General features: G+C 43.1%; 56 protein-coding genes and 1 tRNA gene (1 of these 57 only partly in view). 21 read left to right on the top strand and 36 right to left on the bottom strand.

The window, feature by feature from the left end; all coding sequences use genetic code 11:
* Positions 1 to 192 precede the first annotated feature (192 nt).
* A complete protein-coding gene (locus B3O12_RS06330; RefSeq protein ID WP_286748289.1) occupies positions 193 to 804 on the top strand; it encodes a hypothetical protein in 612 nt (203 codons plus the stop codon).
* 224 nt (positions 805 to 1028) lie between these two features.
* On the opposite strand, the gene B3O12_RS06335 is transcribed toward B3O12_RS06330, so the two are convergent.
* From B3O12_RS06335 to ubiE, 5 genes are all read right to left on the bottom strand, one after another.
* Positions 1029 to 3632: a M1 family metallopeptidase gene (locus B3O12_RS06335; RefSeq protein ID WP_286748288.1), complete on the bottom strand. Its 2604-nt coding sequence runs from the start codon at positions 3630 to 3632 to the stop codon at positions 1029 to 1031.
* A complete protein-coding gene (locus B3O12_RS06340) occupies positions 3632 to 4213 on the bottom strand; it encodes a hypothetical protein (protein WP_189630423.1) in 582 nt (193 codons plus the stop codon). The genes B3O12_RS06335 and B3O12_RS06340 overlap by 1 nt, the downstream gene beginning before the upstream one ends.
* A gap of 1 nt (position 4214) precedes the next feature.
* On the bottom strand, positions 4215 to 4964 hold the full coding sequence (locus B3O12_RS06345) for an SDR family NAD(P)-dependent oxidoreductase (protein ID WP_286748287.1): 750 nt from the start codon (positions 4962 to 4964) through the stop codon (positions 4215 to 4217).
* Between the two features lie 106 nt (positions 4965 to 5070).
* Positions 5071 to 5811 carry an outer membrane beta-barrel protein gene (locus B3O12_RS06350; RefSeq protein WP_286748286.1) on the bottom strand — a complete coding sequence of 247 codons (741 nt, stop codon included), beginning with the start codon at positions 5809 to 5811 and terminating at the stop codon, positions 5071 to 5073.
* On the bottom strand, positions 5760 to 6482 hold the full coding sequence (ubiE, locus tag B3O12_RS06355; RefSeq protein WP_189630420.1) for a bifunctional demethylmenaquinone methyltransferase/2-methoxy-6-polyprenyl-1,4-benzoquinol methylase UbiE: 723 nt from the start codon (positions 6480 to 6482) through the stop codon (positions 5760 to 5762). Before ubiE ends, B3O12_RS06350 begins: the two co-directional genes overlap by 52 nt.
* A 210-nt stretch (positions 6483 to 6692) precedes the next feature.
* On the opposite strand from ubiE, the gene B3O12_RS06360 reads away from it, so the two are divergent.
* On the top strand, positions 6693 to 7307 hold the full coding sequence (locus tag B3O12_RS06360) for a hypothetical protein (RefSeq protein ID WP_286755702.1): 615 nt from the start codon (positions 6693 to 6695) through the stop codon (positions 7305 to 7307).
* 98 nt (positions 7308 to 7405) lie between these two features.
* On the opposite strand, the gene B3O12_RS06365 is transcribed toward B3O12_RS06360, so the two are convergent.
* The gene (locus B3O12_RS06365; RefSeq protein WP_189630418.1) at positions 7406 to 7834 is read right to left on the bottom strand and encodes an FKBP-type peptidyl-prolyl cis-trans isomerase; all 429 of its coding nucleotides are present in this window, start codon (positions 7832 to 7834) and stop codon (positions 7406 to 7408) included.
* 274 nt (positions 7835 to 8108) lie between these two features.
* Here B3O12_RS06365 and yihA point away from each other — a divergent pair, with 274 nt between their 5' ends.
* The 3 genes from yihA (at position 8109) to B3O12_RS06380 (ending at position 9715) form a co-directional block, all read left to right on the top strand.
* Positions 8109 to 8699, top strand: a complete 591-nt coding sequence (yihA, locus tag B3O12_RS06370) for a ribosome biogenesis GTP-binding protein YihA/YsxC (RefSeq protein WP_286755703.1) — start codon at positions 8109 to 8111, stop codon at positions 8697 to 8699.
* A 59-nt stretch (positions 8700 to 8758) separates the two neighbouring features.
* A complete protein-coding gene (locus B3O12_RS06375) occupies positions 8759 to 9196 on the top strand; it encodes a DUF5606 domain-containing protein (RefSeq protein WP_189630416.1) in 438 nt (145 codons plus the stop codon).
* 198 nt (positions 9197 to 9394) lie between these two features.
* A complete protein-coding gene (locus tag B3O12_RS06380) occupies positions 9395 to 9715 on the top strand; it encodes a hypothetical protein (protein ID WP_189630415.1) in 321 nt (106 codons plus the stop codon).
* A gap of 215 nt (positions 9716 to 9930) precedes the next feature.
* On the opposite strand, the gene fbp is transcribed toward B3O12_RS06380, so the two are convergent.
* Positions 9931 to 10923 carry a class 1 fructose-bisphosphatase gene (gene fbp / locus B3O12_RS06385; protein WP_189630414.1) on the bottom strand — a complete coding sequence of 331 codons (993 nt, stop codon included), beginning with the start codon at positions 10921 to 10923 and terminating at the stop codon, positions 9931 to 9933.
* Positions 10924 to 10995: 72 nt separating this feature from the next.
* Between fbp and B3O12_RS06390 the strand changes: the two genes are divergently transcribed.
* Entirely contained in the window at positions 10996 to 12258 is a 1263-nt protein-coding gene (locus B3O12_RS06390; protein ID WP_286748282.1) for an aspartate kinase, read from the top strand.
* A 48-nt stretch (positions 12259 to 12306) separates the two neighbouring features.
* Here the strand turns inward: B3O12_RS06390 and B3O12_RS06395 are convergent, their stop codons facing one another.
* Complete coding sequence (locus tag B3O12_RS06395; protein ID WP_286748281.1) at positions 12307 to 13185, bottom strand: fructosamine kinase family protein; 879 nt, start codon at positions 13183 to 13185, stop codon at positions 12307 to 12309.
* Positions 13185 to 13667: a low molecular weight protein-tyrosine-phosphatase gene (locus B3O12_RS06400; RefSeq protein ID WP_286748280.1), complete on the bottom strand. Its 483-nt coding sequence runs from the start codon at positions 13665 to 13667 to the stop codon at positions 13185 to 13187. Before B3O12_RS06400 ends, B3O12_RS06395 begins: the two co-directional genes overlap by 1 nt.
* 43 nt (positions 13668 to 13710) lie before the next feature.
* Here B3O12_RS06400 and B3O12_RS06405 point away from each other — a divergent pair, with 43 nt between their 5' ends.
* A complete protein-coding gene (locus B3O12_RS06405; protein ID WP_286748278.1) occupies positions 13711 to 14484 on the top strand; it encodes an enoyl-CoA hydratase-related protein in 774 nt (257 codons plus the stop codon).
* A gap of 109 nt (positions 14485 to 14593) precedes the next feature.
* Here B3O12_RS06405 and B3O12_RS06410 read toward each other — a convergent pair whose 3' ends face one another.
* From B3O12_RS06410 to B3O12_RS06420, 3 genes are all read right to left on the bottom strand, one after another.
* Positions 14594 to 15607 carry a DUF6588 family protein gene (locus B3O12_RS06410; protein WP_189630409.1) on the bottom strand — a complete coding sequence of 338 codons (1014 nt, stop codon included), beginning with the start codon at positions 15605 to 15607 and terminating at the stop codon, positions 14594 to 14596.
* Positions 15608 to 15627: 20 nt separating this feature from the next.
* On the bottom strand, positions 15628 to 16215 hold the full coding sequence (locus tag B3O12_RS06415) for a hypothetical protein (RefSeq protein WP_189630408.1): 588 nt from the start codon (positions 16213 to 16215) through the stop codon (positions 15628 to 15630).
* A gap of 81 nt (positions 16216 to 16296) precedes the next feature.
* Positions 16297 to 16845, bottom strand: a complete 549-nt coding sequence (locus B3O12_RS06420) for a hypothetical protein (protein ID WP_286748277.1) — start codon at positions 16843 to 16845, stop codon at positions 16297 to 16299.
* Between the two features lie 143 nt (positions 16846 to 16988).
* On the opposite strand from B3O12_RS06420, the gene B3O12_RS06425 reads away from it, so the two are divergent.
* Together B3O12_RS06425 and rsgA are read left to right on the top strand one after the other, a co-directional pair.
* Positions 16989 to 18224: a 3-deoxy-D-manno-octulosonic acid transferase gene (locus B3O12_RS06425; protein ID WP_286755704.1), complete on the top strand. Its 1236-nt coding sequence runs from the start codon at positions 16989 to 16991 to the stop codon at positions 18222 to 18224.
* The gene (gene rsgA, locus B3O12_RS06430) at positions 18221 to 19144 is read left to right on the top strand and encodes a ribosome small subunit-dependent GTPase A (RefSeq protein WP_189630405.1); all 924 of its coding nucleotides are present in this window, start codon (positions 18221 to 18223) and stop codon (positions 19142 to 19144) included. Before B3O12_RS06425 ends, rsgA begins: the two co-directional genes overlap by 4 nt.
* Positions 19145 to 19230: 86 nt before the next feature.
* Here the strand turns inward: rsgA and B3O12_RS06435 are convergent, their stop codons facing one another.
* Both B3O12_RS06435 and B3O12_RS06440 read right to left on the bottom strand, forming a co-directional pair.
* Positions 19231 to 19620: an acyl-CoA thioesterase gene (locus B3O12_RS06435; RefSeq protein WP_189630404.1), complete on the bottom strand. Its 390-nt coding sequence runs from the start codon at positions 19618 to 19620 to the stop codon at positions 19231 to 19233.
* 3 nt (positions 19621 to 19623) lie between these two features.
* On the bottom strand, positions 19624 to 20073 hold the full coding sequence (locus B3O12_RS06440) for a Dps family protein (RefSeq protein ID WP_286748275.1): 450 nt from the start codon (positions 20071 to 20073) through the stop codon (positions 19624 to 19626).
* A gap of 100 nt (positions 20074 to 20173) precedes the next feature.
* Between B3O12_RS06440 and B3O12_RS06445 the strand changes: the two genes are divergently transcribed.
* Positions 20174 to 21103, top strand: a complete 930-nt coding sequence (locus tag B3O12_RS06445) for a LysR substrate-binding domain-containing protein (protein WP_189630402.1) — start codon at positions 20174 to 20176, stop codon at positions 21101 to 21103.
* Between the two features lie 245 nt (positions 21104 to 21348).
* Here the strand turns inward: B3O12_RS06445 and B3O12_RS06450 are convergent, their stop codons facing one another.
* From B3O12_RS06450 to B3O12_RS06475, 6 genes are all read right to left on the bottom strand, one after another.
* Complete coding sequence (locus tag B3O12_RS06450) at positions 21349 to 23763, bottom strand: ABC transporter permease (protein ID WP_286755705.1); 2415 nt, start codon at positions 23761 to 23763, stop codon at positions 21349 to 21351.
* Between the two features lie 72 nt (positions 23764 to 23835).
* Positions 23836 to 25278 (bottom strand): hypothetical protein, encoded by a 1443-nt coding sequence (locus B3O12_RS06455; RefSeq protein WP_286755706.1) that lies wholly within the window; start codon positions 25276 to 25278, stop codon positions 23836 to 23838.
* Positions 25279 to 25459: 181 nt separating this feature from the next.
* A complete protein-coding gene (arsS, locus tag B3O12_RS06460; RefSeq protein ID WP_286755707.1) occupies positions 25460 to 26512 on the bottom strand; it encodes an arsenosugar biosynthesis radical SAM (seleno)protein ArsS in 1053 nt (350 codons plus the stop codon).
* Between the two features lie 3 nt (positions 26513 to 26515).
* Positions 26516 to 26851, bottom strand: coding sequence for an arsenosugar biosynthesis-associated peroxidase-like protein (locus tag B3O12_RS06465; protein WP_189630398.1), 336 nt, complete (start codon positions 26849 to 26851; stop codon positions 26516 to 26518).
* Between the two features lie 223 nt (positions 26852 to 27074).
* On the bottom strand, positions 27075 to 28028 hold the full coding sequence (locus B3O12_RS06470; RefSeq protein ID WP_286747733.1) for an AraC family transcriptional regulator: 954 nt from the start codon (positions 28026 to 28028) through the stop codon (positions 27075 to 27077).
* 242 nt (positions 28029 to 28270) lie between these two features.
* Positions 28271 to 28347: transfer RNA gene (locus B3O12_RS06475), tRNA-Arg, on the bottom strand.
* Positions 28348 to 28476: 129 nt separating this feature from the next.
* Between B3O12_RS06475 and B3O12_RS06480 the strand changes: the two genes are divergently transcribed.
* Positions 28477 to 29184 (top strand): outer membrane beta-barrel protein, encoded by a 708-nt coding sequence (locus B3O12_RS06480; protein ID WP_286755708.1) that lies wholly within the window; start codon positions 28477 to 28479, stop codon positions 29182 to 29184.
* A gap of 56 nt (positions 29185 to 29240) precedes the next feature.
* Here B3O12_RS06480 and B3O12_RS06485 read toward each other — a convergent pair whose 3' ends face one another.
* Genes B3O12_RS06485 through rpoN form a run of 3 tightly spaced genes read right to left on the bottom strand, consistent with a single transcriptional unit; the run spans position 29241 to position 32112 of the window.
* A complete protein-coding gene (locus tag B3O12_RS06485) occupies positions 29241 to 30020 on the bottom strand; it encodes an enoyl-CoA hydratase-related protein (protein WP_286755709.1) in 780 nt (259 codons plus the stop codon).
* 3 nt (positions 30021 to 30023) lie between these two features.
* Positions 30024 to 30593: a phosphatase PAP2 family protein gene (locus tag B3O12_RS06490; protein WP_189630394.1), complete on the bottom strand. Its 570-nt coding sequence runs from the start codon at positions 30591 to 30593 to the stop codon at positions 30024 to 30026.
* A 49-nt stretch (positions 30594 to 30642) separates the two neighbouring features.
* On the bottom strand, positions 30643 to 32112 hold the full coding sequence (gene rpoN, locus B3O12_RS06495; protein ID WP_189630393.1) for an RNA polymerase factor sigma-54: 1470 nt from the start codon (positions 32110 to 32112) through the stop codon (positions 30643 to 30645).
* 254 nt (positions 32113 to 32366) lie between these two features.
* Between rpoN and asnS the strand changes: the two genes are divergently transcribed.
* Positions 32367 to 33815, top strand: coding sequence for an asparagine--tRNA ligase (gene asnS, locus B3O12_RS06500; protein WP_286755710.1), 1449 nt, complete (start codon positions 32367 to 32369; stop codon positions 33813 to 33815).
* A 73-nt stretch (positions 33816 to 33888) separates the two neighbouring features.
* Here asnS and B3O12_RS06505 read toward each other — a convergent pair whose 3' ends face one another.
* The 3 genes from B3O12_RS06505 to B3O12_RS06515 all read right to left on the bottom strand — a co-directional run bounded on the left by B3O12_RS06505 (position 33889) and on the right by B3O12_RS06515 (position 36755).
* Positions 33889 to 34269, bottom strand: coding sequence for a T9SS type A sorting domain-containing protein (locus tag B3O12_RS06505; protein WP_189630391.1), 381 nt, complete (start codon positions 34267 to 34269; stop codon positions 33889 to 33891).
* 72 nt (positions 34270 to 34341) lie between these two features.
* Positions 34342 to 35823 (bottom strand): NAD(P)H-hydrate dehydratase, encoded by a 1482-nt coding sequence (locus B3O12_RS06510; RefSeq protein ID WP_286755711.1) that lies wholly within the window; start codon positions 35821 to 35823, stop codon positions 34342 to 34344.
* Positions 35823 to 36755: a helix-hairpin-helix domain-containing protein gene (locus B3O12_RS06515; protein ID WP_286755713.1), complete on the bottom strand. Its 933-nt coding sequence runs from the start codon at positions 36753 to 36755 to the stop codon at positions 35823 to 35825. The genes B3O12_RS06510 and B3O12_RS06515 overlap by 1 nt, the downstream gene beginning before the upstream one ends.
* Positions 36756 to 36937: 182 nt before the next feature.
* Here B3O12_RS06515 and hemA point away from each other — a divergent pair, with 182 nt between their 5' ends.
* The gene (gene hemA / locus B3O12_RS06520) at positions 36938 to 38200 is read left to right on the top strand and encodes a glutamyl-tRNA reductase (RefSeq protein ID WP_189630388.1); all 1263 of its coding nucleotides are present in this window, start codon (positions 36938 to 36940) and stop codon (positions 38198 to 38200) included.
* Between the two features lie 70 nt (positions 38201 to 38270).
* Positions 38271 to 40481, top strand: a complete 2211-nt coding sequence (locus B3O12_RS06525; RefSeq protein ID WP_286755714.1) for a WG repeat-containing protein — start codon at positions 38271 to 38273, stop codon at positions 40479 to 40481.
* A gap of 366 nt (positions 40482 to 40847) precedes the next feature.
* Here the strand turns inward: B3O12_RS06525 and floA are convergent, their stop codons facing one another.
* From floA to proS, 3 genes are read right to left on the bottom strand one after another with little or no spacing between them, the layout of a single operon-like run.
* Entirely contained in the window at positions 40848 to 41861 is a 1014-nt protein-coding gene (floA, locus tag B3O12_RS06530) for a flotillin-like protein FloA (protein ID WP_189630386.1), read from the bottom strand.
* Positions 41861 to 42337: an NfeD family protein gene (locus tag B3O12_RS06535; protein WP_286755715.1), complete on the bottom strand. Its 477-nt coding sequence runs from the start codon at positions 42335 to 42337 to the stop codon at positions 41861 to 41863. Before B3O12_RS06535 ends, floA begins: the two co-directional genes overlap by 1 nt.
* Before the next feature lie 48 nt (positions 42338 to 42385).
* Positions 42386 to 43864, bottom strand: a complete 1479-nt coding sequence (proS, locus tag B3O12_RS06540) for a proline--tRNA ligase (RefSeq protein ID WP_286747751.1) — start codon at positions 43862 to 43864, stop codon at positions 42386 to 42388.
* 128 nt (positions 43865 to 43992) lie between these two features.
* On the opposite strand from proS, the gene B3O12_RS06545 reads away from it, so the two are divergent.
* Positions 43993 to 45516 (top strand): hypothetical protein, encoded by a 1524-nt coding sequence (locus B3O12_RS06545; protein ID WP_286755716.1) that lies wholly within the window; start codon positions 43993 to 43995, stop codon positions 45514 to 45516.
* Between the two features lie 22 nt (positions 45517 to 45538).
* Positions 45539 to 47068, top strand: coding sequence for an OmpP1/FadL family transporter (locus tag B3O12_RS06550; RefSeq protein WP_286755717.1), 1530 nt, complete (start codon positions 45539 to 45541; stop codon positions 47066 to 47068).
* Between the two features lie 13 nt (positions 47069 to 47081).
* Here the strand turns inward: B3O12_RS06550 and B3O12_RS06555 are convergent, their stop codons facing one another.
* From B3O12_RS06555 to B3O12_RS06565, 3 genes are read right to left on the bottom strand one after another with little or no spacing between them, the layout of a single operon-like run.
* On the bottom strand, positions 47082 to 47600 hold the full coding sequence (locus B3O12_RS06555) for a shikimate kinase (RefSeq protein ID WP_286755718.1): 519 nt from the start codon (positions 47598 to 47600) through the stop codon (positions 47082 to 47084).
* Complete coding sequence (locus B3O12_RS06560; RefSeq protein ID WP_286755720.1) at positions 47600 to 48595, bottom strand: DoxX family protein; 996 nt, start codon at positions 48593 to 48595, stop codon at positions 47600 to 47602. Before B3O12_RS06560 ends, B3O12_RS06555 begins: the two co-directional genes overlap by 1 nt.
* Complete coding sequence (locus tag B3O12_RS06565; RefSeq protein ID WP_286755721.1) at positions 48592 to 49140, bottom strand: DUF1599 domain-containing protein; 549 nt, start codon at positions 49138 to 49140, stop codon at positions 48592 to 48594. The genes B3O12_RS06560 and B3O12_RS06565 overlap by 4 nt, the downstream gene beginning before the upstream one ends.
* Positions 49141 to 49170: 30 nt before the next feature.
* Here B3O12_RS06565 and folP point away from each other — a divergent pair, with 30 nt between their 5' ends.
* Complete coding sequence (gene folP / locus B3O12_RS06570) at positions 49171 to 50028, top strand: dihydropteroate synthase (RefSeq protein ID WP_286755722.1); 858 nt, start codon at positions 49171 to 49173, stop codon at positions 50026 to 50028.
* On the top strand, positions 50025 to 50876 hold the full coding sequence (cdaA, locus tag B3O12_RS06575) for a diadenylate cyclase CdaA (RefSeq protein WP_286747763.1): 852 nt from the start codon (positions 50025 to 50027) through the stop codon (positions 50874 to 50876). Before folP ends, cdaA begins: the two co-directional genes overlap by 4 nt.
* A gap of 26 nt (positions 50877 to 50902) precedes the next feature.
* Here cdaA and B3O12_RS06580 read toward each other — a convergent pair whose 3' ends face one another.
* Together B3O12_RS06580 and B3O12_RS06585 are read right to left on the bottom strand one after the other, a co-directional pair.
* Positions 50903 to 53275, bottom strand: coding sequence for an endonuclease MutS2 (locus B3O12_RS06580; protein WP_286755723.1), 2373 nt, complete (start codon positions 53273 to 53275; stop codon positions 50903 to 50905).
* Positions 53276 to 53626: a DUF4296 domain-containing protein gene (locus tag B3O12_RS06585; protein WP_189630376.1), complete on the bottom strand. Its 351-nt coding sequence runs from the start codon at positions 53624 to 53626 to the stop codon at positions 53276 to 53278. It abuts the gene before it with no gap.
* 143 nt (positions 53627 to 53769) lie between these two features.
* Between B3O12_RS06585 and B3O12_RS06590 the strand changes: the two genes are divergently transcribed.
* Genes B3O12_RS06590 through B3O12_RS06600 form a run of 3 tightly spaced genes read left to right on the top strand, consistent with a single transcriptional unit; the run spans position 53770 to position 56576 of the window.
* Positions 53770 to 54648 carry a DUF58 domain-containing protein gene (locus B3O12_RS06590; protein ID WP_189630375.1) on the top strand — a complete coding sequence of 293 codons (879 nt, stop codon included), beginning with the start codon at positions 53770 to 53772 and terminating at the stop codon, positions 54646 to 54648.
* A complete protein-coding gene (locus tag B3O12_RS06595; protein ID WP_286755724.1) occupies positions 54641 to 55534 on the top strand; it encodes a LapA family protein in 894 nt (297 codons plus the stop codon). Before B3O12_RS06590 ends, B3O12_RS06595 begins: the two co-directional genes overlap by 8 nt.
* Positions 55527 to 56576, top strand: a complete 1050-nt coding sequence (locus B3O12_RS06600) for a vWA domain-containing protein (protein WP_189630373.1) — start codon at positions 55527 to 55529, stop codon at positions 56574 to 56576. Before B3O12_RS06595 ends, B3O12_RS06600 begins: the two co-directional genes overlap by 8 nt.
* A gap of 29 nt (positions 56577 to 56605) precedes the next feature.
* Here the strand turns inward: B3O12_RS06600 and B3O12_RS06605 are convergent, their stop codons facing one another.
* Both B3O12_RS06605 and B3O12_RS06610 read right to left on the bottom strand, forming a co-directional pair.
* The gene (locus tag B3O12_RS06605; RefSeq protein ID WP_286755725.1) at positions 56606 to 57241 is read right to left on the bottom strand and encodes a LysE family translocator; all 636 of its coding nucleotides are present in this window, start codon (positions 57239 to 57241) and stop codon (positions 56606 to 56608) included.
* Positions 57242 to 57251: 10 nt separating this feature from the next.
* Positions 57252 to 57671, bottom strand: the end of a protein-coding gene (locus tag B3O12_RS06610; RefSeq protein ID WP_189630371.1) for a GH3 family domain-containing protein. The gene runs 1122 nt beyond the window's last position; only the last 420 of its 1542 coding nucleotides appear in the window; the start codon falls outside the window, past its right edge; the stop codon is at positions 57252 to 57254.

Below are 57671 nucleotides of genomic sequence, written 5' to 3' on the forward strand. Positions count from 1 at the left end.
GTGTCCTCACAGCGTCTTTTAACAACCACTTGTGAAGACACAAATGGAGGCAAGGTTCAGAAATGCGCTTCTTGCAACATAAGTAAGTAACCCTATAAAATAGTTTAATTTCTCCTCTCCGGAGAGCTATGCGATGTACCAAACAATGGTTCCAGGAGGAAAAAGATACTTCAAAAATAGTCAACTCAGGCCATGGTTAACCGAATACTAATAGCCACATTCTTAATCGTTACTTCATCTCAAGCTTCAGCACAGCTATTCAAAGACGAACTCAAAAGGAGTCTTTTAAAAGAGTTTGATGAAGATAAAACGGAAAGCATATTACTCTGCATGGAGTTCTTCGAACACGAGCTCAGCACCTTCTTTAACTTAAGTGAGAACTCAGGGCAAGATCCTATAGCCATGTATATAGAATACACTGAAGAGAATTACCCCGAATTTGAAATACCATTAGACTTTTCGGCCCAACAGGAACTATATCAAAAGTTAGAAACTCACTTTTTCATTCAAACCTGGGACTACGGACTTGCATCATACGGCCCGGACGGAACCACATATATCTTACTAAACCTGAAGTCAGGGAGCCCCTTACTTCACTATTTGAAGAAGAAGTCTAAAAAAGTTAAAATAGTTACTAACTACCTGAATCGTCTCAATATCGTAGGAGACATTAGCCCCGCTAGTATTAGCCAATTGGCTTCACTCATTCCTCTTGAACACCAGCAAAATCTTGAACTTAGAATTTTGCTAACTTTCCATTACCTGACCTTAAATGATCGTATCAAACGAAGGGATAAAATGTAGAAACAAGTTTTATTTGAAGCTCTTCACAAATCCCATCATCTATTCAGAACTCATAATAACTTCACAAAAAATTCATGCAATGCATTATGAACTAATCTAAACTCAGCTTAGTTTTACTCTTGAAATGACAAACCCGAGTCGCTATAAAATGGGGCAATAGATTAAATAAGTGACATCATCTAGTCAGAAAAATGAGATGAATAAAAAGCCGCTCGAAAGAGGGGTTATTTTTTTGCCGTTTTGTCAAGTATTTGGCTAGCCCTTCTAGCCATATCTACCGACTGCAAGATTTTCATTTTTAGCTGTTCATTGTATCGCGGCCTTTTTGCAAGGAAGGCATCTACCACTTTCACAACCTCATGTGAATTATGACTACCCAATGTCTGATCTAACCAACGAGTAGGGAAGAATATGTCACCCGTTTGTTGAATCTCCTGCAATAATTCCAGACTTGGCAATACATAGCTTCTGGCCTGATCTCTGCGCAGCGGATGATGAAGATTACCCAAAGCTGCTAGAACCCACGATTCTGTTTCGCGCATTTTCTCCTCTTTCAGAGTCTCAAAAAATGCATCGCGCACTGTGGCACTGGCCGAGAGTGTTGGAGCAATAAACTCAAATCTTTTTCTTGAATCAGGGTTTTTTATACGTTCCAACTGCTGAACCACAATGGTTTCGGCTCTTTCAGGTATTTTAATGGCCAGATCTTCGGCAAGGCCTATATAATCATTCTCCGATAAGTTGAGCCCCGAAATCTGAACCGTACCATCTTTGGCCCAAATACTGTACAATCGTTGCAAGTTCACTGTTGTGGTAACCAACTGGCTGTAGGTGTTAAAGAATATTTTCTTGATTGACGGATCTTCGTGAATATCATTAAGGCAATGCAGCAAGGTTCTCTCTAAATCGGGAGCCAGATTGGCCCTTTGATCTTCCGAAATCAAATTCCAGTAAACTGACCGCAACTGCCCCAATGCCAGGTTGATGAGCAATTGATTTTTCTCTTTCATCAAAAACCACTTGAGCAACTCTATGTATTCGGTGGGTTTGTATTGACCTTCTCTCCCTATAAAGCCCGGTTCGAGCAAGTTCTCATACATGTTGATGAGAAGGCTACCCTTCTCTACTTCGTTAAGTCGTTCCCACTGACTCACAAGTAGGCTGTACGATGAGGAAAAAAGGCCATAACCCATGCCATTGGAGTTGGCCAAAGCCTCAAAATTCGCCCATTCGGCTCCCAATTTCACTTTATAGGGCTGGTCGGCACTTACCACTAACAGCTCTTTTCTATCCTTTTTATCGGCATTGAAGAGCTTCATTCTAAAACTCTGTGGCCAGGCCCTGTTTTTACCGGAAACATCTTTTTGGCTAAGTTGCAATTCGACTTGCCCTTCGTTGTTAATTGTTTCCAATTCAAATACCGGTCTGCCTGAGGTATTTACCCACACCTCGCTCCAACGCTTCAGGTCGACCTGTGTTCTTTTATCCAGAATTTCGATCAGATTGGGCCAGGTGGCATTCTTCATGCCGTAGGTTCTCAGATACTCTTGCATGCCCGACTGAAAGGCCTGTTCTCCCAGTAAGGACTCTAATTGACGCATCATAATTGGCGCCTTATTGTATATAATCGCTCCATACATTTGCCCCGCTTCATTGAGGTTAGGCAAATTCTGACGAATAGGGTTGGCTCCCCGAGTACGATCTACACCATAGGCCGATGGGTAATGTCTCACCAGAAAACTCAAATCGTGATTGATGTTGGGAAAACTTGGGTTGACCATTTTAGAGGCCATAAAATTGGCAAAGACCTCTTTGGTCCAAACATCGTTGAACCAGTCCATAGTCACCAAATTGCCAAACCACATGTGGGCTACCTCATGAGCAATGAGGCTTGCTCTGCCCAATAACTGATTTTGAGAAGGGTCTTTTTCCAAAAACAAACTATTGGCTCGGTATTGTATGGCTCCCACATGCTCCATTCCTCCATACTGAAAGCTGGGAATTAGAGCAAAATCGAGCTTTTTGAAAGGGTATTCTATACCTGTATATAACTCCAACCATTTGAGAGAGGCTGCGTGAAGAGAGAAGATGAGGTCTTTATTACGCTCTACCTTTTCTTCGTCCGTTTCTCTATGAAGCATGGTAAAAGTTCTACCATTAACCGTTTGTGATACTCGCTTAAACTCTCCGGCTACAAAAGAGAAAAGGTAGGTGCTTATCAAATCAGACTCTTCGTAGATTATGTTCTTTCGGTTATTCGCTATACGAGCCAGCGAAACAGGTGCATTGGCTATAGCACTCCAATTAGTCGGCAGGTCCAGGGTAAGATTAAAACGGGCTTTCAGGTTGGGTTGGTCGAAGCAAGGAAAGGCAGTTCTTGCCCTATCGGGTACAAAGAGGGTATAAAGAAAGTCTTCCTTGCGGTTGAGAGAAGTTTCTCCAGCCCAAAAATTCACTTCTACTTTGTTGTATCCTTTCTGTAAGTTTTGGGCCTTTAAAACAATGTGTTCGTTGACTATCTCCAGCGGCTGGCTCTTGCCATTCACCACAAGACCTTTCAGGTGGCTTTGGGGCACTTTAAAATCGAGAGGCAGATCTCTGGAATTGTCCTCTAAATTGAAGGTAAGCTCTTCTAAAGCCTGTATTTGCCTACCAAATTCTTCGGGCACTCTAAACTCCAGTTTGTAATTGATGCCTGAAAGAACAGACTTTCTGTATTCCGCCAGCTCGAGTGAAACACCAATTTCAGGCGCTTCCAATTCTTTGGTATCGGAAGAACAGCCCAAAAGGCATGCGCCCAGCCAAACCACCAACAATAGTCTCTTCATTAGATAAGTATTAAGTCTTTTCTTAGTTCGGGAGGAATACCAAAGTGATCTCCCATAAAACCATCCATTTCATCTTTGGTCTCTTTAGACAGTAGCGCATTGAGTTCTTCAAGTGCCATTTCTCCAATTAAAAAGGGAGGCATCATGTCCATAACTAACCGATCGCCTTTGAAGCACGCCCCCATCTGATACTCCCTGAGTTCTTCCTTAGGGGTGCCTTTTATGAGGCAAGACGACAGCCAATGGTCCGGATTATCAGGTTCTTCTTCCATACGTTGTTGCAACTGGCTGAAGTTCATATTGCCCATCATGTAAGCCGACAGATTCTGCATGCTCTCGGCCGACATGGCTTCTTTCATTTCTTCATAACACTTGCTGCATATAGCATACTCAAACAAAACCTCTGTCTTTTTAAACTCCGGATAGCGCTTAAACACTTTTTCGATCATGTAGTGGCGCCCGCCATCCAAAACCTGATAGTCGCACTGAATGCAGCGTTCTATTGGGCCTCCTGTATCGGTATTGAGAAAAACCTGTGGTATAGGTATTCCGCTTTTTTCTTCGTTTTTATTTTCCTCCATTCTAAAGCGTTTTATGCACCATGGTAGAGGCCACCTGGGCGGTTGGCAGAATTAGTGTATCGGCAATGTTGACGTGTGCCGGACGTGTAACAATAAAGCGAATAAGGTCTGCAATATCATGAGCTGTGAGGGGCTCATATCCCTGATAAACCGATTCAGCTCTGGAACTGTCTCCTTTAAAACGTACCAAAGAGAACTCCGTTTCCACCAGGCCCGGACAAACCTGCGATACCTTAACTCCTGTACCCATCAGATCCATACGCATGCCATGATTGATGGCATCTACGGCATGTTTTGATGCACAATACACATTGCCATTGGGGTACACCTCTTTACCGGCAATGGAGCCTACATTGACTACATGCCCGGTTTGCCGCTCTACCATACCCGGCACTATGGCCCGGGTCATGTACAACAAGCCCTTAACATTAATATCTATCATGGCGTCCCAGTCTTCCACATTGCCTTCGTGCAACTTAGACAACCCGTGGGCATTGCCTGCATTGTTCACCAAAACATCTACCGTTTGCCAACCATCAGGCAGGGCTACCAGAGCCTCATCCACTTCTTTTTTATAGCGAACATCAAACACCAGTAAGTGAGTGTCTACAGACACCAAACCGGCCAGTTCTTCTAGTTTCTCTTTCCTTCTTCCACACAAAATCAGTCGGAAACCCTCCTCGGCCAGCGCCAGGGCTGTGGCCCAACCTATTCCGGAACTTGCCCCGGTTATCAAAGCTGTTTTTTGCATCGTTTCTGTAGCTAGTAAAGCTCCAAGTTAATAGAAAATAGATGAAGCGCTATGTGGAAATTACATGAAACACTTGCCGGTAAAAACTCTTAGAAGCAAAGGCGCATTAATCGGAGAAATGGAGATACAGTGAAAAATTATGGGTGGTAATACGCGAAATACCGTCATGGTAAAAGTTGCTGGAGTTGTTCATTACATTCATAAACCCTCTGGCATACCTGATTTCCGGAGAGAACTTAAAAAATTCGAAGTAGCGCTCTAGCCCAAAGCCTATCTCTGCTTTGGCATCCATTCTTCTTATCTCTAACCTGTCGGTGTTGGTCACAAGGTCTTCTTTGCCTGCTCTAAGCGAACCACTCACTCCGGCAATGATATACATACGCGAGTTTTCTCTCCGAATGGAGCGGTATTTCAAGAAAATTCCGGGTTCTACCCGGGTAGATTCTATGAGCTGTCTATCTACGCTACCATCCACATTATGATAGGCTACGGTATTCTGATAAAGACCAATTTTAACCGGCACAAGCCTTAGGGTAAACTGATCGGCCAGGCGAAAGTTGACCATAAACCCAAGGTTGAACCCGGCACTTTTTTCGGAGACTACGGAGTGAATCTGGTCGTACTGAGTGCTCTCAAAGGCCTCAGAATATCGAATACCGTAATAATTTTGATGTGCGCCCAGAAAAAAACCATACTGGGTTTTCTTCTTATCGCTATCTATGCGGTGCAAGGTAACCCCTTGCTTTCTGGACTGGGCTCCCAGTGCCGCACACACACAAAGTAAAAAGAGGGTAATTATTTTTGCCCTATGTAAATAGAACTGATTCCAAAAGTGAGTGGCCTGCATTCTACGTTCTTAAATCCAACTTCCGTAAGGATATTGAGAAAATCCTGTCCATCAGGAAAAGCCTCGACTGACTCCGGCAAATAGGTATAAGCCGATTGATCCTTGGAAATTATCTTGCCAATAATCGGCAGAATCGACTTAAAATAAAAATTGTAGAGCTGCTTCATGGGGAAGCGTTTTGGTCGTGAAAATTCAATAACCACAATCTTTCCTCCCGACTTCAACACTCTGCACATATCGCTGAGTCCCTGCTTTAGGTTTTCAAAATTCCTAACACCAAAAGCAACGATAGCCGCATCGAAGGTATTGTCATCAAAGAGCAGCTTTTCGCTGTCTCCCATCTGCATATCAATAATATGGTCAACACCTTTGCGCTCCATTTTCTTACGGCCCATTTCCAGCATGCCCTCAGAAATATCCACTCCCACTATCCGATCCGGGTTTAGGGCCAAAGCCTCTAAAGCAAAGTCTCCCGTTCCTGTGGCCACATCTAAAATTTGTTTGGGCTGGTCCTTTTTGAGCAATCGGATGGCCTTCTTTCGCCATAGAATATCTATTCCAAGGCTTAGAAAATGATTGAGGAAGTCATAGCGCCTGCTAATGTTGTTGAACATTTCGGCCACCTGCTCTTTCTTCCCCGACTGCTTTTCTTTATAAGGCACTACTGTCATCTGCTCAAATTTGGGTGCAATAATACGAAGGAAACAGGGGGATTGGGCAATTTGTTAGAAAAAGCTTGGAATCAGCAGCATTATCCTATTCCGTTGTAATGCTTATTTTAGTGTGTGAGTCACTTTCTGTTTTCATGCACTGCCTCCAAGTTGGGATTTTTTTCAACAGACTCTTTGGTCTTTTTTTAACCAGAACCTGAAAAACCTTTTATGAAACCTAAAACCAATCGCATCAAGCAACTCTTCACCGAAGGGTTCTTAATTGTATTCAGTGTGCTCTTCGCTCTTTTTATTGGCCAATTGGTAGAAAAAAGCAAGGCCGAAAAGGCGAAGGAAAAGGCTCTTGATTACATCTATCAGGAGTTGGGAGAAAATTTCGTTACACTAAAACGATGGACTGTAACCCATGGAAAAATTAGAGATAGAATAAGAAATATGGTGGCCAATGAGCAAGACAGTGTGAGACAGCTTTTGGTGAAAGGCCCACGAATGGATTTTGAAGTGATAACCGATGGCCAGGTTTTAATTGATGCACTTTTGACCGAAACAGCCTGGGAAGCGGCCAAATCTACAAAAGCGGCTTCCGATTTTGATTTTGAAGAAGTTCAGGCTTTTACCCGAATTTATGGGCTACAAAAAATCTTGATGGAAAACACCACTGCCAAGTTTCTGGAGGTGTACATGGATCGGCAAACGCACGAGAAAGAACATTTGGAAACTACGCTCATTCAGCTAAATCTGGTTATGGACGAAATGGTAGGACAAGAACAAATGCTCTATTACATGATAAATGAATTGCTCAAAAAGCGATCGCTCACAAACTAAAAAGAGAGGCATTTCAGCGCGCCTGAGTTAACTTTCTTTACTGCGAAAGCCAATAGCGAACACTGCCACACCTCCCTTCGGATGAACTCTTAGAATAGCTAGGCTATTTCAACCAACTCAATTTCAAACACCAGGTCTTTACCTGCCAATTGATGGTTGGCATCTATTACTACTTTGTCTTCTTCAACTTTAGCTACGGTTACGGGTACTTGTTGACCGTTGGGCTGAGTCATGGCCAATTGCTGACCTACCTCTGGCTTTAAATCGGGCGGCAAATTTGTCTTAGGCACATCAAAAATCAGGTCTTGTCTTGCTTCTCCGTAAGCCTCAGCAGCCGGAATTTCAGCCACTTTAGTATCTCCCATTTCCATACCGTCAACAGCCGCATCAAAACCCTTAATCATTTGTCCGGCACCAACCTGAAAAGCCAATGGTTCACGACCTTTAGAAGAGTCGAAAATGGTTCCATCTTTAAGCTTACCGGTATAGTGCACTTTTACGTTATCGCCTTTTTTTGCTTTTGGCATAATTTGTTGTTTTTGATTAATCCTCAATATCAAGGATTTGCAAAGGTACAGGTTTAGTATGGAAAGCAAAACCTCAGTCTAATTAGCATTAACACCCCCGAGCCAACACTTCTCCCATTCAGTGTTTATTTGGATGTAGCTCTAATGCCGTATTTTCCGGCATGGCATCAGGCCAATTGTTCACAGCGTTCTCTGCGAGGGAAACGAATAGCAAGATAGAGCTGAAAGGTTTTTACCCTGATGGCAAACAAAGAATAAGCCCTAACTTTGCGAAATGTTCGAACAAGCCACATACCTGATAAGCAGCCCCAGCTACGACCAATGCCCAAAACCGAATAAGTTTGAGATTGCTTTTATTGGTCGATCTAACGTGGGGAAATCTTCGCTCATTAATATGCTCACTGGGCGAAAGAACCTGGCCAAAACCTCAGGAAAACCCGGCAAAACACAGCTCATCAATCATTTCTTGATCGATGACTCTTGGTATCTGGTCGATTTGCCCGGCTATGGCTATGCCAAAATCAGCAAAAAAAATAGAGATGCCTGGGCATTGATGATCGAAGACTATTTGGTTCACAGAGAGAGCTTGCAGATTGTTTTTGTGTTGATTGACTCACGGCTGGACCCTCAAAAAATCGATTTGGAATTTATTACCTGGCTGGGAGAAAATGGAGTGCCTTTCGCTTTGGTGTTTACTAAGGCCGATAAACAATCCGTAAACAAGGGGCAACAAAACATGGCCAAGTTTAAGAGGGTGATGAAAAAAGACTGGGCCGAACTGCCTCCATTTTTTCTGACCTCTTCTGAGACAGGCCTGGGTAAAGAACAACTCACAAGCTATATACAATCACTTCTTGAAAATTGATTTTTTGTTTGTCTTTCGATTGTACTAAAACTTACTTTGCCGCATAAATTGAGAACAATATGAATTTTGGTGAGATAGCAGCAGTAGCCGGAAAAGGCGGATTATTTAAGGTACTGAAACCCTCTAAAGCAGGTGTAATTTTAGAATCGCTCGATGATAAGAAAACCAAGCTGGTAGTAGGGGCCGATGCCAGAGTTTCAATTTTATCTGAAATCTCTATCTACACCCATACCCAGGAAGGCTCAACTCCTCTTATTGAAGTAATGCGAAAAATTCATGAAGAGTTTGAAGGAGATACGGGGCTGGATAAAAACTCAGACGGAGAAGAGCTGAAGTCTTTTTTAAAACACATATTGCCCGACTATGATGAGGACCGCGTATATGTGTCTGACATCAAAAAACTGGTTACCTGGTACAACCTGTTGGCCAAAATAGCTCCTGAATCTTTTATGGAGCAGCCGGCAGATGAAGCACCAGAAGAAAAAGAGGCCGAGTAGTCGTCATTCTGAATTTATTCCAGAATCTAGCTTTCAGCATGCAAAGACCATAAAACAAGCCTGCCTTTCGGTAGACAGGTTCAGGGTGACGATGAAATAACCAAAAACATACTAAGTGCCACCCGAAAGCGGTGGCATTTTTCGTTTTCTTAATACACCCATTAACAATTAGAAAAACTCTTTTACCTAAATTTGATCATGTCTGATTCTAAAGATATCAAGCAGAGTTTAAAGCTTTTCGAGAAGGATTTTCAGCTCGACAAGGATTACCTGCAACTGGCCAAAAAAAAGGAGTACACCTACGAAGAGGCGTTTTTAAAAATCATGCGAGTGGTAGAAGACCTCTTAGCCAAAGACTTTCAGCAACTGGTTAATGTGCTCTATAGAATCGATGTTTCCGAAGAAAAGCTCAAAGAAGCTCTGGCCACCTCTACAGACAACCCCGCCTCCGTTATTACCAAGATGATTATTGAACGCGAACTGCTAAAAGTGGAGTTCAGAAAGAAATACAGCAAGTAGCCAACCAATAAGCGCTTGCCTCTGGCTTAGGCAAAAGCAAGCTCCCCCATTGTCCACTATTCTCCCCCCCTGTTTCTTCCGTGAACTGACGCTACTTCTCTACCTACCGCAAGGCGCCACCTTTGTGATCAGCTCATTACTGACACGGAAAACCATGATCCAAGAACTATAATCCGTGAACCATGAACTATAAACCATGAATCGTGAACCACAAACTACCTCGAAGCCTCTTCTACCATATGCTTGCTACCCACATAGAAGGGAACACGCTGGTGCAGACTTTCCGGTTCGATATCGAGAATTCGGTTCTTTCCGTCAGTAGCTTTTCCTCCGGCCTGCTCTGCAATAAATGCCAAGGCATTGCACTCATACATAAGCCTTAACTTACCGTTAGGTGCTTTGCTTGTAGATGGGTAAAAGTAAATACCTCCTTTGAGCAAGTTTCTATGAAAATCGGCTACCAATGAGCCAATGTAACGGGCAGAGTATCCGCGCTCCTTACATTTCTCTATATACTTCTTTACCTCGGGACCAAAGGAATTATACGAGCCCTCATTTACCGAATAAATGGTTCCGTCCTTAGGCATTTTCATGTTCTGGTGCGAAAGTATGTATTCGCCAAGGCTTGGCTCATAGGTAAACCCATTGACCCCCTTGCCGGTGGTGTATACAAACATTGTAGACGAGCCATATAAAATATAGCCTGCCGCCACCTGATGTTTACCCGCCTGGAGCACATCTTCCATCTGCACAGGACTACCGAGGGGCGAAATACGCCTATATATACTAAAGATAGTACCGATAGAAACGTTCACATCAATATTAGACGATCCATCGAGAGGATCTATGGCGATAATGTATTTAGACCTGGGGTTGTTGAGATCAATAATGTCCTCATCCTCCTCAGAAATAATAGCGGCTACTTCTCCTCCTTTTTGGAGAGCTCTGGTAAACCGAATATTAGCAGCTACATCGAGGTTTTGTTGCTCCTCCCCTTGCACATTTTCCGAACCGTAGGCACCGGTAATGCCCGCTAAGCCGGCCCGGTTGATTTCCCGGTTCACTACCTTGCCTGCATAGGCCAAATCGCGAATCAGTTGTGACAATTCTCCGGTGGCATATTTAAATGCCTCTTGGTTCTTGTTTATGAACCTGTCGAGATTAGAGCCTACCGGAAGGGCAATTCTCGAATTTTCAGCTTTTCCCATGGGTGAGTTATAATTTGATTCTAATCAAACGTTAATAACTTGCGCGAAAATAGTAAAATTTAAAAAGGTCACTTGAAAGTATTTAAGTTTGGTGGAGCTTCTGTAAAAGATGCCCAGTCGGTACAGAACATGGCTCGCATAATTGCGGCACACCAGAATGAGCAGTTGGTAGTTGTGGTTTCTGCTATGGGTAAAATGACCAATGCCTTCGAAGCCATTTTAGCAAAAACCATTGATCAGGAACCTTTTGAAGAGGCCATTGAAGACGTAAAGAACTTCCACTTATCTATTGTAAAAGGGCTGGAAATTGCTACTCAAAAGCAGCTTCAGGAAGACTTGGAAGAGATTTACGAGCAATTGGTGATGCGGCTAAACAGCTACAGTTCGGCCACCGGCTATGATTTTATCTATGATCAAACCGTATCGCTTGCCGAGGTTATATCCACCAAAATTATTTCGGCTTACCTAACCCATCAAGGCATTGCCAATGAATGGGTAGATGCTCGCAAAGTGGTAAAAACCAACAACACACACCGGCAGGCCATGGTAGATTGGGGTGCCAGCCAGGCCATGATTAAATCGCAAGTAGTTCCGCTACTCAAAGACAAGATTGTGCTCACGCAAGGGTTTATAGGGAGTAATGCCAAGTATAATACCACTACACTTGGTCGGGAAGGCAGCGATTTTAGCGCAGCTATATTTGCCACTTGCATGAACGCAGAGTCGGTAACCATCTGGAAGGATGTTCCCGGAGTGCTCAATGCCGATCCTAAAAAATTTGAAAACACCAAACTCTATGAGCGACTGCCTTATAAAGAGGCAGCCGAAATGACTTACTATGGTGCTACGGTTATTCATCCCAAAACCATCAAACCACTTGCACAAAAGAAAATTCCACTGTTTGTTCGCTCTTTTCAACAGGTGGAAGCCAGTGGCACGGTAATCGAAGAATGCCAGGTGCCCAACTTAAACCCGGCCATCATTCATAAAGACAAGCAAACGGTTATTTCCTTTAAAATCAGCGACTTTTCATTCATTAATGAACACCACATCTATACCATATTTGAGCACATCAAACGACTGAACCTATCCATTAATCTCATGCAAAATTCAGCCATTACTTTTACCGTTTGCATGGATGACAACCCCAAAAAGCGCGAGCAGTTGCGCACGGCTCTTATGGAAGAATTCAACATATACTACAACGAGGGCTTGGAAATGATTACCGTAAAGAACTACAATCAAGAAACAATTAACGAGTTGATGCAGGGCAAGCAGGTGATTATTGAACAGCGTTCCAGAAATAACTTCCAGATGGTTTATAAAGTTAATTAGATATTGTTGATGCCATTTAGGGAATGATCTGTAACTATTGACCAGCGACTATATATACCTCTTAATGGTTCTCCAGACAGAGCCCAGATAACCCGAGTTGGCTCCAAAGAGATTTACATGCACCATCAGTGGGTATAGATTATATATTTCCACCAGAGCATCGAAATCATCGGGCAAGGGGTAGATTGCATCATATGCTTCATAAAATCGCTGATTGAACCCTCCAAACAGACGGGTCATGGCCAAATCCATTTCGCGGGCACCATAGTACACAGCCGGATCGAACAACGCGGGGCCCTTGGTAGAACCAAAAGCATTGCCGCTCCAAAGATCGCCATGCAGCAACGAAGGCTCCGATTCGGGCATTAATCCGGGCAGTTTATGCAGAAACTGCTTAAAATCTCTAACAAACTCCTGATTGACCTGCTGATTATAAATAGCCAGACCCAGCTGCGCGTTCAAACGAAATTCTGCAAAAAACGATACCCAATCTTGAGTTGGTTTATTGCATTGCTGCAACCTACCAATGTAATTGTCATGGTCTAAACCAAAGCAATCTCCCTTTACGCGGTGTAGTTCGGCCAGGGCCTCACCAAGGCGGGTCCAATAGACTTCATCTTCTCTGCCTCTTTCCAAAAACTCCAATACCAAAAACGAGATATCATTCAAGCGGCCATGGCCGAACACTTCAGGTACTTTAAGACCGGGAACTTTCTTGAGTAGCTTAAGGCCAAGTGCCTCTTTTTCCATCATGTCTTCGTACCCTCCCTCGTGCCATTTCACAAAAAAATCACCGTGCGCAGTTTGCACACAAACGGCCATATTAATATCGCCACCACTTTGCATAAGTATACCTTCAATGGTCAGGTCATCGCCCAGCACCTGAAACAACATACTTCCAAGCAATTCGGTATAATAATCGTGCATTAGCTAAGGGAATGATCTTTCATAAGCCGGGCCAGAAGATGTTCGGTAGACCTTTCCAGTATTTCAAACACTAGCTGAAACCCATCTTCTCCGCCATAGTATGGGTCGGGAACATTGGCGTTCTCATCCATTGGGTCGAAGGCCCTCATCATCATTACCTGTGCTTTAGCATCGGCAGGCTGTAGTCGGTGAATATCGGCCAGGTTATATTCATCCATAGCCAGTATATAGTCAAAGCGATAGAAGTCCTGTTCTTTCAGTTGCCTTCCCAAATGGTCGTACTCCACACCATTTTTTCTGGCATTAGCCACAGACCTGTCATCAGGATGCTCCCCAACATGATAAGCCGCAGTACCACACGAGTCTACTACAAACCGACTGGCCATTCCTTTTTGCTCAATTTTGTGCCGAAAAATACCTTCGGCCAACGGAGAGCGACATATATTTCCCAAACACACAAATAACACTTTCACTTGAGCCATTTTACCATACTGTTTTAACTTAGCATTCTGAACGATCAAACCTATGGAATTTATAAAAGTAACCAAAGATCACGCCCCATACATTGCTTTAATTGAGCTTAACCGACCCAAAGAATTAAACGCTCTGAATTTGCAGCTCATGGGCGAACTGCGCGATGCCCTGAAAGAACTAGATAATGACGACAGTGTTCGGGTAATTATTCTTACCGGAAACGAACGAGCATTTGCTGCCGGTGCCGATATTAAGCAAATGGCGGGCAAAGGAACCATAGACATGTGGAAGGTCGATCAGTTCAGCACCTGGGATCAGATAAATAAAACCCGCAAGCCAATTATAGCTGCTGTCTCTGGCTTTGCCCTGGGAGGCGGTTGCGAGTTGGCCATGACCTGCGACATGATTGTGGCTTCAGAAACAGCTCAGTTCGGGCAACCTGAAATTAAAATTGGTGTGATGCCCGGAGCCGGAGGAACGCAGCGCCTTACCAAAGCTTTAGGTAAAGCTAAGGCTATGGAACTGGTACTTACAGGAAAGTTTATCGATGCTGAAGAAGCTCTCAGGTATAAACTAGTGAACAAAATAGTGCCGGTTGAACTATATCTGGAAGAAGCCACAAAACTAGCCTCTGAAATTGCCGCAATGTCGCCCATTGCTGTGCAAATGGCCAAAGAGTCTGTTAAACGATCGTTTGAAGTTCATTTGGAAGAAGGCCTCCATTTTGAGCGAAAAAACTTCTACATGTTATTTGCTTCTGAAGACCAGAAAGAAGGCATGAATGCCTTTGTAGAAAAAAGAAAGCCTGACTTTAAAGGCAGGTGAAAAAATATACTCCGCTTCTTTAAGAAGCCTATTACCTTTCTTACCACACAAGAAAAAGGCTGCCTTAGTAAAACCAAAGCAGCCTTTTTTAACTTTTCTCTTGCTTATCTTATCTGAAAGAAAAGCCCACACCCAAAGACATGGTGTTGTACTCCTGGAAGGCGTATTCACCGGTGAGGGTAAGGAAAAGAAGTTTCATTCGAACTCCAACATTGGTTCTTATTCCATTGTTCTTGTAGCTCAGGCTTATAGGATCAGTAAACGATGAAGTTTCGGTAGTATATGTACCGAGTAGATTAAGTCCGATATCGTAGTTTGAGTATCCAAGACCGGCAAAAGCCGTCATGAAGAGTATTTTCTTAGAAATTACCGCTTGTACCACCAGGGAGCTGGCATCGAACTCGGCTACCTGATCCTGATCTACATCTATGAAAGCTTGAGCCGTCATGCTGGTGTAACCTACAAAGGCCGAAAGATCAAAAGGAAGAATTTTCTCACCCGGCAACCACTGCTTAATATCGTGCATTAGGCCAATACCAAAAAGCTTCACACTACCGTCTTCTTCAATAGTTTGCTCAGGAACATACCGTAGCTTAAGCTCAAAGCCCTTAGGTAAACCAATACCTATTTGTGCCATTGGCACCGGCACAGCATTGAAGGGCATAAAGCCTTCTTCAACCCCTAAACCGGTAGGCGCAGAAATTCTCACAATCTCATCGCCAGTATCGGGGTCAAGAAAAGTTAGCTGTGGCAGATCGTCTGCGCCAAGGTTGGGACCAAACATGGTTGGAATATCCACAGAAGCACCACCATCGTATCGCACATTGCTATAGTCTGAATTTCTGAAGGTGAAAAACTCGGCCGAAGAAGGTACACGAGCCGCAGAAATAGTCAGAGACAAATCGAAACCGAGAGTTTTGTGAGTTTTAGCCGTGTTGTACCATCCGCTGGCCAGGCCATAGCCAAAACCTTCGAAGGCAGGCTGCATGTAGTTTTGAAGAAGTTTATTGGCATCTACAATACCAGCCTCCAAAAACGAATCGAAATCCAATTGTGCCTTTAGGCCAAAGGTTGTACTAAACAACATAAGGCCGGCTATTAAAAGTCTGTTAATTCTTTTCATGATCATCTTTTGGTTGAAGATTAGTCAAGTTTAATTCTTGTAGTTACATCAAATTTGAACACCAACTGGAAATTTACTTCCTCCTCTCTCAAGAGCACATCTCTGCCTATAATTTCAATATCCATGGCAAAAGTTTGGCCATTAAGCAATGCGTTCTCCAGGTCTGCAATTGCGTTGAGGTTTACGTTTCCGGGAGTTCCCGCTTCAAACAATACTACATCGGTTACATTAGACTGTGCATCGGCCACCAAAATAGAAAGTAACTCTTGGGTGTTCTGACCAATCTCAATGTCTATACTCAAATCCAAATCGGCTTCGCTGTTTTGCGGAAATCCTACAATACTGTAAGTAATTTTGTTAATGGTAAAGCGCTCCGCATCGTCCAGATATTCACTGAATTCGTTGTCAGATATATCAATGGCTCCGGTGTTTGTGTTGATTGGTGGAGTTTCATCAACTCTTTGTCCAACAAAAATGGGAGGTACAGATAGCTGAACTTCAATCGGGTCGATAGCCACATTTTTAGAAATGTCTGACTCAATGCCAGCATCTCCACATCCCCAAATCACCAGTAACAGTGATAAAAATGGTAAAAGACGTTTTTGCATGATTAAATAGTTAATGTTAATAATTTAGTTAGTTAGTTAGTTAGTGCAGCAAAGGAAAGTAACGCCTGGGGCTCAACAAAATCAATCATCGGCCACCATTAGGTTTACATTCAGTGATAATACGACAGAGAAGTCACTGTCTACAGTCTTGTTCAATTGAGTGGTCAGCACAAAGCTGAATGGTTCGTAATTATCGAGAATTGCTTCCAAACTTCCTACTTGGGCAGAAGATAAAACCGACTTACTGTTTCCTTCTTCAAATAAAACAATACCCGACTTATTTTCAAGAACCAGTTCTTCCAACCTGCCTATTTCCGTGAGCTGATCATCTATTCTTGTCTGCAAAATAAGCGTCATACGCTCTTCGGCCGACCCGCTATTGTTGTAATTCTGTATGGTCGCTTTTAGATCAACCAGTTCTATCGATCGTATTTGTGAACCATTTCTATTAAACACCTGAGCCGGCACAACATTCTTCTCCACCGTTGCTTCTAAAGTGGCCGAATTATTAATGGTATGGCGCGAAATATTGAATTGAAAAGAACCGGACGCAGGTTCGGTAATGGTAGGACCTTCTTCTGTACAAGCCGCTAAAAAAAGTATAAGGGAAGCAAAAAATAGCTTTTTCATTGAGTTTGAATTGCCTCAACAAGTTACGAATTTTTCAATCGAATTTAATTGAGCAATACATGCGCGGTATAAGAGCGCAAAGAATTAGCCCAAGGATCGGACAAAGCCTCTATCTTTGGGGCTTATTATCCTGAAGAAACAGAATGTCTGCCCTTTATACCATTGCCATATACTGTTATGGAGCCATTATTAGAATGGCGGGCATGTTCAATACTAAAGCAAAAGAGTTTGTGAGAGGCCGCCAGAAGATATGGTCTCAGCTAGAACATTTCAAAGCGGAACACCAGGAGCCCGTGATTTGGTTTCATGCGGCTTCGTTGGGAGAGTTCGAGCAGGGGCTGCCGGTGATGCAGTCTGTGCGCCAACAATTCCCTAACCACCAACTGGTAGTCAGTTTCTTTTCACCCTCCGGCTTTTTGCATCGAAAAAACCATCCCGTAGCCAGTTGGGTATGTTATCTTCCATTAGATACACCCAAAAATGCCAGGCGATTTGTAGAGACTCTTAAACCCGAAATGGCGGTGTTCATAAAATACGAATTCTGGCATTTCTACCTTAAGGCCTGCAGCGAGCAGCGAGTCCCACTTGTTTCTATCTCTGCACTTTTTACTCCAAAACACATCTTCTTTAAAAAGTATGGGGCCTTCTACCGCAAAATGCTGCATAGGTTCGACCACCTCTTTGTACAAAATCAGTCTTCGCTGCAAATGCTTAAGTCCATAGGAATAGATCGAGCCTCTGTTTCTGGAGACACCCGATTCGACAGGGTGATTCAAACCATATCTAAGCCTCAGCACTACCCGGAAATTGCACGCTGGACGAAAGATTACACTACCCTGATTGTGGGTAGCGCATGGCCAGAAGATATGCTGGTAATTGAACGGTTCATCCATGACTTTTCCGGAAAGATCAAAGTGATTATTGCTCCTCACCTTGTAGAGCCGGAAGCTCTCAATAAAATCACCAAGCACCTATCGGTAGATTATAACCTATACACCGACAGTAAAAACTTAGAAAACACTGCTGTGCTCATATTAGATACCATTGGAATGCTCTCTTCCGTTTACCAATATGGCCACTTTGCCTACATTGGCGGAGCATTTGGAGATGGGCTACACAACATACTCGAAGCCGTTGCCTTTGGGTTGCCGGTTACATTTGGTAATAAGGGTTTGGAAAAGTTTCCTGAGTCTACCGAACTTATTGAACTTGGAGGAGCTATTGCCATTGCCAATGAGCAGGAGGCCTATGAGGCTCTAAAAAAACTAATGAATAAAGAAGAACGTGAAGTTGCCTCGACCATTTGCCAAAACTATGTGCTTGAAAATGCCGGAGCCACGGAAAAAATAATGCGTCATTTAAAAGGGATTTTACAATGAAGGGGCAGGTATACAAATCGACCGGCAGTTGGTATGATGTAAAAGCCGAAGATGGAAAAGTTTACCAAAGCAGGCTAAGGGGTAAATTCAAGCAAAAAGGGTTAAAAGTAAACAACCCCATTGCCGTGGGCGATTTTGTTGAACTTGAGCCTGATGAACAGCATGAAAATACGGGGCTTATAACGGGCATTTTAAACAGAGAAAACTATCTGATCAGGAAATCTACACGTAAGAGTGGGTTTTCGCATATACTGGCCTCTAATCTAGACCAAACACTTTTATTGGCTACGGTGTCATTTCCGAGAACCTCCCAGGGGTTCATCGATCGGTTTCTGGTAAGTGCCGAATCGTTTCGAATTCCAAGCCTGGTTATCTTTAACAAGAAAGACCTGCTAAACGAAAAAGAGCTTGAGAAGGTAAATGAATGGCAAGAAATGTATGAGCATATTGGCTATACTACTGACCTTATTTCGCTCGAAACCCAAGAAGGAATTGACACGGTTCTATCATATCTCAAAAATAAAACAACACTCATTGCAGGGCACTCAGGAGTAGGCAAATCCACTTTGCTCAACGCCCTGATACCCGGGTTAAAACAGAAAACCGGAGAGGTATCGGCCTTTGCAAACAAAGGCACACACACCACTACATTTGCCGAAATGTTCGATATAGATGGCGTTTCCAAAGTCATTGATACTCCCGGTATCAAAGAGCTTGGTCTGGTAGATATGGAACCTGAAGAAATTAGTCATTACTTTCCTGAAATGAGGGAGCATTTGGGTGAATGTCGTTTCAACAACTGTCTGCATGTAAACGAACCCGGATGCCGGATAGTAGAAGCTCTGGAAGACGGAGAAATTTTTCCTGAACGCTACATGAGCTACCTAAGCATGCTGGAAGATTATGACAGCCACAGGTAATAACGGAAACTTAAGATACCACAAGAACCTGCTTACGAGTAAACAGGTTCTTGAATCTTTTTAAACACGAGGACTTCATTCGTATACTACGAAGAGAGTCTATCTTTCACATATTCTATTTTGGTTTTACCATGCGGCTTAGGTTTACCATCTTCTCCTAGGTTAACCATTATTATTTTATCAATAGAGAGAATATCTTCTCTGGTGATTTTATTTCTCACCTCACACCTCATGGTAATGGAGGTGGTTCCAAAAGCCACTGCCTCTATTCCTATTTCAATAATATCGCCCTGCCGAGGAGCTGAGATAAAGTTGATCTCCGAAATAAACTTGGTTACCACATGTTTATTCTCCAATTGAACCACCGCATAAAGCGCTGCCTCCTCATCGATCCAAGCCAGAAGACTCCCCCCAAATAGTGTTCCGTTGGGGTTAAGGTCTTCCGGTTTCACCCATTTTCTGGTATGGAAATTCATAGGCTATTGTAAATAAGATTTGAACATCCAGTTTTGTTTTTCGAGCTCCTGAATATAGGAGGTAAAGATATCCGTAGTTCCCTCATCGTTGGTCTTACCGGCCGCATCGAGCAACTCATTGAGGTTGCCAATTAGAATTTTGTTGGCCGTTACAACAGCTTCTACCATTTTATTGGCCTCCATTATCTCCTCATGAGATTCTACATGTGCGTTGGATACAATGTTTTTTAACGAACCTTTGGGAGTGCCCCCAAGAGCCAGCACCCTTTCGGCAATCTCATCTATCTTTTCGGCAGCTTCTCTGTAGAGTTCTTCAAATTTATCGTGCAACACAAAGAAGAAAGGCCCCTTCACGTTCCAGTGAAAAAGTCTGAGGTTTTGGTAGTGCACCTGATAATTAATTAAAAGTTGATTGAGTTTTTCAACCACCGGTGAATCTGCTTGTTTTCCCATTTGCATTTCTGTTTTAAGTTCTGTTTTTACTGTACTCATACAATAATCCAACTATATTTAGAATTCATATGTTCCTTTACTCTCTATTGATTTCATAAATATGACATTACAACAATTAGAGTACATCGTTGCCTTAGACACTCACCGCCATTTTGTTACGGCAGCCGACAGTTGCTTTGTTACGCAGCCCACGCTAACGCTGCAAATAAAAAAGCTGGAAAACGAAATGGGGACATTGATTTTCGACCGGTCCAAGCACCCCATAGAACCGACAAAAACCGGGCGACAGATCATAGATAGGGCTCGCCAAATTCTGAGAGAGGTAAATGGTTTGAAAGACTATGTAAATACGGAGAAAGATGCCATGAGTGGGGTATTCCGCATTGGCGTAATTCCTACCGTTGCGCCCTATCTTATGCCTCGTTTTTTAAAACACTTCACTGATAACAATCCAAAAATTTCGCTGAAGGTAAGGGAAATTGAATCGGAACAAATTATCCATGACATCAAACACGATCTGCTGGACATTGGTATTTTGGCCACCCCTCTCGATGAATCCAACATCCGTGAAATCCCGCTGTACAACGAGCCTTTTTTACTCTACGTTGCCGAACAGCACCCACTTTTTGCCCGCAGATCTGTTACTCCCGAGCAATTGCCCGAAAAAGGCTTATGGCTGCTCAATCAGGGGCATTGCCTGCGCGATCAGGTACTTTCTCTTTGTAACCAAAGGCGCTCGTCCAAAATGGAAAACATTAGTTATGAAAGTGGCTCCATTGAAACATTGCGCAACCTGGTAAAAAACCACATGGGCTACACCCTTGTACCTGAACTTTCAGTAATAGATCAAATGGATGATTTGCGCATAAAACGCTTCGAAAAGCCAGAGCCTACCCGAGAGATAAGCCTGGCTGTACATAAGGGATTCAATAAAGAAGCGGTACTGGAAAGCCTCAGAGAAAGTATTGTAAAGAATATCCCCGATAGCTTTGTGAAGGCCAAAAAGTTTAATCGTATACGGTGGAGATAGCCCTAGACCATAGGGTAAACCATAGGCCGTCTACGTAAAATACGTAGAAAACAATTTGAGCAAATCGCTCAGTCATACCCTGCCCAAATGTCTCAATTTTGAATAAACATTAAGAAAGAGATATGGCAATTGAAACAACACTTACCCTAATGGCAACTGGTTATTTGATGATCTTCGGTTTTGTATTTCTTAAGATTCGTCAAATCGTAAAAGGACAATAAGGACTCCCTTCTTCACCAAATAGATTATTCCGTATGCAATGTATGAGAGGGGTTCATAAGAGCCGCTCTTATGCTATGGAATGATATAGTCAATAGAGCTATCAGAATAGAGACAATTGTGGCTATCCCAAAATACCACAGATTAACCCCCACCGCATAGGCAAAGCTGCTTAGCCATTGCTGCATTAAATAGTAAGCTAAAGGCCAGGCCAAGAGATTGGCCAACAATATGAGTTTTACAAACTCCATACTCAGCAGACGAACAATGCTACTCACCGAAGCCCCAAGTACTTTTCTAATACCAATTTCCTTTCTGCGTTGAGTAGCCAAAAATGCCGCCAGTCCGAAGGCTCCCAAACAGGCTATAACTATGGCTAGCACCGCAAAGGAAGAAAACAACCGTCCACTCCTTCTTTCTGCCTCGTACAGTGCCCCAAACTCCTGATCTACAAAGGTGAGTTGTAGAGGGCGCTGAGGCACAAAATTACTCCAGGCTTGTTCTATAGTAGCCATGGTTGAAGCCACATTTTCGTTGGCCATTTTTAATACCATAAGTCCGGCTCCGTTTCGCAAGTCGGAGGCCATCAAGGCCAAAGGCCCAATGTTTTGATGCAACGATTCAAAGTGGAAGTCTTTTACCACCCCAATCACGTTATAGATTGGCCCATTAATAGGCTGCAATTGTTTGCCAATTGGATCACTCCATCCAAAAGTACGCACGGCTGCTTCGTTGACTATAATGGCAGTGGTATCTGTTATTATGTTGCGGTCAAAAGCTCGCCCATCAATCACTTCAAGCCCCATGGTTTCAATCAAATCATAATCTCCTCTTAAGTTCGGAATTAAATACCGGTCGCTGGCGCTTCCCTGCACGTCCATAAAAGTTCCGCCATTTACCTGTCGGCCGGGAAAGGTGTTTACTCCGGCTGCCGAACTAATATTCGGGTTGTCCAATAGTATGTTTTTAAACGTCTCAATCTCCTGCCCCATCATGCCTGCTCTTTCTACTATAACCAGCTGATCTCTATCAAAGCCAAGAGGCTTGTTGACCATGTAATTGATTTGCTGATAGATAATGAGTGTACCAATCACAAGAATAATGGAGATACCAAACTGAAGAATTACCAGAGTATTGCGCAACCAGGAATTTCTGGCTCCCATACTGGCCTTGCCCTTAAGCACAACTACCGGCTTGAATGCCGAAAGCACAAAGGCCGGGTATAAACCAGCCAATATGCCTAAAGCCATGGAAAAGGCCGCCAGTCCCAGGCATACCTCTGTGCTAAGCAAACCTTCAATGCTGAATGATTTTCCGGCCAATTGATTGAAAAAAGGTAAGAGTAGTGAGGCCATTCCGGTGGCCAACACAGTGGCTAGCAGACACATAATAATTGACTCTACCAAAAATTGACCTATGAGCTGGTTTTTGAGTGCACCGAGCACCTTGCGCATGCCCACCTCGCGCGCTCTATTGGCCGCCCGTGCCGTTGTAAGATTAATAAAGTTGATGCAGGCAATGAGAAGAATGAATATAGATATGGCCAGGAATAAATGAACGACTGTCTTATTGCCATTGGGCTCTATTTCCCACTGAAGGTTTGAGTTGAGGTGAATTGACTCCAGGGGCTGAAGAAAATACCGGTGGTCGTTACCAGCCTCCTCATACTGAGCCCAGCTTATGCCTAAAATATTCTGTACCTGAGGCTCCATATAGGTCTTTACAATCTGCCGAATACTGGCCTCAATGCTTTCCACCGAAGTTCTAGGTTCTAGTTTTATATAGGTATGCGTATTGTAAGAGCCCCAAAAATTATTCTGATACAAGCCAGGAATAGTGCTCAATGAAAACAGAAAATCGAAATGAAAGTGACTGTTTACGGGCATTGGCTTCACTACCCCTCTAACCATTACTTCACCCACATTTTGTATGGTTAGCTGTTTACCCACAGCCGGTTCGTCTCCAAAGTATTTTCTGGCCATATCTTCCGTTACAACCAGCGAGTTGGGCATGTCGAGTGCTGTGTTTTTATCGCCCGCCACAAATTCTACAGCAAAGAAATCGAAGAAGGTTGAGTCTACTGCCATTACATTTCGCTCATCGAACTGACGGTCTTCATCCACAAATGTGAGGGAGTTAAAGGCTGCATAAATGCGAGTAAATGAAGTAACGGTGGGCACATCGGTGGCCAGGGTTGTGCCCATTGGCATGGGAGTGCGGGCATAAACAAAGGCGTTATCAGGAAACTTCCGGTCTAAGGCTATTCGATAAATATTTTCTTTTTCAGGGTGAAAATTATCATAGCTAAACTCCTCGCTTACATAGGCCAAAATAAGCAGGCAGCAAGATATGCCAATGGCCAGCCCGCTGATATTAATAACTGCAAAAAACTTCTGTCTGAGAATGTTTCTAAGAGCAACTTTGAGATAGTTCCTAATCATATCAATGCATTTGCAAGCATTAATATACTAAGCCCCAACAGGTTAATTCTTGCTCATTATGTTAGCGGTTACTTATTCTTTCCAGAATACTATTTCCAGCATATCAACCATTTTAAAGCGACTGTCTGACATTTCCTGAATCATGGGATTGCCCTGAAAGTCGAGCCGTTTGATGGAGATCACGTGCTTACCCCGTTCTATCTCGGTTAAATCCAGCATTTGCAAAAAACCTTTCTCATTCCTGTTGCCATGAGTGGTATAAAGAAAGTCATTTTCCACCAACTCATCGTCTAAATATACCTCGTAGTTTTTCTGAACACAGGCCAATCCTCTGGTCAGCTTTTCTTCAAAAGACCCGGCATCGTACATCAGTTCGCTAAGGGTGTGGATAGTATCTTGAGCCGAAGCCATACCGGCCTTTATACCATCGGTGATAGTCACTTCATCGTTCAAAAAATTCACCTCAGGGCAGAAGTATTTAAAACTGGTGTTTTGTTCCGGGCTGTAGCGAATAAAAAGAGGAAGAAAGTCCGAACCTACTATTTTGGAAGGGATACTGGCCTCTCTTATATAGGCATTACCCCTTTCATCGTCATAAACATCATTTTTTACAATAAACCGGTTGCTTCCGTTTTGATGGGGAAAATACATGTATCTGTCCCATTTACCGAACTGCACCGACAAAAGCAAAAGTACTAGCAGCGTAGCACTAACGCTCACAATGTGCTTCTTCTTGTAATTGGTAATGAGGTGATAATATATGCTTCTGTAAATGAAAGACAGGCTTATTATGCTAAAGAGCCTATAGAGCGGAAAATAGATGGATGAAAACCATCGGGATTTTTTGAAAGCACTAAAGAGAAGAGTATCCAGAAAGAAAATAATGGCTGCCACCAGTAGCAGCATGGCCAGCAACATCACTGTAAAAACAGTTATACCTAAAACAGCCTGATTGCCAATATACTGTGGCAGAATATTAATACTACCTAATAAAATGAACAGAAAGGCTCCTACTAAGGCCACCGATAGCACGGAAAAAACCAATAGGTAGGTATAGGCAAAAATGACACTGGATATCTGATCGATAAAGAAAATGAGGTCGTCTAAGGTTCTCACTCTGGCGGGCAAGTACTTACGAAAGGGCCCTTTGAGGTTGAGCTTTTCAAAGTCTATGGCATTGTTAACCGAACTCAGGCCCACAATACCAATCCAGAACCCTCTAAGGAGCAGATGCAGTAAGAGACTAATGAGAAAAAAGCGAATAAGAAAAGGAATGGAACTGAGCACAAACCGACCGGCAGCCGTGAAAATCACAGTACTGTCGTTCATCTTTACCAACTTATCGAAGTACAAAGCTTCTTTGAACCGCTGGTATTCATCGTAGCCGCTAGCCAGCAAGAAAATAGAAAAACCCGTTATGAGCAGCTCCAACTGCCAGCTTTCCAATTGCAGATTGGCCACCCATCGCCTAAGTTTTCCTTCTTTGGTCTTTTCGTTGCCTTCAATAGTTCTCATTTTCGGTTGTTATTAACCGATGAAAATAAGAAAAATAGGTGTGTTTCAAGGGAAGCGAACTTAAAACTCCTTGAACAAGTGGTGATAAAGCCCTCCGGATCGATCGACAACTATGAAAGCACAGCTAGTCAACCTTTCTTCAACCGCTCCTCCCCAACCTCACCGGGCCACCACATGGACATTAGGCGGTGGTGCTTCCTCCGCAACTGGACCCTGCTCCGGCCGTACACCCAAAGCAATGTTGATTAATAATTATTTCTCTGTTGAGTACTTTCTGCCAGTCAAAGTCGCTAATATGATTTGGTGCACCATGGTTCAACTTTAATTCAAGCATTTGATTAAAATCGCAGTCATATAAATAGCCATCCCAGCCAATGGAAATCATGTTTCGGCACATTACTCCTTCTGCTGCAACCGGGTTAAAAGCATTGGCCAGATCACTCATATACTCTTCGTAATTGCCTGAGTTGAGCAGGTAATCCAAAAACCGACTCACCGGCAGATTAGTAATGGCATATAGTTGGTTGAATTCAATACCAAAACCGTCTTTTAGCTTATGTTTATATTCCTGCTCCAACACCGCCTGATCGTCCGGCAGATAGGCTCCTGAAGGATTATAGACCAGATCTAGTTTAAGACCGGTATTCTCTTTTCCGTAACCTACGGCATTTAGCATCTTCAGAGCCTCAATACTCTTATTAAAAACCCCATCGCCTCGCTGTGCATCAGTTCTTCTTGCGGTAAAAGAGGGCAAAGAAGAAACCACATTTACTTTGTGTCGCCTGAAAAACTCCGGTAAATCATAGTACTTAGGATTGGCCAATATAATGGTAAGGTTACACCGTACAATTATCTCTATATTTCTCTCAGAAAGCTGCTCTACAAACCACCTGAAGTCAGGATTCATTTCCGGGGCACCACCGGTAAGATCCACTGTTTTAACCGGCATACCATCAAGCGCATCGATAATCTGCTGCATGGTTTGGCGGGTCATAATCTCCTTTCGGTCAGGCCCGGCATCTACATGGCAATGTTTACATACCTGGTTGCACATTTTACCCACATTGACCTGAAACACATCTATACCCGTAGGCCTAAGACTATGAACCCCCGATTCGTTCAGCTTTTGCTCAAAACTGGGGATACCAATTTTCTGATGATCGCTTAATATTTTTATCTGCTCTTGCGGAGAAGACAACCAGTGATTTGCTCTTTTGAGAGTGGCTAAAGACATAGATTACATTAATTTTTCTTTCATTTTATTCATCATTTGTACACCATGCACCAATGATGCTCCGCCCCTAATGGCTGCGGCTACATGTACAGCTTCCATCATTTGCTCTTCATCGGCTCCTTTTTTCATACTGGCATCGGTATAAGCATCTATACAGTATGGACACTGAATGGCGTGCGATACTGCCAGAGCAATCAGGGATTTTTCACGAGCTGAAAGAGCCCCGGGCTTAAACACAGCTCCGTACCAATCGAAGAACTTGTCTCCCATTTCTTTCTGAAACTCGGTGATGTCTCCAAACTTTTTGAGGTCTTCGGAATTATAATAGGTCTTTGACATAGGTTAATTAAGTAAACATTCTGAAAATGGACTGTACCTAAGCTTGGCTTCTTGCACATACGAAGTTAATCAGCCATGCAGATTTAAGCCGCTTTGGCACTCCAAATGAAACAGAATGCCTCGAAGAAACAAATGATAGAAAGAATGAATCCCGGAATACACCGGGATTTAAAGCTTCTGTCGGCTGACATACAAAACCACAAAAGGAAGCTTATGTTCAGTATCAGGCAGAAATAGCATAGGCACTCACCTGCTGATTGCGGTAAGCCGAGGGGGTTAAGCCTGTGTAACTGGCAAATAGTCGGGTAAAAGAGCTTACATCTTTAAAACCTACCTCATTGCAAATAGCTTGTACATTGCTTTCTCTATGACGAAGCAACCATTTGGAACGCTCCATGCGCAATGCGGTCACAAACTTTTTAGGGGTTATTCCAAAAGTCTTCTTAAATGCTCTGTGAAAATGATAAGGACTAAGACAAGCTACTCTCGATAGCTCATTGAGGTTTATTTCTTCGCAATAATGAGCCTGAATGTAGTCTCTGGCAATAGAAAGCCGCTTGTACAACTCTACTTTAGTCGACTGCTTTACAATATTCTGATTTTCAAAGTGGGTGAGTTGAGAAGAACAGTCGGCAAAGACCATTTCCAGAATTCGATTGAAGATTGAGTAATCGTCTATTTCATCGATTGAAAGATAAAGTTTGGCGTGAATAATATCGCGAATCACGGGCCGCACCTCTTCATCTACAAAAAAGGTGTGCAACGGAAATTCGGGCACAGAACCTACTAAGTCGTAGATACCGTTTTGGCTTATCAACTCATCTTCACTGTTCATATGAAAGTTCACAAAGTCTTTGACAAAAGACTCGTTGAAACAGAACGCCAACATAGTGACATCCTCATTGTTCTGGGCTCTAACCGTGTAATTGGTACCCGCATTCATTACCAAAAACTGCTGCTGATTGACCTGGAGCAGCTTATCTTCAATGAGATACTCCTGTGTGCCGCTTATTCCAAACCGCACAGAAAACCTCGTTTTCTGGTTTTCGCCATACAGATTGCTGGAGCTAAAAAGGGCAAAACCATTATTGATTCCTTCCATTTCTCCATTATCCGACTTCCAATAAATCTGACCACCCATCTTGTGGATGGTGTGTTGACCTTTATATGCTATCATTTTTTTGACCTTTAACCTGAATGTAATACTTGAGCAAATTATCACTCAATCTATTTATGTAAGTGGTAACATAAATAGAGCCGATGGTATATTCTCTGACAGAAATCAGGCACAACACCTAACCAAGCGTATTTCTTCAGTGACATGGCTCAGACACACTTAGAAGACAATTAGGTGGAATTGGGAGTAAAAAAACAGGATGATACGGCCATAAAAAAAGCCCCCAAAAGTTGGGGGCTTTTTGGTGACCTCGCCAGGATTCAAACCTGGAACCTCCTGAGCCGTAATCAGGTGCTCTATTCAGTTAAGCTACGAGGCCGTACAATGACTTTGGTTAAAGTCCGTTAAAATAGGCTGCAAAGGTATGTAATTCTTTTTCTTTGCAAAAGAGCACTATTATAACTTTTAAAAAATACTAACTTTGCCACCGCTCAAATCGAGACATTCTATGAAAAAATTTGCGTTAGCCATCGTTGTTTTGTTCATGTTGGGAAATGTTGCCAAGGCACAAAGACCAGACCTTCCCGGAGCATTGATTATTGATATTGGGGTAAACAATTGGACCGATGTGCCTGACAATCTGATACTTAATAATTTTGAGTCAAAAACGGTAAACATCACTTACTATTACGACCTTCCCATAGGCAACAGTAAATTCACTTTTACTCCCGGACTAGGTTTAGGCCTCGAAAAATTTTCTTTAAAAGATAACTATACATTGACCAGTTCACTCGACAATACGGGCAACCTGGTGGTGGCCCCTGCCCAATTGACTAATCAACTAAGCAATGTATTCGAATTTGGTAAATCTAAATTCGCTGCCAACTACGTAGACATTCCTCTAGAAATACGATTCTATAAGCGCAAAAACCAATACTCAAGAGGCTTCAGAGCTGCACTTGGTGGCAAAGTGGGCATGTTGTATTCTTCATTTACCAAATACAAGTGGGAAGATACCACCGGTGAAAACCACATGGTAAAGAACAGAGCTGACTATGGTCTAACTCGTTTTAGATACGGTGTTCAGGGAAGAGTAGGCTTTGGTGGCTTTAGCCTCTTTGGCTATTATGAGCTGTCCGATAAGTTTGATGTAGCACCTGCCGGAGGAGAAAATACCCGAAACTTCACCTTTGGAGTTTCTCTGACAGGTTTCTAATAAAAAAGGCACCCACAGGTTAGTGCGGGTGCCTGGGGTTCTTCTAAAACAATTTTTTACTTGCCCAGAAAGTTGGGCTTTCTTTTTTCCAGGAAAGCCTGAACGCCTTCCGTATAATCGTGCGAGGCTCCTGCAATGTCTTGCATATATGCTTCGTACTCCAGCATTTCTGAAAGTGTAGCGTTTTGCGATTTGTTAAGCATAGCCTTCATAAGACCAATGGCCTTTGTGGGGGCAGCTGCATAATAATCGGTGTAGGTTTTCACCGCACTGTCCAGCTCATCATCGGCAACAGATTTATTAATTAGCCCCATGGCTTCGGCCTCTTTTGCTCCTACACGTGTACCCATAGTGGCCAACTCAAAGGCTTTGGCCGAACCTACCAACCGAGGAAGAAAGTAAGACGAGCCTGAGTCTAGTACCAAACCGATATTCACAAATACTTCTATAAGCTTGGCACTTTCGGCCGCCACAATCAGGTCACATGCTAAAGCAAACGAACAACCGGCACCGGCCGCCACACCATTTAACCTACAAATTACCGGCTTGGGCATATTGCGAATGGCCTGTATAATGGGGTTATACCGCTTATGCAGTGAATCTGAAAAAGACCTGTTTGGCTCTTTAGATGAGGCTTTCAGGTCTTGCCCACTACAGAAAGCCTTCCCCTCACCGGTTAACACCAGAACCCTTACCTCATCATTTTTCTTAGCGCTTTTTAGGGCGTCCTGTAACTCAAAGGTAATCTCGTTATTCAGTGCGTTGTACACTTCCGGCCTGTTCAATGTTATGGTGGCCACACCATTGGCAATTGTGTATTTAATAAATTCGTACATAGTCTACAGAAATAAGGATATGGAACCAAAACACACCCCAAAGCCCAGCATTGCTCCGGCCAAAACTTCTCTGGGTGTGTGAGCATTCAAATATAAACGAGCCCAAGATACCAGGCCACAAAGCAAGAGACTAACCAAGAGCACCGGAAAGAGTTCATGCGTACTTGGATAGGCTCTCTGAAGCGCCAAAACAAACCCCAGCCAACCAAAAACTCCGGCAGCATGAGCACTAATTTTCCAACGAAAGGTAATTCCATTGGTAGCCACCACTACCACCGTTATGGCTAAGAATGCCAGATTCAGCAATGGAGTCATCCAGCCTTGCCCTTCTATCATAAAAGTTACAATGAGGTAGAAAATAGAAATAAACAAGAATGGCATTAGTCTGTCTCTTCTATTTTTCATGTGTAAGTCCTTTATAACCTTAGTGATTTTGAACATTACCACTGTGAGAGCCGGAATTACAAAAGTGGTGATAAACACCAGCCCTACGACAGTTAGTTTGCCATTATTGGTGAGATTACTACTATCTCTTAAGTGAAAAAGTATGGTATAAAAAACCACTGAAGGCATTAGTAGTGGTTGAATCAGATAGGTTATAAGCTTGGCCGCAAAATTCAAATCAGAGTTCTTTTCTTAGTCGGGCTACAGGAATGTTTAATTGTTCTCGGTATTTGGCCACCGTACGTCTGGCAATATTATAGCCTTTGGCCTTCAACGCCTTTTCTAGTTTATCATCTGAAAGAGGCTTTCTCTTATTTTCTTTATCAATAAGCTCTGCCAATATGGTCTTAACCTCTCTGCTACTTACGTCTTCACCACTCATGGTAGAAATACCTTCGCTAAAGAAGTATTTCAGAGGAAATATACCGAAGTCTGTTTGTACGGATTTAGAGTTGGCCACCCTGGAAACGGTAGAAATATCCATCTGAATTTCGTTGGCAATATCTTTCAGAATCATAGGCCTCAACTTGGTCTCATCTCCCTCCAGAAAAAACTCGTACTGATACTTAACAATGGCCTCCATGGTTCTTAGCAGTGTATTCTGTCTTTGCTTTATGGCATCTATAAACCACTTGGCAGCATCTAACTTCTGCTTCACAAAGGTTACCGTTTCTTTGAGTTTCTTATCCTTCTTATCGCTCTTGTCATAGGCACTAAACATCTCGCTGTATGAGCGGCTCACCTTAAGCTCAGGAGCATTTCTGGAATTTAGTGTAAGATCGAGCTTGCCATTATTATTGGTAAGTAAAAAGTCCGGAATGAGGTACTGAGTTTTTACCAATCCACCGGAAACCCCACCTGGTTTTGGATTTAGGCGTGTAATAGAAGATATAGCCTCTTTAAAGAGTTCTTCATCTTCAAGATTGAGCTTCTTAATTATTTTGTCGTAGTGCTTCTTGGTAAATTCATCGAAACAAAGCGAAACAATGTTATAGGCCACCTCAAGCACCCTTTCCATTTCCTCATCTCCCTCGTTGTCCTCTTTCTTTCTGTCCAACTGAATAAGCAAGCACTCTTGTAGATTTCTGGCTCCAATTCCTGGCGGGTCAAACTTTTGAATTTCCAAAAGCAACTCTTCCAGCTCTTCCACATCAGTTTCAATATTCTGAGAAAAGGCAAGGTCATTTACAATAGCCTCTAGCTCTCTGCGTATGTATCCGTCAGATTCAATACTTCCCAGTAATTGTTTACCGATTCTCTCCTGCCGCTCATCGAGACCAAGAAACCCTAGCTGCGCCTCTAACTGATCATTGAGACTGGCCTGCATAGCAATTGGCATTTCCCGATCTTCATCGTCATTGTAGTTGCCATCGCCTTGCATTTTATATCCGGAATAATCATCATCTGCCAAATAGTCTTCTACATTCAGCTCATCCGATGAGTTGTCGTCAAAATTATCGTCAAAATCCTCACTCTCCTGCAAGTTTTCAGGTTCTTCTCTCCCCTCTTCCAAAGCCGGGTTTAACTCCAACTCTTCTTCAATTCGAGCATCCAACTCGGCAGTTGGCACCTGCAACAGTTTTATAAACTGAATCTGCTGCGGTGAGAGCTTTTGGCTTAAGGACTGACTTAAACTGAGTTTTTGCATGCGGTAATTTTTTCTGACCTTTCACTCAAAGATAAAGGAAAGACGTTTAGATTGAAGACACAAGCAACACTTTTTAACAAAAATCATGCAATTTTTAAAAATCGGGCATTGCAGCACCCCAGGCTATAAAACTATACAAAAGCACAGGTCTTTTTGGCCCTCTGTCTCCTCATGTATTTGGCCATGAATAAGTTGTGAATCCCCTTAAAAAATGATTGCTTTGCACTTCTTTTTGAATAGCACAATTCGGAACTATGAAAATGAGGAGAACTAAGATTTCCGCACTACTAAAAAGCACCTCCACTGGAATGGACGTGCATGTTAAAGGTTGGGTACGTACCAAAAGAGGCAATAAACACGTAAACTTTATTGCTTTAAACGATGGTTCAACCATTAACAATATCCAGGTAGTGGCCGATCCGAATACCATACCGGAAAACGTGCTTAAACTTGTAACCACCGGAGCCAGCCTGGCTGTTACCGGGCAATTGGTAGAAAGCCAGGGGTCTGGCCAAGCTGTAGAAATACACGCCAAAACTATAGTGGTGCTTGGTGCAGCCGACCCTGAGAAATACCCCTTGCAACCAAAGAAACACTCGTTTGAGTTTTTGCGCGAAATAGCTCACCTGAGACCAAGAACCAACACCTTTAGCGCTATCCTGCGCATGCGCCATGCCATGTCTTTTGCTGTGCATCAATTCTTCAACAACAAAGGGTTTAACTACATGCACACCCCTATTATTACGGGCAGCGATGCTGAAGGTGCCGGGGAAATGTTTCGCGTAACCACGCTTGATGCCAAAAACCCTCCATTAAAAGAAGATGGCTCTGTAGATTTTAGCGAAGACTTCTTTGGTAAAGAAACCAATCTTACTGTTTCTGGACAATTAGAAGGCGAATTGGGAGCATTGGCACTTGGTGAAATCTACACCTTTGGCCCTACATTTAGAGCCGAAAATTCCAACACCACTCGACACTTGGCCGAATTCTGGATGATTGAGCCTGAAATGGCCTTCTATGACCTGGAAGATAACATGGATCTGGCCGAAGAATTTTTGAAGTATCTGGTTCAGTACGCCCTTGATCATTGTGCAGACGATCTGGCCTTTCTGGAAAAAAGGCTTCTTGATGAAGAGAAAAATAAACCTGCTAACGAGCGAAGTGCCATGAGCCTTACCGATAAACTGCGGTTTGTTGTAGAGAATAAATTTGAAAGAGTTTCTTATACCGAAGCAGTTGATATACTCAGAAACTCTAACCCTAATAAAAAGAAGAAATTTCAATACCCCATTGAAGGTTGGGGCACCGACCTCCAGTCTGAACATGAACGCTACCTTGTAGAGAAGCATTTTCAGAAGCCGGTTATTCTTTCGGATTACCCAAAGGAAATTAAAGCCTTTTATATGCGGATGAATGACGATAACAAAACGGTAGCCGCCATGGACATACTTTTTCCGGGCATAGGCGAAATTGTTGGAGGTTCACAGCGTGAAGAACGACTGGATGTACTTAGTGCACGAATGACGGAAATGGGGATTCCGCACGAGGAAATGGACTGGTACCTCGATACCAGAAGGTTCGGAACTGTACCCCACAGTGGCTTTGGCCTGGGCTTTGAACGACTAATGATCTTTGTAACGGGCATGGGTAATATTAGAGATGTAATTCCTTTCCCGCGCACTCCGGGCAACGCAGAATTTTAAGTCTTACTTACTTCAAAAAAGAAAAGCACGCCAACCGAAGGTTAGCGTGCTTTTATATTTTTTATCAAAGCAACTATTTCTTGCTGAATCGAACCGTTTGTTGAAATTTTGACCGATCGTCTCGTACAATCACCAAATAATACCCTCTGGGAAAAGACTGCACATCAACCTTGTACTTTTTAGGTCCATTATCCTCTACTACCGCAGTCATTTTACTGCCTATAATGCTTCGAATCTCGAATTGAGGCTTCTCCAAATCTAGCTTAGTAAGATCAATGTTCAGAAAATCGGATGTTGGATTAGGGAAAATTCCAACTTTCACCTTTTCGTTGGGGTTGGTTGAGGTTGCTCCAGCCAAAGCCTTAGACTGTGCAGAAGCAGAATATGCAAGCAGCACTAGCGCCAACGTAAGCAGCCATTTGAAAAGCGATATGTGATGGTTGAAGACCCTCATTATTTAGTTAGACCCTTATTAAGTGTTTAAGGTTTAGATAAATGTAAGTTTTTTTTCAATAAATCACATGTTCTAAACGTTAAGATTCGATTTCGGTAAGAATTCCAGCAAATCTGATGCCATCAATGACAGTTTTCCTACATTTTTTGCCGCCTCATCTCCGGACTTACCATGCCAGTAAACAGCCAGCTGAGCCGCCTCCAGTGGGCTGAGGCCCTGTGCGAGTAAACCACTAATTACTCCGGCCAGCACATCGCCACTACCTGCTGTAGCCATTCCCGGATTACCGGTGGAGTTAAAATAAACATTACCGTTTGGCGCAACAATTGCTGTGTGGGCTCCCTTTAGTACTATAATCCATTCTCTCCTCATGGCCTGTTGCCTGGCCGTCTCTATACGGCCCAAACCATGCGAGTGTTCTCCGAACAACCGGTGAAACTCACCCACATGAGGAGTAATTATGGTATTGACAGGAAGCATATCTGCTAGCTCACTATGTTCTGAAAGTATATTTAAACCGTCAGCATCAATTACCAGTGGCCCTGAATATGACTCTAGCAATCCCCTCAAAGCCTCTACCGTAGCGATGTGTGTACCTACCCCCGGGCCAAAGCAAACCACGTTGGTCTTATCAAGGATTCCTGACGAACTAATGTGCGCATAGTCATCATCCAGAGTGAGCATGGCTTCGGGTAAACTGGTCTGAAGTATTGCCATTGCGCATTGTGGCACATGCAAAGTTAGAAGACCCGCCCCGGCTCGCATGGCTCCCTTGGCGCACAAATAGGCAGCCCCTATTTTCCCTAAACTACCGGCAAACACCTGCACATGACCAAAGTTTCCTTTATGCTGAAATTTATGCCGTTGAGGAAAAAGCTTTTCCACTGCTTTTGTGATGTAGTGGTAATGACCTCCTAACTGCTCAACAAAAGCCCTGTGTAGCCCTATATCTACTATTTTCAACTCTCCCGCGTAGATTCCACTTTCAGGCAGAAGCATACTAAGCTTGGGGCATTGGAAAGTGATAGTCATATCTGCCCTCACTATCTCACCTTCGCTATTTACTTCATCAGCAAACAAACCGGAAGGAATGTCTACTGAGATACGCATGGCCGAACTCCGGTTAAGCTGTTCTATTACCTTAGCCAAACCGCCAGTAACGGGCCGGTTGAGGCCGGAGCCGAATATAGCATCAATAAGCACATCCGTTTTGGGAGCACTGAAGTCTTCCGGAGAAACTACCTGCACCACATCACTCAACTTAGTCAGGTTTTTCTCACAATCCTCACTAAGCTTACCTTGCCATTGAAGCAACACAGGCTTCACCTGATATCCTTTGTTTCGTAAAAGGCGGGCAATAGCCAATCCGTCACCGCCATTATTTCCCATACCTGCCACTACGGTAATGGTCTGCTCCATCGAAACATGTGTACAGAATTCATCGACAAAGGCCTGAGAAGCCCTTTCCATTAAGGCCCATGAAGTAATTGGCTCATGCTTTATAGTATAGGCGTCTGCCTGTCGAATTTGGCTGGCACTTAGAATTTTGAGCATTAGAACTTAATATATGGTATTAGCTTCATCCGGGTAGAAGAGTCTAGTAAACTAAGCCTTCTCAAGTCTTCCGGAGTTTTGAATTTACCATATTTGCTCTTGGTCATCAATATTTCTTTAGTCAGTTCATAGCTTATGTAAGGATGACTGTTAAGTTGCTTGAAGGTGGCTATATTGATAGGAATCGCTTTAAGCGTTACCGAGTCGGCTACATGCAAAAAGCTTCTGATTTGTAGATAGAGACTGTCGCTCATACCATATAAATCAGCCAGTTGCTCCACGGAATGAAACCCTCCCAATGCTTCTCTGAACTTTATCATGCGACCAGCATAACCCGGGCCAATGCCATGTAGTTGTTGAAAATCAGCCGAATCAGCCTTATTGATATCAATCATAAGCCCCGGCTCTTCAAACCGACTTACCTGCTCCACCCATCGGGCGCTTTCGTTTCTCTTTTGGCCCTCTGACTTCCTAACGACAGCCTTCTTCTGTATTCCAATTGGTTGCCTGGGTAAATCAATAAATGGCTCTAACACCAAAAAAAGCGAATCGGGGAAATCATAAATCTTTGAAAGGTCATCTCTTACTCTAAAGAACCCTCCTCCATTTCTGTATCGCTCAATACGTTGAGCCAAAAAGCGAGGAATACCCACGGCCACCAAGTCATCTACAGAGGCTTGGTTGGGATCAAATTTTTTCAGTTCTACCTCTGGTTTAACCATGGTATCCCGAAAAGCCTCAATCTGAGTTAAAAGACTATCTAGCTTTAAACGATCAGCCTGATTATCATAAGTCCTGCCTGAAAAGCGGATATAGACCCTTGGAGCAACAAGACAACAACCAATCAGGACAAACAAAACCACTGTTCCTTTCGCCTCTGTTTTACTGAAACTTATAAGCCTGAAAAAGAGTTGTTTAGCACGATTGATCATGCTGGTGTTTATTTAATTGCGTGCTTTAAGATAAAAAATTCTTAATTTAGGAATATTATAATACGAGTACTTTGTTAAGTAGAATGATTCTAAATAGCAAACACTGATATTGATCACTTTTTTAACGGGAGAGTAGGGTTTATTTTTGCACAGCGTATTAGAAGAGGTAGGCGCAAATTAGAATGAGAGAGGGTTTTAAAGTTCTTAGTTTATCGTATAAAAAAGCACCGGTAGAAATACGTGAAGTGCTCTCGATAGATGATGCTCTAGCCAAAGAGTTTTTGGAAGAGTTCGTTCAAGTTGCTGAGGTGAGCGACCTTATGGTGCTATCTACCTGCAACCGCACTGAGATTTACTACAGCCACTCTCATAACCTTTCGAACGAACTGATCGGTTTTCTGTGCGCGAAAAAAGGGTTAACCAACTCCTCTCAATACGCTCAATACTTCGATAGTATTGACAAATCGGAAGATGCTGCTCAATATTTATTTAGGGTTTCTCTTGGCTTGGAAGCCCAGGTTGTAGGCGACCTTCAGATCATCAATCAGATAAAAAGAGCCTACCAAATGGCGGCCGATGCCAATACAGCCGGGCCATACCTGCACCGATTACTGCACACCATATTTTTTGCCAATAAACGAGTAGTGCAAGAAACAGCCTTTAGAGATGGTGCTGCCAGTGTTTCTTACGCAACCGCTGAGCTTATAAAAACCCTTGCTCAAGGATTTGTAGATGCTAAAATCCTCGTTATTGGCTTAGGCGAGATTGGCGAAGACCTCGCGAAAAACCTAATGGGTTCCGCATTTGAAATTACCCTTACCAACCGCAGCACTGATAAACTCAATGAAGTTGCCCTGCAATGTGGCTTTGGCAAAACGGAGTTTGAAGGCATAAAGAACAAACTGGCCGAGTATGACATTGTTGTTTCAAGCCTGCCCATAAAAGATTTTATAGACCTTAACGACCTGGAAGTATTGCCTGAGAATGGCCTGAAATACTTTATCGATTTGAGTATACCTCGCTCCATTTCACCGGCCGTGGAATCCATTAAGGGGGTGAGTCTGTACAATATTGATGAAATCAACGACAAGACTTCTCAGGCGGTACAAAAAAGAATAGATGCCATACCCCAGGTAGAAGCTATTATAGCCCAATCTATGACCGAATTTCTGGATTGGTCTCGCGAAATGGAGGTTTCACCCACCATACATAAACTTAAAAAAGCACTTGAAGACATCCGTCAGGAAGAACTCAAAAAGCACCTTAAGAACGCCAGCCCGGAAGTAGAAGCCTTTGCCGATAAGTTTTCTAAGAGCATTACCAACAAGATTATGAAGCTTCCTGTACTGCAATTAAAGGCCGCTTGTCAGCGTGGAGAGGCAGAAACGCTCATTGATGTCCTCAACGACCTTTTCAACCTGGAAAAAGATCCGGTAAAACAATAGTTCCTTTTATTGCATAAGCCTTTACTATAAAAGCTTTTTTTCTCAGCTTTCGGGTTGGTAGGTCACTTCTATGGTTTTTCGAGGCTTCGTTTTCTTAATTCTTTTTTTTGGCCCATGGCAAGCCGCAGCCAATCAGTATGAACCCTTTACCGAAAACGGAAAAGTGGGCCTCAAGGAGTCGGCTACACAAGCGGTAATAATTCCCCCTACCTACGAAGCGCTTGGCTGGTCAAACCATACCTTTCAGGTAATTGATGGAGTGCTTGGGGCGAGAAAAAACGAAAAGTGGGCTCTTATCAATACAGATGGTTCTAAAGTCACACAGCATCTCTACCAAGATCTTTTCCCAACCCCCAAGGGCCATATTATAGTTTCACAAAAATCTCAGCACAGCATTTTAAGGGAGTATGGAGTAATCGATAGTCGTGGGAAAATGATTGTTCTTACGGAATATAGCAAGCTTACACCCGCTCACGAAGGTCTGATAGCTACTCAGAAAAAAGGTGGACAATACCTAACGGGCTATATGAGTGAAAGAGGAAGCGTCATCATACCAATAGAACACATACAAATCACCCCTATCAATCAATTTCTAGCCGTTTCAAGCAAGGATGGTCTCACTGCTATTTTTAATGATAAAGGTAAAAGGCTCACTCATTTCGACTACAATAGAATAGAGGTTCTCGGAACCAACTATTTTAAAGTCTCCAGATATAATCATTTTGGATTACTCAATAATAACCTTGAGGCCGTAGTGCCAATGGATTACTCGCGAATCGACATAGAGGACAATCATATTGTAGCCTCCACCTACCCTCAGTGGGACGAGTATTCCTCAGAGGGCTTTACGAGGTCGCACTTTTTCAACACGATTGAGGTGCTAAGCAATGGGCACTTTGTGTCTAAGTCTCATAACGATGTAGGCTTACTCGATCGGGCAGCCAATTATCTCAGTTTTAGTGATGATCAAGAATTAATAAAAGCCGGAAGGCACGGCTATGTTACCAGAAACAAAAATGACAATCGTCTAAATGTTTATGACGTCAATGGTAAGTCATTATTCCGTGATTCGTTTGAGGAAGTGCAGCTTTATGATGAAGTATTTTTCGGGAAAATAAGCCAGGCCGATGGACACAACTGGTCTGTTTTTGACTATAGGGGTAAAAAAATCAATTTATTCAACTACCAATCCATCGTTTCTTTGAACAATGGCTACTTTCAAGCCCAAAGGAATGATAAAATAGGCCTTCTAGGCTCAAACGGTAAAGAAACAACTCCCTTCCTGTACGATTACCTCTCTGAGTTTACAAGCGACAGAGCCATTGCTTACTATAATGGTAATTATGGAATGATTAACAGTAAGGGTTTATGGATAATGACTCCCTATTATGACAGTTTAAGATTTATAGACCAGCAGTACGTTTACTATAAACAAGGAACTGAATGGGGACTGGCTGACTGGTATGGAAAACCTATATACAGAGACCAGTCTGATTTCAATTACTCTTCCGGAGCTATTGTAAAAATGAGTCCCGATGGCACCTATAGGTTATACCAATTCAATGGAACTCCTCTTTTGGAACACCACTACCAAAAGGTAATTTCCATAGACTCCAACACCTTGCTGCTGGAAAGGGACGGTAAGCGTTTCTTTTTTAAACCTACTGAGCAAGAGGCTTTTGCGCTGGACACTTCCATTGATTCCTTGGGAAAGCAACTCAACGATTTTATTCCAATTCGGAAAAATGCGCAATGGGGTTTCATTAATACGCGAGCACAACTTACCATAGCCAACCGCTACGAAGAGGTAGGTCAATACAGTGAAGGCTTATTTTCTGTGAAACTCATTGGGAAATGGGGTTTTGTAAATGAAGACGAAACCCTCATTATCCAACCAAATTTTGACCAAGTGGAGGCCTTCAGAAATGGCCTTTCCATTGTTGAAAGTGCAAGCCGTTGGGGAATCATAGACATTAATGGCCAAGCGGTAGTTTCGCTGAACTATGACCTGATCGAAAGAATTGAAGACTACTTTTTATTGTATGCCGATTCAAAAATCGGGCTAGCCTCTGGTGATGGTCAGATCATCAAAAACCCATCATTCGATAGTATTGTACCGTTGTCTAATGGCTATTTTCTGGTGGAGAGACAGGGACTATATGGAGTCATACATAAATCAGGCAATGATATACTACCCACCATTTACAAATCCATAAAACAGTATGGAGAACTTTTCTTAGGCTTTAAAGGTAGCGAAACCAAGAAATACAAGCTTAACTAGACACTCTTCTCACCGCACGGAGCATTGAGCTACCGCCCCACCATTAAAAGGAATAGCCTCAAAAGAAAAGAGGTTATCTCAAAAGTCTTAAAACTCGTCACAGGGTTCTCTGCTTAAATCGGATGGGCTATTGTTTTTTCACCAACGCTCCTTATCAGGCACTACGAAAACACAACCTCTGACGCAAGTTGGTTTACTTCAATAGAACCTGAATAAGTACCCTCTAATCACCATTCAGTCAGAAACCTCGAAGCCAGGGCCTCCTAATTTTGAAATTCAGATACCCTTATCGGCAGTCTGGCTAGGGATTGCACTCAACTGACTTATGGGCCACTTCCTTATGTTTTCTTTGTACCGGCTTTTAGACTAGCTTTTGGAACTTCCCCCATCGCTTCTTCGCTTTCCGGCACCTCCCGATTTTTGAGAAGGGTTAGCTATGGATTCTCTCATGTCGGTATCGGCTTTTATGTTTTCAAACTTGTAGTAGTCCATTACTCCAAGATTTCCTGATCTGAATGCCTCAGCGATAGCCTTTGGAATTTCAGCTTCCGCTTCGATTACCTTAGCTCTCGCCTCTTGAGACTTGGCTTTCATCTCTTGTTCGTTGGCAACGGCCATAGCTCTTCTTTCTTCGGCCTTGGCTTCGGCAACTTTTAAATCGGCCTGTGCCTGATCGGTTTGTAGTTGCGCTCCAATATTGGCTCCAACATCCACATCGGCTATATCGATGGAAAGAATTTCAAAAGCCGTTCCGGCATCTAAACCTCTTTGTAGCACCAGCTTCGAAATCTTATCAGGATTTTCTAACACTTCTTTATGGGTTCCTGCAGAACCAATGGATGTCACAATCCCTTCACCTACCCTGGCCAAAATAGTATCTTCTCCAGCACCTCCAACCAATTGTTGGATGTTGGCTCTTACGGTTACCCTGGCAATGGCTATCAACTGAATACCATCGGCCGCAACAGCCGCAACTTTAGGTGTAGTAATTACCTTGGGGTTTACAGAAATCTGTACCGCTTCGAATACATCTCTTCCGGCCAAATCAATGGCTGTCGCTTGTTTAAAAGTAAGGCTTATATTGGCCTTATCTGCAGAAATCAAGGCCTTGATGACAGAAGGGACATTACCTCCCGCCAAGTAGTGGGTTTCCAAATCAGCTGTACTAACTTCGAGCCCGGCTTTAGTTGCAGTAATCATGGATTCCACCACAATTCTAGGCGGAACCTTCCTGATCCGCATAAATACGAGCTCCAGCAGACCAACCCTTACATTCGAGAATTGTGCGGTAATCCACAGATTTACTGGCACAAAGTACAAGAACACGAAGAGTAATATAATACCGCCTATTACGGCTATGAGTACAGTATAATTTTCCATTAACTAGTGGTTATTGTTTCTACTATAATTTTGTTGCCCTCTACTTTGGTAATCTTAATGCTCGATCCGGAAGCTATGTGCTCCCCGCTAGACCTTACCTCATAGGTTTTATGATTAAATTCTCCTTTACCAATTGGTTTTAAATCGGAGAGTGCTATTCCACGCATCTCAATTTGGAGACCTGAATAATAGTCTTCATTCACTTTACTGTTGTTGGCGGTTTTGAGCGAAAATCTATGCCAAGACTTAGATCTAAAACTAAAAACAAGACCGACAATAGAAAGCATTAGGGTACCTGCCAACACCCAATTACCGGTACTGCTTCCAAGACTGGTATAACTGAGATAAATCCCCGTTAAGCATAGGCCTAAGCCAATAAGTCCGAGTATAGTGGTGCCTGGCACAAACAACAGCTCTAAGTAAATTAGAACTAGTCCAACAAGGATTAATAAAAGTACTGAAATCCAGTCGCCCATGGGTGTTTAACTAAATCACACCAATATACATATAAAATGAAACGGGCTTTAGTAAGCCTTCGCAAAAAGTACTCTTCCCTTAGAGGGTTTTCCGGAGTAGATACAAGCTCCCTCCTCCTGCTTTTGATCCAAAGGAATGCATCGGATTGTGGCTTTGGTTTCTTCCTTAATCTTTTCTTCCGTTTCGGCAGTTCCGTCCCAATGCGCTGAGACAAAGCCTCCCTTGCCTTCCAGTACTTCTTTAAACTCATCATACGAGTTCACCTCTGTAGTATGGCTTTCCCGGAAATTGATCGCCTTTTGGTAAATATTCTTTTGTATATCCTCAAGCAGGCTTTCAACCTTAAGGGCAATGTCTTCAGAAAGATCGAAAGACTGTTTCTCCCCGGTATCTCTTCTGGCTATTTCCAGTGTATTGTTTTCCAAATCGCGAGGGCCTATAGCCAACCGAACAGGCACCCCTTTAAGCTCCCACTCTGCAAATTTAAACCCGGGCTTGTGAGTATCCCGGCTGTCAAACTTTACACTAATGCCCTTTGCTCTTAGTTTAGACTGAATTTCAGCTACTTTTTCGCTGATTTGAGCCAATTGGTCATCGCCTTTGTAAATAGGAACAATCACCACCTGAATAGGGGCCAATTTTGGAGGCAACACCAAGCCCTGATCGTCTGAATGAGCCATAATAAGCGCTCCCATCAGGCGTGTACTTACCCCCCAAGACGTTCCCCATACGTATTCCAGCCCCCCCTCTTTAGTGGCAAACTTTACATCAAATGCTTTGGCAAAGTTCTGACCTAAGAAGTGCGAAGTACCAGCCTGCAACGCTTTCCCGTCTTGCATTAAGGCCTCTATACAATAGGTCTCAATGGCACCGGCAAATCGCTCAGCTTCAGACTTCACTCCTTTTACTACTGGCAACGCCATAAACTCCTCGGCAAACTGAGCATAGACATTCATCATTTGTACAGACTCATCAATAGCCTCTTGTTTGGTCGCATGTGCCGTATGTCCTTCCTGCCAAAGAAACTCAGCGGTACGCAAAAAAAGTCTTGTTCGCATCTCCCAACGAACCACATTGGCCCATTGGTTGACCAAAATTGGTAGGTCCCTGTAAGACTGAATCCAGTTTTTATAAGTACTCCAAATGACTGTTTCGGAGGTAGGCCTCACAATTAGCTCTTCTTCTAGTTTCGCTTCCGGATCTACTACCACACCGTTTCCGTTCTCATCGTTCTTAAGTCGGTAATGGGTTACCACAGCACATTCCTTAGCAAATCCCTCCACATGGTCGGCTTCCTTACTTAAATAGGACTTGGGAATAAACAAGGGGAAATAGGCGTTAGTATGCCCTGTTTCTTTAAACATGCGGTCGATTTCCGCTTGCATTTTCTCCCAAATACTAAACCCATAGGGCTTAATAACCATACATCCTCTAACCGGTGAGTTTTCAGCCAGATCGGCCTTCTTCACCAATTCGTTGTACCATAGGGAATAGTCTTCGCTGCGTTTAGGTAAACCTTTGCTCATTTCTTGATAGTTGGTATGATACTTGCTCTTTTACAGGCTGGAAAATATCGGACAAAGATAGAATTTTCAGGTATTTTCTCGACCAAATAAGAGAATTAGACGTTAAGTTTAAACCAGAAAGGATAGCCATGAAAAACTCCAGTTATTTTAAGATTGCATCAACCTTACTGACACTAGCCGTTTTTGCCGGCTGTGCCTCACTTCCTGTTCAACAAGGTGAATATGACGATGTATACTTTACATCGGCCGATAGAACCCAACCTAAGAAGGTTGTATTAAACCCGGAAAGCCAGGCTGACCTGGGTGAAGATGTAATTACTCTGGAGAAAAGCTCAGACGATAAAGTAGATGCTTCGCTCATTGAGAAATACAACAATGGTGAACCCAAAGAGGTGGTTTATTTTGAAGAATTGGAACCACGGGTATCCAAAGCCTCTGAGCTAAACTATGATGATTTTGTTTGGGACTATAATAATAACCTACTGAAGAATTATGACCTTCCACTTGACTGGGAAGACATGGATGCGGTTACTTTCAACGATATCATCAGAGCCGACTTTCAATTTAGAAATGCCTGGTATGAGCAATACTATCTGGGTAACACCCGGGCTATGGATAGTTATGCAAGCAATCAGAGCATAACTACCAGAAGAAATCCTACGGTCAATTTCAACATAAACTATGGTTTTGGTGCGGGCCTTGGTTGGGGAGCTTTCAATAGTCCTTACTATGTGTCTGGCCTTCCTTGGGGACATCCTTTCTATGGCGAGTTTTATGATCCTTACTTCTGGTCGGTGGGCTACAGACCCTTCTGGTCGAGAAGATTCGTTTCTTACTGGAGTTACGATCCGTTTTGGGATTTTGGATTCTACAACACCGTGGCTTGGGGCGGATACCCTCGTTGGGGCTGGAGAAACGACTACTGGTATTGGAGAAGAAACAACGTTATAATTGTTGATAACGACTACTACCAAAGAAGAAATGACTATACAAGGGGTGGAAGATTACGCTCTACATCAGTATCCAGTGTAAGGGCCGATGCCAACAATGGCACAAGAACCCGGTCGAGCCTTGCCGCTATAGATAACCCAAGAGGGTCACGATCTTCCGTTTCAAGCGGACGTGTATCAAGTAGCTCTAGTAACACTACGGGTGTCAGATCGAGCCGCTCTAGTGTAGACGCTGCTCTGGAAAGAAGTAGCCGTAGAGTGCGTACAGATGCTTACCGCTTCGATAACAACACCAGAGTAAGTAGTTCGGTTTACAGAACCAGTGCTTCTCGTTCAGCCAGAACAGCCGTATCGAACAGAACATATGACGATAGAAGAATAAGTTCTAGCAGGTCTTCTGCCAACTATCGCGTGCCAACCTACGGAAGACAGTCTGGCAGTTCGGCCAATACACGTAGCAGAATTTCCTTCGACCGTTCTTCATCGAGAAGTCGTTCTAGCTCCGGTACATTTAGCAGAGGTAGTTCTTCTGGCCGTAGCAGTAGCGGAGTTGGTGTTAGAAGTAGTGGAAGCAGTTCTTCCAGATCTTCCGGAGGGTCAGTTCGCAGTAGCGGGTCGAGCTCTGGCAGCCGATCATCCGGTTCGAGCAGCGGCTCTTCGAGATCGTCATCGGGTTCAAGCCGTTCGGGACGAGGCAACTAACAGTAAATCAAAAACTTAAAATATGAAAAGAATATATCAGCTATTTATAGTTGGTCTGGCAGTGGTTTGCCTGAACCAAAATGGTCAAGCACAAATTGAACCGGGAAGCTTTGGCTATTACCAAGATGCACTAAGGTTTTCGCAAACATTGCCCTTTGGCACCTCACGTTTTCAAGGCATTGGCGGAGCAGGGTCTGTACTTGGGGGCGACTTGGGGGCTTCGGCCATTAACCCGGCCGGCCTGGGTTTTTTCAACCGGTCACAGTTTGTCCTGACTCCGAGCCTGAACTTTAAAAAGTTTAACAATGATTTTCTTGGCAACAATGTATTGAATGAAGACACCAAGCTGGAGATCGCCAATTTTGGACTAGCGATAAACTTTAATAAAGGCGATCTGGAGCCTGGGGCATGGCGTGGAGGTACGCTGGCTGTAACCTACAACCGTACGAATAATTTCAACCAGCTCCTTTCCTATTCGGGTCAAAACAACAACAGCTCAATAATTGATGCCATGCTCGACAGGGCAGATGGTTTTTTCCCTGAAGAGCTGGGAGGTATTGAACAGGTTGGGTATGATCATTACCTGATCAATCCGCTGCCCGATGCCGAAGATGTTTATGTATCTTTTGTTCAAGGCTTTCCGCGCCAGAACGAACGCATTCTCAGAAGAGGAAGCACCGATCAGATTAACGTTTCTTTTGGAGGTAATTTTAATGACCAACTGTACCTAGCAGCTGGTTTCGGCTTTGTTTCTTCCGATTACTCTTCGCACCGGGTTTTTACGGAAAACTTTAACGACCCTGCATTATCCAGCTTTCAGGTAGATGAACGACTGGATGTGACTGGTTCAGGGCTCAACGTGAACCTGGGAGTAATTTTCAGACCATCAGACTTGGTACGATTGGGCGCATCATATACTTCTCCAACCTGGTATAGTTTCAGTGAAGAAAGCGATGCGATTTACCGCTCGGAATACAATAACTATGATGTAGCCAACTTCACTGACGACAATGGGAACAGAATTATTCAGGAAGACACCGTATTGAACTCATTACAAAGTGCTACTAATATTTTCTTTTCTGATTATAGATTGCGTACACCTTCAAAACTGAATTTGGGTGTGGCGTTCTTCATTGGCAAGAGCGGATTTATAACGGCCGATGTGGAGCGTCTAAACTATTCCAATGCCCATATATCTTCAATTGACTTTGACTCGGAGAGTGATAACGGCACCATCAACAATATTTATCAGGCCACCACTAATATCAGGCTTGGAGGTGAGTACAGGTATAACATATTCCGTTTCAGAATGGGGTATGCCTCTATGGGCGATCCGTTTAAAGAATCGTTCGATGGCCTGGATCGCTCCCGAACAACGGTTAGTGGAGGCTTTGGTGTAAATGTGGGAAGGTACTTTGTAGATCTGGCCATCTCCCAGACCAATTTCAAAGACTCATTTACTTCATACACCTTTGTTGATGGCAGTGGACCAACGGCTATAACAGAAAGTAAGCTCACCAAAGGGAGCCTCACTTTTGGGTTGAATTTTTAGTGAGCCACTCACTTTAATGAAGGTTCGAGATAATCATTTCTACCGTGATCTGATTATCTCGAATTTTTATTTTCGCCTGATTGTAAAAGCTTTCGCGGGTTTCTTTAAGCGCTCTTATTTCCTGAATTAAATCCTGCTGATCGTAACTCTTAAAGATTGGTCGTTTTTCAACACCCTCTTCCAGTATTCTTAGGGCTAAGTCACCGGGGCTCACATCTAGATACACAGTGGTGCCGTGTTCATTCATGGTATCTATATTGAAGTGATAGCAAGGAGCACCTCCCCCTGTGGCCATTACAAAATTCTCTTGCGTGGCGCATATCTCATGAAGAGCCTCCTTTTCCTGCAGTCTAAAATTCCCTTCGCCCTGCCGCTCAAAATACTCGGGAATGCTCATGCCAATTCTTGAAACAATGGCATGGTCAAGGTCTACAAAGGTTTTATTTAATCGCTCTGCAAGCTGGCTACCCAAAGTGGTTTTACCCGAGCCTGCCAAGCCTACCAAAAAAATATTTCCAGGAATAGTCTTCATTACTTATTCAGGACATTGAGCAATTCGGTTGCTGAGGGGATATCGTTATAGTGCCACTTTTTAATGACCTCTCCATCTTTTAACAGCACTAATCCGGGGTTGGAGCGAATCATTGTTTTCAACAACGTTTTATCGGAGTAATAGTAAGGAACTGCCAACTGAACATCGTGGCGCAGGCTCTCAAACTCTGCCCCTGCCGATGCTGTAACTGCCGCAATGCCAACTTCGGTTTCAATTGAGCTGATCAGGCTGTTCAACATGGAATAGGCTCTGCGCTCCGTATGCTCTACATCGTGCACCACCACCAATAGTTTCTTACCCGACAGCGACTCCATGGTAAAATCGTCCTCGTCTCCCCAAAGGGCATAATTCGTAATTTTTGGCACCTGGTTGGGGTCATTCGCAGGGGGCATCATAGCCTCTGGAATCACAGTGCCTGCTTTGTAAGCTCTAAAATCGATAAACGGAAGGTGGTTAATAGATAAATAGGCCACCGTAAGACAGAACACCGTAGACAGCCCAATCACTAAATGACGTTTGCCGGAAGGATTGGGATTGTTGTTGACCTTTCGGTTGATGAATAGCACAACAATAAACACCAACAGAATAATATCTTTAATGAACGACTGCCACGGAGTAAGCTTAATAGCATCACCAAAACAACCGCAATCGGTCACTTTATTAAAATAGGCACTGTAGAAGGTAAGAAACGTAAAGAACACAATCATTCCCAACAGTAAAGAAGTAACTAGTTTCTCCCGATACTTTATGAGAATGGCTATACCCAGAACCACCTCAAGAGTAGAAAGCAGTATACTAAAAAACAAAGCCAGGGGCTTTAGCGAATCAAAGAAGGGAGCTATGTCTACTGCAAAAACTGTGAAATACTCTTCCAGCTTTATTTGAGTACCCACAGGGTCGTTTACTTTAATAAGGCCAGAAAAGATAAAAAGCCCTCCCACTAAATAGCGGGCAATTGAGTTAAGTATTTTCATGATTTTACGAATCCCATTAGTATGAGACAAAATACAGAATAGTTGATCATATCCATATAATTGGCATCGATACCTTCAGAGATAATGGTTTTGCCCTTATTATCTTCAATCTGCTTTACACGCAACAACTTCATAAGAATTATGTCTGTCATTGAGCTGACCCGCATATCGCGCCAAGCCTCACCATAATCATGGTTTTTATTCATTAGCAGGGCCAGAGTTTCCTCCACGTACTTGTCATACAGTTTTTCCAGCACCTCAACCTCCATTTCCAGCGGATCTTTATCGGTCAGGTTCATTTGCATGAGTGCAATCACACAATAGTTAATGATGCCAATAAAATCACCCTCCAAGTCATCTTCAACCAATTGTTGGCCTTTCATTTGAACCGAGCGAATGCGCTGCGCCTTGATAAAAATCTGATCAGTTATAGAAGAAAGTCGTAATATTCTCCATGCCGTTCCATAGTCTTTGGCCTTCTTCAAAAATATGTCTTTACAGGCCTTAATAACTTCTTTATATTCGCCTACCGTTTGTTCCTCCAAGGTGCTGATTATTTAAAGTCGACAGAATTCTTGAGCGCGAAAGATAAGTTATTTGAGGTTAAATCCACATTGAACATCAATGGAAATCTGGTGAGTTTGGAAGAGCCTCAGGTAATGGGGATCATTAATGTTACCCCAGATTCTTTTTATTCGGACAGCCGGGTGAGCCAGGAAACGGCCATTCTCAAAAAGGCTGAACAAATGCTCACCGAAGGGGCATTGATTCTGGACATAGGCGGTTATTCTACACGCCCCGGTGCGGCAGAGGTATTACCACAAGAGGAAATAAAACGTGTTACCACAGCTCTAAACCTGATTGCGACTAAGTTTCCCGAAGCACTTCTTTCGGTAGACACCTTTCGCTCGGTTGTAGCTCGGCAGGCTGTATGTGCAGGGGCTCACATTGTTAACGATGTAAGCGGGGGCTCACTCGATGAGGACATGTGGCAAGAAGTAGCAAACCTGAAGGTGCCCTATATACTAATGCACATGCGAGGCACGCCTCAAACCATGAACTCAAAGAATGTGTATGATAATCTCCTGATCGATATTGGCAAGGAACTAAGAATAGCTGTGGAACAACTACAGCAACTGGGAGTTGCCGATATTGTGGTAGACCCCGGCTTTGGCTTTGCCAAAAGCATGGAGCAGAACTATGAATTACTGCGAAATTTAGGTTATCTTAAAAGACTTGGCCTACCTCTTTTGGTAGGGATGTCGCGCAAATCGATGATTTATAAAAAACTAAGCATTTCACCTGAAGAAGCTCTCAACGGCACCACGGCTTTGCACATGGCCGCTCTGCAGCAGGGAGCTTCTATACTGAGGGTGCACGATGTAAAAGAAGCCAAACAAACCATTGACCTTTATAAAGCACTAAACCCTTGATATTCGCTTTTAAAATAGGATTTCTTGACATACGGTGGATAGACATATTGGATATCCTACTGGTGAGCGTGTTGCTTTATCAGGTATACAAACTATTGAAGGGTAGTGTAGCTGTAAGGGTGCTCATAGGCTTTTTGGTTCTTTACCTGGCCTACTTGGTGGTACGGGCTGCAGAAATGGAGCTATTGGCCGGTATTTTAGGTCAATTTATGGGCGTGGGTGTGTTAGCAGCCATCATTATCTTTTCGCAAGAAATTAGAAAGTTTTTGATCGTACTGGGTAAAACTACCTTTAGAAAAGACGGCCTTATACAAACGGTTATGATCTGGAAGAGAAAAGAAGCTAGAGAACCGTTTAATATTACCCCCATTATTGAAGCCGCCAAGAGCCTTTCTTCTACCAACACCGGTGCGCTCATGGTCTTTTCCCGAAACTCAGAGCTTAAGTTTTATGCCGATAGTGGCGACCGGCTTGATGCGGTGCTCTCCAAAAGGTTACTCATTTCCATATTCAATAAGTACAGTCCGCTTCACGATGGTGCCATTATTATTTATGAAGGAAAAATTCTGGCTGCACGATGTATTCTTCCTGTGAGTGAACGCGACTTGCCTGCAAACTTTGGTATGCGCCATAGAGCTGCCCTGGGAATGTCAGAAGCTACCGATTCCTTAATACTGGCTGTTTCTGAAGAAACAGGGCAAATATCTATCATCAGAAATGGCTACATAGACTCGAACCTTTCTATACCGGAAATCAGAAAAAGAATTCTGGCTTATCTGTCAGATAAGGAAAACGCAAAAAGCAAGTCTAAACCTGAACAAGAAGATAATCTGGAGGTAGCCTCATAAGCTTTCACTATACGCGCTGTTTTTACTTACTTGAGTGTAACCAGCGTAACACCTGCCCCTCCTCTGTCGGCATGTTCGTCTTTTACCGAAGCTACTTCTTTATAGTTCTTTAAATGGTCTCGGGTTACTTGCCTTAACACGCCATTTCCCTTACCATGTACTATTTGCAGGTCTCTTATTCCTAATAAAATGGCCTCATCTAGCCAGGAAGACAGCAAAGGAATAACCTCTTCGGCACGCATTCCTCTCAGGTCTATTTTACTATTAAACTCCGCCTGTTTAGAGGCATAGTCATAACCGGAAAAGCCACCAGACTGCCCTTGCTGCTTATAGGCTTTTCTGGTCACCTTTTCGAGCCTGTTAAGTCTTACGAACGAAGTGAGTTCTCCTATGCTCAGTTCTGCATCTTTGCCTTTTATATTCACCACCTGTCCAATGGTATCCTGACCCTTGAGCTTCACATAGTCTCCAATGACAATGGCTTCGCTTTGGGCTCTGGCCAATTCGTACTCTTGTTCAACAGTGGTTTCCTGCTTTAGTTTTTCCAGCTTTTCGCGTTGCTTTTTAACGGCTGCTTTTTCAGCCTTTTTCTCCTGAATTTCGCGAATAACCCGCTCAACCTCCTTATTGGCTTCTTTTACAATGGCATTGGCTTTCTGCTTAGCCTCATTGAGTATTTTCTTTTCCTGTCGTTCAATATGCTCCTTTAGCTGCGCATATTGTGCCGTAAGCTCATCAAGTTCTTTTTCTCTGGTTTTCACCTTTTTCTCCGAAAGCTCCAGTTCGCGTTGTTGAATTTGAAGTTGCCCCAGCATTTGGTCAAAAGACACCTGCTTAATACCTATTCGCTTTTTGGCGTTTTCAATGGTTTGGTTGGGTAAGCCTATTTTACCGGCAATTTCTAAAGCAAAAGAGCTGCCCGGCTTACCAATCTCAAGTTCGTATAGAGGTTGCAAATTCTTGAGGTCATACTTCATGGCACCATTCACCAACCCCTCGTTCTTATCGGCATACTCCTTTAAATTCCCATAATGAGTGGTAATTACACCCATGCCTTTGCTTGCCTTTAACTCCATAAGAATGGCTTCGGCAATGGCTGCTCCATACTGGGGTTCTGTACCTGTTCCAAATTCATCGATCAGAAAAAGACTCTGTTTGTTTACATGTCCCAGCAAATGTTTCATGCTTATGAGGTGCGAACTATAGGTACTTAGATCGTTTTCAATGCTTTGTTCATCGCCAATATCAATAAACAGGTCTTTGAACAGAGTAAAGCGAGAGCTTTCGTGTACCGAAACCAACAACCCACACTGCAGCATATACTGCAAAAGGCCAACGGTTTTCAGACACACACTTTTTCCTCCTGCGTTGGGCCCTGAAATTATTAAGATGCGTTTTTGTGGTTCCAGATAAATATTGAGAGGCACTACTGCTTTGCCCAGTTCTTTATGTTTTAAAAGAAGTAAAGGGTGCTGAGCCACCTGCCAGTTAAACTCCCTTTTTTCTGACCACTGTGGTTTACGAGCATCTATCTTTATCGCAAAGCGAGCCTTGGCTCTGATAAAATCTATGAGACCAAGAAACTGCATGTACTGCCGCAGGTTTTCAATCTCCGGACGCAGGTAGCTGGTCAATTCCATGAGTATGCGCACCACTTCGCGCTGCTCGGCATACTCCAGTTCCTGCACTTCGTTGTTAATGGCAAATACTTCTGTAGGCTCCAGGTAAACCGTTTGTCCTGTGGCCGATTCTCCATGAATAAACCCTTTTACTCTCCTTTTGTATTCGGCCAAAACAGGGATTACCATTCGCCCATTCCGAATAGTTACCGATACATCTTCCGGAGTATAACCTTCCTTTTTGGTTCGTGTAATAATGCTGTCGAGCACATTGCGCAACCGCTGCTTTTCTGAAAGTATACCCTTCCGTATTTCATAGAGCCTGTCGGAGGCATTGTCTTTGAGCTTACCCCGTTCGTCAAAGACTCTGGCCAGCGACCAGAGCAAATCTTCATCGAACAGAATAGGGTAAGTGAGTTCTACCAAATGTGGGTAAGATTCTCTCTTTTGCTGAAAAAAATCCAGACACTTGTTTAAGGTCTTTAGGCTCAAAATAACATCGAACAACTCCTCCTCTAGCAGGTAGGAGTTATCTACCCTTATTTTACCGAAAAGCGGAGAAATATCGATGTAGTTGGAGTTAGGAAACAGCTCTTTCGATTCAATGATCTGCACAAACTCATCGGTTTGGCTGAGCCATTTGTCAATACTGTTCTTATCGGATGAAAAACGGATTTTGTCGACAAAACTTTTCCCCAGGTTGCTTTCACAGGCCTCTTTAAGGCTTTCTCTGATTTTATCGAAACCTAATTTAAGCTCAAGATTAGAAGGGTATAGCATTTAATAGTTACTACTGTATTGTTTGGAGTTTCGGGCCTTCAAACTGTCGAGTACAATATCTGTCACCTCGAGAAATAGTTCGGGCCTTGTTAAATAGAAATTATAGCTTTTTACATAACTGGCAGAGTCTAACCCATGTGCATTCAACACTCTTTTCTCAAGGGCTTTATAAAGCACCTCGGCCGAGTCGGCACTCAGCGAAATTGTGCCTACCTTGCCCTCTGCCATGCGAATGTCAATCATTAGATCAACCATCTGCTCTTTGGTTAAGATACCACTGGGTATGGTCTCCTCTTTTTTGCAGGCCACCAGTAAGAATGTAACCGCCAGTAAAAAAAGCTTTTTTGCCATGTATGAAGCCGTTTATTTTCGCCTCGTTATTACAACGACTTGCAAAGGTAAGAGTTATGTTGGTAGCCGGCTTGCAATTAACCAAAATTAAGACATTCAAAAAGCGGCTGGAATCAAATAAATCATATTTTTAGGCCTTCATTATGGAGCACATCATTTCCAAGCTTAGGAAGTACGAAATACAAATCAGGAAAGCCATTAACTCAAGGATGCAGGGCGATTTTCACTCCATCTTTAAGGGTTCTGGTCTTGAGTTTGATGGTGTGCGCGAATACCAGTATGGTGATGACACCCGAACCATCGATTGGAACGTTTCGGCCAAAGGTCATGGCACCTTTGTAAAAACCTTCAAGGAAGAAAAAGAACAAACTGTTTTTTTTCTGCTCGATGTTAGTGCCTCACAGGAAATTGGAACCCCGGGTGCTCAAAAGGTAGATGTGGGCAAGGAAATTACCGGTGTATTAACTCTAGCTGCGGTAAAACAACAAAACAGAGTTGGACTTCTGAGCTTTTCGGATCAGAAAGAAAAGTTTGTGAAGTCGGGCAAGGGAATTAAACACGGCTATGCCATAATTCATGAATTGTATAACAGTAAGCCCAGGTCATCTCGTACCAACATAGACATGGCCATTAAAAAGGCTCTGGAAATCATTCATAAGAAGAGCGTTATTTTGCTCATCTCCGATTTTATTGACGAAGGCTATGAACAAAGCCTCAGACTTTTGGCCAACAGGCACGATCTGGTGGTTCTTCATCTCAAAGACGATCGGGAAACACAATTACCCAACCTGGGTATAGTACCTGTGTATGACCAGGAGAGCAAAAAAACGGTTTGGGTAAACACCTCTTCTAAAGACTTCCGAAAAAAACTGGAGAAAACATATACCGTAAACAAAGGGGAGCTGGAAAGATTCTGCAGAAAGAATCAGATCAATTATCTGGAAATAAACACCAAAGACAACTACGTTCCTCAACTCATAAAGCTATTCAAGATCAGAAACAAAACGATGAAACGTGACTAGAAGGGTAGCAGTATTTCTGATTTTCTTTTCGTTGGCATGGTCCCTGGCTCAGGCACAGGAAACCAAGCCCATAGGCTATTTTCTCAAAGACAGTGTTAAAATCGGGGAGTCGGTGGCTTATTCGCTCAGCTATAAAGACAGAAAGAACCGACCGGTTATTTTCCCCGATTCACTCTTCAATTTTGCTCCCTTTGAGCTGTTAGACAAAGCCTACTTCGACACCCGATCCGATACCATAAACAGTATTGATAGTGCGGTGTATTACCTGGCCACTTTTGAAATTGATACGGTTCAGTTTTTGGCCCTTCCCGTGTTTGTATTTACCGGCAAAGACAGCATACCGGTATATAGCGCCAAAGATTCCATAGTATTGAACCAGGTGGTAACCCAAATGCCCGACAGCGTAAACCTGGCCGAAACCAATGCTTTTCAGCCGGTTTCTTTACAGTTTAACTACCCCTACTGGACTATAGGACTAGTTTTGCTGGGCCTGATTTGCCTGGTAGTTCTCATTGTTTGGGGCAAGGAGATAAGAAAACGAATTAGGCTATACCGCCTTAAAAAGAAGCTTGAGAAATTTCAGATTGAATTTGACCGAGAGATTGAGGCCATTTCTTCAGAAACAAACAAGACCAAAATTGAGTCGTTACTTAAATTTTGGAAAACCTACATGGAATCGCTGGAGCAAGTGCCCTTTACCAAGTTAACGACAAAAGAAATAGTGAAAATCCAGCAGAATTCTTCGCTGGAAGAAACACTCAAGTCTATAGACAGAAACATTTACAGCCCTATTGCAGTAAGTGCTTTGCAAAACGATTTCGAATTTCTTAAAGATTATTCGATTGACAGGTACAACCACATAACGGAAGAAATTAAGAATGCTTGACGAGTCGGTTTACAAGTGGTTTTCGCTAGAATGGTTCACTCCATCAGCCTTTAAGTCGTTCGACTGGGAGTTCTTCTTTGTGTTTTACACCATTCCTGTGGTGCTACTGCTTTTCTTGCTTAAGTGGCTGATAGGCACCCGCGTAAAACAAAAACTTCCCGTAGCTCTTCCCAAAAAAGAGATTCAGAAACACTGGACCAGCTATCTGCGATTTATACCCAACGCACTTATGGCGCTGACACTGCTGATGCTGTTGATTGCCCTAGCCCGACCGCAACGCACCAATGAATTGGTAGAACAATGGTCTGAGGGAATTGACATTGCCCTGGTCATAGACATTTCGGAGTCTATGCAAATTGAAGATTTTAAACCTAACCGACTGGAAGCCGCCAAGCGTACGGCACGTGATTTTATTTCGGGCAGAAGCCAGGATCGAATAGGCTTAGTCATCTTTTCGGGCGATGCCTACTCGCTTTCACCGCTAACTACAGACTATGAACTGCTCTATAAGTTTATCGATGAGGAGATTGACTTTAATAAAATAGAAAACCGAGGCACAGCCATTGGCAGTGCCATAGCAGTGGGCACCAACCGCATGCGCGAGTCGGAAGCAGCCAGCAAAGTAATGATACTTCTTTCGGACGGTGACAACACGGCCGGAAACATTGATCCTATAACGGCCGCAGAGTTGGCCGCAGCTTATGACATTAAAATATACACCATTGGCATAGGTAAAGAAGGCAAAGTACCTTATGGTAAAGACTTCTTTGGAAGAACCAATTATGTAGAAAACACCCTAGACGAGACTACCCTTAGAGAAATTGCCAAAATTGGTTCCGGGCAATTCTATAGGGTTTCTGACAATGAAGCTCTGGCTAATGTTTTTGAGCTTATTGACCAATACGAAAAGGCAGAAATTAAAGAGACGCGCTATAAGAACACCACCGACTTTTACCCCATTTACGTGAAGTGGGGCCTCCTGTTTTTCTTACTCTTCTTAGCTTCTAAAAGCACTTTTGTGAGCAACATACTGGAAGACTAAAACTCCCTGCCCTGGCTACGGTTATGAAACTAAAACAAGGCCATGCCCTTTTGCTCGAGCACAAAATTGAAAAGCTTTACACTAAAGAGTAACAAAGCCAACCCCACCACCCGGTTCATTATCTTCATAAACCTTGGCGTTACTATTTGACTTAGTTTGGTGGCAAAATAAGACTTGGCCACATCGGCCATAAACACAGTGGCTATGAGTACAATAAAAAAGGAGATCGCCTCACCATTGGTGTACTTAAAGTCCAGTGTAACCTTGCTAATAATGCCCAGCCAGAAAAATAACACGAAGGGGTTAATCCCGTTGAGGAAAAACCCCTTTAATATTTGCTGAAACCATTTGGTAGACTCCTGATGCTTTTGCCTGAGTCCTTTCTGGGGCACAGGTTTAAGTAGATAAATTGTACCAAACACCAACATAATGCTCCCGCCAATTCCTCCTAACCAAATATTGAAAGAGGCATTATCTACCAGTTGCGATACCCCCAGGTATGTAACCACAATATAAAAGCTATCGCTAAGGGCAATACCCATGGCCATAAAAAGCCCCGAAGAAAACCCCTTCTCAATAGAGTTTTGTATGAGTGTAAAAAATACCGGACCTATTAGTACAGAAAGTAACAGGCCAAAAAGCAATCCATTAATAACAATATCCATAGACCAGTGCTTAAGCTTGCTTCAGATAAGCAAGCCAGCTTTCGAGTTTTTCCCTTTTAAGTACACGAGGAAACTTAGTTTGTCCTCCTTCTTTTCCAATCGATTTCATCCACCCATAAAAGACCTCATTGGGCAGTACTTTCAGATAAATATTCTTGAGAGCGTGTTTGCGCTCTACTGCATAGTCATCGTTCAGTTGTTTAAGGTATTCATCAATTTTCAGTCGTAGAGCTTCCTCATCTACCGTACCATCTACACCAACGTACCAATGATGGGCAAAGAGGCTTCCGTCCGGTAAACCGGCCACTGTAAACTCCTTAACAACTATGTCGAAATCCTGAGCGGCCATTTGCACCGCTCTGTTCATGTTATCTACCGAAAGATGTTCGCCACAAAGACTCAGGAAATGCTTTGTTCTGCCCGTAATAAT

It is taken from the genome of Roseivirga sp. UBA838 (assembly GCF_002296035.1).
Taxonomy (GTDB): domain Bacteria; phylum Bacteroidota; class Bacteroidia; order Cytophagales; family Cyclobacteriaceae; genus Roseivirga; species Roseivirga thermotolerans.

Coding starts and splice junctions, on each gene's coding strand:
- B3O12_RS06485 (WP_286755709.1), bottom strand. CDS start 30,020: ATGTACGAATTTATTAAATACACAATTGCCAATGGTGTGGCCACCATA.
- B3O12_RS06365 (WP_189630418.1), bottom strand. CDS start 7,834: ATGCCAAAAGCAAAAAAAGGCGATAACGTAAAAGTGCACTATACCGGT.
- B3O12_RS06340 (WP_189630423.1), bottom strand. CDS start 4,213: ATGGAGGAAAATAAAAACGAAGAAAAAAGCGGAATACCTATACCACAG.
- arsS (WP_286755707.1), bottom strand. CDS start 26,512: ATGTCTTTAGCCACTCTCAAAAGAGCAAATCACTGGTTGTCTTCTCCG.
- B3O12_RS06440 (WP_286748275.1), bottom strand. CDS start 20,073: ATGGGAAAACAAGCAGATTCACCGGTGGTTGAAAAACTCAATCAACTT.
- B3O12_RS06410 (WP_189630409.1), bottom strand. CDS start 15,607: ATGAAAAGAATTAACAGACTTTTAATAGCCGGCCTTATGTTGTTTAGT.
- hemA (WP_189630388.1), top strand. CDS start 36,938: ATGAGAGAGGGTTTTAAAGTTCTTAGTTTATCGTATAAAAAAGCACCG.
- B3O12_RS06515 (WP_286755713.1), bottom strand. CDS start 36,755: ATGATCAATCGTGCTAAACAACTCTTTTTCAGGCTTATAAGTTTCAGT.
- B3O12_RS06420 (WP_286748277.1), bottom strand. CDS start 16,845: ATGAAAAAGCTATTTTTTGCTTCCCTTATACTTTTTTTAGCGGCTTGT.
- fbp (WP_189630414.1), bottom strand. CDS start 10,923: ATGGGAAAAGCTGAAAATTCGAGAATTGCCCTTCCGGTAGGCTCTAAT.
- B3O12_RS06380 (WP_189630415.1), top strand. CDS start 9,395: ATGTCTGATTCTAAAGATATCAAGCAGAGTTTAAAGCTTTTCGAGAAG.
- B3O12_RS06535 (WP_286755715.1), bottom strand. CDS start 42,337: ATGGGCGACTGGATTTCAGTACTTTTATTAATCCTTGTTGGACTAGTT.
- B3O12_RS06335 (WP_286748288.1), bottom strand. CDS start 3,632: ATGAAGAGACTATTGTTGGTGGTTTGGCTGGGCGCATGCCTTTTGGGC.
- B3O12_RS06450 (WP_286755705.1), bottom strand. CDS start 23,763: ATGATTAGGAACTATCTCAAAGTTGCTCTTAGAAACATTCTCAGACAG.
- asnS (WP_286755710.1), top strand. CDS start 32,367: ATGAAAATGAGGAGAACTAAGATTTCCGCACTACTAAAAAGCACCTCC.
- B3O12_RS06590 (WP_189630375.1), top strand. CDS start 53,770: ATGGAGCACATCATTTCCAAGCTTAGGAAGTACGAAATACAAATCAGG.
- B3O12_RS06550 (WP_286755717.1), top strand. CDS start 45,539: ATGAAAAGAATATATCAGCTATTTATAGTTGGTCTGGCAGTGGTTTGC.
- B3O12_RS06350 (WP_286748286.1), bottom strand. CDS start 5,811: ATGCAGGCCACTCACTTTTGGAATCAGTTCTATTTACATAGGGCAAAA.
- B3O12_RS06600 (WP_189630373.1), top strand. CDS start 55,527: ATGCTTGACGAGTCGGTTTACAAGTGGTTTTCGCTAGAATGGTTCACT.
- B3O12_RS06425 (WP_286755704.1), top strand. CDS start 16,989: ATGTCTGCCCTTTATACCATTGCCATATACTGTTATGGAGCCATTATT.
- B3O12_RS06525 (WP_286755714.1), top strand. CDS start 38,271: ATGGTTTTTCGAGGCTTCGTTTTCTTAATTCTTTTTTTTGGCCCATGG.
- B3O12_RS06545 (WP_286755716.1), top strand. CDS start 43,993: ATGAAAAACTCCAGTTATTTTAAGATTGCATCAACCTTACTGACACTA.
- B3O12_RS06405 (WP_286748278.1), top strand. CDS start 13,711: ATGGAATTTATAAAAGTAACCAAAGATCACGCCCCATACATTGCTTTA.
- B3O12_RS06480 (WP_286755708.1), top strand. CDS start 28,477: ATGAAAAAATTTGCGTTAGCCATCGTTGTTTTGTTCATGTTGGGAAAT.
- B3O12_RS06345 (WP_286748287.1), bottom strand. CDS start 4,964: ATGCAAAAAACAGCTTTGATAACCGGGGCAAGTTCCGGAATAGGTTGG.
- B3O12_RS06580 (WP_286755723.1), bottom strand. CDS start 53,275: ATGCTATACCCTTCTAATCTTGAGCTTAAATTAGGTTTCGATAAAATC.
- B3O12_RS06360 (WP_286755702.1), top strand. CDS start 6,693: ATGAAACCTAAAACCAATCGCATCAAGCAACTCTTCACCGAAGGGTTC.
- B3O12_RS06455 (WP_286755706.1), bottom strand. CDS start 25,278: ATGAGAACTATTGAAGGCAACGAAAAGACCAAAGAAGGAAAACTTAGG.
- ubiE (WP_189630420.1), bottom strand. CDS start 6,482: ATGACAGTAGTGCCTTATAAAGAAAAGCAGTCGGGGAAGAAAGAGCAG.
- floA (WP_189630386.1), bottom strand. CDS start 41,861: ATGGAAAATTATACTGTACTCATAGCCGTAATAGGCGGTATTATATTA.
- rsgA (WP_189630405.1), top strand. CDS start 18,221: ATGAAGGGGCAGGTATACAAATCGACCGGCAGTTGGTATGATGTAAAA.
- B3O12_RS06400 (WP_286748280.1), bottom strand. CDS start 13,667: ATGGCTCAAGTGAAAGTGTTATTTGTGTGTTTGGGAAATATATGTCGC.
- B3O12_RS06415 (WP_189630408.1), bottom strand. CDS start 16,215: ATGCAAAAACGTCTTTTACCATTTTTATCACTGTTACTGGTGATTTGG.
- B3O12_RS06560 (WP_286755720.1), bottom strand. CDS start 48,595: ATGAAAATACTTAACTCAATTGCCCGCTATTTAGTGGGAGGGCTTTTT.
- B3O12_RS06505 (WP_189630391.1), bottom strand. CDS start 34,269: ATGAGGGTCTTCAACCATCACATATCGCTTTTCAAATGGCTGCTTACG.
- B3O12_RS06490 (WP_189630394.1), bottom strand. CDS start 30,593: ATGCCTTCAGTGGTTTTTTATACCATACTTTTTCACTTAAGAGATAGT.
- B3O12_RS06585 (WP_189630376.1), bottom strand. CDS start 53,626: ATGGCAAAAAAGCTTTTTTTACTGGCGGTTACATTCTTACTGGTGGCC.
- B3O12_RS06435 (WP_189630404.1), bottom strand. CDS start 19,620: ATGAATTTCCATACCAGAAAATGGGTGAAACCGGAAGACCTTAACCCC.
- B3O12_RS06445 (WP_189630402.1), top strand. CDS start 20,174: ATGACATTACAACAATTAGAGTACATCGTTGCCTTAGACACTCACCGC.
- B3O12_RS06330 (WP_286748289.1), top strand. CDS start 193: ATGGTTAACCGAATACTAATAGCCACATTCTTAATCGTTACTTCATCT.
- B3O12_RS06375 (WP_189630416.1), top strand. CDS start 8,759: ATGAATTTTGGTGAGATAGCAGCAGTAGCCGGAAAAGGCGGATTATTT.
- proS (WP_286747751.1), bottom strand. CDS start 43,864: ATGAGCAAAGGTTTACCTAAACGCAGCGAAGACTATTCCCTATGGTAC.
- B3O12_RS06555 (WP_286755718.1), bottom strand. CDS start 47,600: ATGAAGACTATTCCTGGAAATATTTTTTTGGTAGGCTTGGCAGGCTCG.
- B3O12_RS06605 (WP_286755725.1), bottom strand. CDS start 57,241: ATGGATATTGTTATTAATGGATTGCTTTTTGGCCTGTTACTTTCTGTA.
- B3O12_RS06470 (WP_286747733.1), bottom strand. CDS start 28,028: ATGATAGCATATAAAGGTCAACACACCATCCACAAGATGGGTGGTCAG.
- rpoN (WP_189630393.1), bottom strand. CDS start 32,112: ATGCAAAAACTCAGTTTAAGTCAGTCCTTAAGCCAAAAGCTCTCACCG.
- yihA (WP_286755703.1), top strand. CDS start 8,109: ATGTTCGAACAAGCCACATACCTGATAAGCAGCCCCAGCTACGACCAA.
- B3O12_RS06465 (WP_189630398.1), bottom strand. CDS start 26,851: ATGTCAAAGACCTATTATAATTCCGAAGACCTCAAAAAGTTTGGAGAC.
- B3O12_RS06510 (WP_286755711.1), bottom strand. CDS start 35,823: ATGCTCAAAATTCTAAGTGCCAGCCAAATTCGACAGGCAGACGCCTAT.
- B3O12_RS06395 (WP_286748281.1), bottom strand. CDS start 13,185: ATGCACGATTATTATACCGAATTGCTTGGAAGTATGTTGTTTCAGGTG.